Genomic DNA, 57671 nt, shown 5'->3' with positions numbered 1-57671 from the left:
CGCCCCACTCCGGCGTCGGCGGCTGGACGCCCATGCCGAGAAAACCCAGCGCCGCGATATCGAGAATCGCAGTGGAGAATGAGAGCGTCGCCTGCACGATCAGCGGCGCCATGCAGTTGGGCAGCAGCGTGTTGAACATCAGCCGCAGATGTCCGGCGCCGGAAAGCCGGCTGGCGATGACGTACTCGCGATTCTTCTCGCCGATCACCGCGGCCCGCGTCAGGCGCACGAAATAGGGCAGCTGCACCATGGCGATGGCGATCATGGCGCTGGTCAGACCGGGACTGAGGATGGCGACCAGGCCCAGCGCCAGCAGCAGGCTGGGGAATGCCAGCACCACGTCCATCACGCGGGTGATCACGGTCTCGATCCAGCCGCGGAAGTACCCGGCCAGCAGGCCGAGGAAGATCCCGGCGCCCATCGAGATGATGACCACCATGGCGCTGATCGATAGCGAATAGCGCGCCCCGTAGATCAGACGGGAAAGAATGTCGCGACCCACGGCATCCGTACCGAGGAGATAGTCCCAGCTTCCTTCGGCATGCCAGACCGGCGGCACCAGCAGCGCCGAACGGTCCTGCATCGCCGGGTCGTGCGGGGCGACCCAGGGCGCGAACAGCGCGACCAGCAGAATGAGAACGATGAAGATCAGGCCGACCAGCGCACCGCGACTGGCGCTGAAATCGCTCCAGAAGGAGGCCAACTGGTAGCGGAACGTCCCGGGTGCGGCGGGGGTGGAAATTGCAGCCATTGTCATGCCCCCTTAATGGCGAATGCGTGGATTGATGACGCCATAGGCGATATCAACCAGCAGATTGACGATCATCACGATGAACGCGATCAGCACCAGACCACCCTGCACCGAAGGATAGTCGCGCCGCGAGATCGCATCGATCATCCACTTGCCGATGCCCGGCCAGGAGAAGATCGTCTCGGTCAGAATCGCCCCCGCCAGCAGCAGGCCGACCTGAAGGCCGATCACCGTCACCACCGAGATCAGCGCGTTGCGCAGCGTATGCACCATGATCACGCGGAAGTTCGACAGCCCCTTGGCGCGCGCGGTGCGAACGTAGTCCTCGCCCAGCACTTCGAGCATCGAGGAGCGCGTCTGACGCGCGATGACCGCCAGCGGAATCGTGCCCAGCACGATCGCAGGCAGGACCAGGTGATGCAGCGCGGAGAGAAACGCGCCCCAGTCGCCGGCGATCAGGCTATCGATGGTCATGAAGCCGGTGACGGAGTCGATGAAATACAGAAACGAGATGCGTCCGGAAACCGGCGTCCAGCCCAACGTGCTGGAGAACAGCATGATCAGCAGCAGGCCCCACCAGAAGATCGGCATCGAGTAGCCCGTCAGACTGACACCCATGACGGTATGGTCGAGCGTCTTGCCACGCTTGACCGCCGCCAGCACGCCGGCCGGCAAGCCAATGATGACAGCGAACGCCAAGGCGAACAGCGAGAGTTCCAGCGTGGCCGGAAAGCGGCTCATGAACTCATCCATCACCGGCGAGTGGGTCACCAGGGAATTACCGAGATCGCCGTGCAGCAATCCCTTCAGGAAATCGAAATATTGGGTCACCAAGGAGCGGTCGAAGCCCATTTGCGCCTTGAGCTCGGCATAGCGCTCGGCAGAAATGCCGCGCTCGCCCGCCATCAGCAGAATCGGGTCGCCCGGCAACAGGCGAATGAAAGCGAACGCAACGATGGTGACGCCAATGAACGTCGGGACCAGCTGCGCCAGCTTGATCAGAAAGAATTTGAACATTTTGGAGTACTAGCTAGTCGCGCGATAAGAGACGGGGCGGCTTCAGAGCCGCCCCGTGTCCTCGCTAGGAGAGAATCACTTGATGTCGACGCCTTCGAAGCTGTGGCCGCCGAGCGGATCGATCTTGTAGCCGGTCACTTCCTTGCGGATCGGCATGAAGACCGTGGAGTGGGCCAGGGTGTCCCACGGTGCCTGCTCCTTGAAGATCTCCTGCGCCTGCTCGTAGAGCTTGGCACGCTCGCCCTGATCGCTCAGCGTGCGCGCTTTCTGGATCAGCTCGTCGAACGGCTGGTGGCACCACTGCGAACGGTTGGCACCGCCGACACCATCACAGCCGAGCAGCACGCCCATGAAGTTGTCCGGATCGCCGTTGTCGCCGGTCCAGCCCAGAATGACCGCGCCCTCGCGCTTGGTATCCGAAGAACGCTTCAGATACTCGCCCCATTCGTAGGTGACGATCTCCGCATCGACACCGACCTTGGCCAGATCCGACTGCATCAGCTCGGCGGTACGCCGCGCATTCGGCATGTACGGACGCTGAACCGGCATCGCCCAGATGTTCATCTTCAGGTTCTCGACGCCCGCATCGGCCAGCATCTGCTTGGCTTTCTCGGGATCGTACTGATCATCCTGGATGTCGTCGTTGTAGCCCCACATGGTCGGCGGGATCGGGTTCTTGGCGACTTCGCCAGCGCCCTGGAACACCGCGTCGATGATCGCCTGCTTGTTGATCGCCATGTTGAGTGCCTTGCGCACTTCCGGCTTGTCGAATGGCGCCTGCTGGGTGTTGTAGGCCAAGTAGGCCACGTTCAGACCCGCTTCCTGAAGTACGTTGATGTCGTCGTTCTGCTTCATCTCTTCGACATCGGACGGATTCGGGAACGGCATCACATGACACTCGCCCGCCATCAGCTTCTGGTAGCGAACCTGGGCATCGGAAGTGATCGCGAAGACCAGGTTGTCGATCGGCTGCTTGCCGCGGAAGTAATCCGGGTTGGCCTGATAGCGAATGGCCGCATCTTCACGGTAGTTGACGAACTGGAACGGACCGGTGCCGATCGGCTGCTGGTTGGCCAGCTCCGGCTTGCCCTCGTCGAGCAACTGCTGCTCGTACTCCTTGGAGTGAATCGAAGCGAAGTCCATTGCCAGATTGGCGACGAATGGCGCGTTGGGCTTGGTGAGCACGAACTTCACGGTATGATCGTCGACCTTCTCGATCGACTTGATCAACTCGCCCATCGACATCGAATTGAAGTACTCGAAGCTGCCGTTGGCGAGCTTGTAATACGGGTTGTTCTCGTCCATCTGACGCTCGAACGTCCAGATGACGTCGTCGGCGTTGAGTTTTCGACTCGGCGTGAAGAAGTCGGTGGTCTGGAACTTGACGTCATCGCGCAGATGGAAGGTCACTTCCAGGCCGTCGTCGGAGATTTCCCAGCTCTTGGCGATGGCCGGTTCGACTTCGGTGGTACCCGGCTTGAACTGGACCAGACGGTTGTAGACCGTCTTGCTCGACGCGTCGAAGGTGGTCCCCGCAGTGTAGAGCGAGGGATCGAAGCCTTCCGGAGAGCCTTCGGAGCAGTAGACCAGCGTCTTGGCCATGACCGGGGTCGCGCCCAGCATCATGGCGGCGATGCCAGCCGCAAGCAGCGTCTTCTTCATTGTCAATCTCCTGCACAGCGCACGCTGTTATTGTGATATCGGCTTGTGGCCGATTGTCATTGTGTTACCGGTCTGTCAGGTATCCGGTAATCGGCACAGACTAGAGCGTGAAGCAGCGTTTAATCAATTGTCCAATAGCGTGACCCGCAGTGGTTGCACTGACTGACCGTTCCGTTTAATAGAAGCGGCCAGCCACGCAGGACAAGACGCGATCGCCGCTATCGCTACGGTTGAATCTGCTCGCCGGCCGCCAGCCATTCGTCGACCTGATCGCGGTTTTCCTCGAGCCAGGTCCGTGCGCCTGCCACCGGATCGTCCTGAGACTCGATCTCCGACATCAGCTCGCCGAGGCTCTCATCGCTCATGTGCCAGGCGTCGAGCACGGCGGTCAGCCACGGATCGTCTCCCGAAAAGCCCTCGCGGGAGAACCAGTAGATCGTGTCACCGTCGCCATAGACCTTCTCGGGATCCTCGAGATACTTCAGATCGTAGTCCGCGAAGGCCCAGTGCGGATTCCACAGCGTTACCACGATCGGCTCTTCACTCTTGTAGGCACGGTCGAGCGCGGACATCACCGCCGGTTCGGAGCTGTTCACCTGGTTCAGAGGCAGATCGTAGGTTTCGATAGCGTCGTCGGTCATCCCGGCGATCGCCGATCCCGGGTCGATTCCCAGAATCGTCGGGCTGCCCTGGTATTCGAACTCGTCGGCACGCTTCGCCAGTTCCGGAATGGAATCGATGTCGACATAGCTCGGCACCACCAGGCCCAGCCCGGTCCTGTCATACCAGGCGTCGTGAACCTCGAGCGTATCCTTGTACGGCTCGAGAAACGCCTTGTCGGTGTAAGGCAGCCACAGCTCCAGCGATAGATCGAAATCACCATTCGCCAATCCCGCAAACAAGGCACTCTTGCCGACATCCGATAGCTCGACGTCATACCCCTGACCATCCAGCACCAGCTTCCAGAGGTTGGCGACGGCAACGTTCTCGGCCCAGTTGTTGGTGCCGATGACCAGCGGCTTCTCCTGGGCAGGAGCCACAGCCGAGGCGGTCGAGCCGACGGCGAAAAGGGCGGCAGCGACTGGAACCACAAAAGCCTTTTTCATAATTTTTTATCCCTGCTTGTTGTTAGAAACAAAAACACAGCGTTATAAGTATCCGGATATTGGCGAAGATTGCTACCGCCAATCCCCGGGGAGCATTCATGAAGATTCAGCTCAAACGGATTTACGACGCCGCCGCCCAGAACGACGGCTATCGAGTTCTGATCGATGGCATGTGGCCGCGTGGCATCGCCAAACGAGATGCCAGGATCGATGCGTGGTACAAGACGCTCGCACCCAGCAAGGCACTACGCCAGTGGTTCGGCCATGACCGGGAACGCTGGCAAGCGTTTCGAAAGGCGTATCTCGCGGAACTCGCCGAGGCCGACACCACCGCTCTCGACGAGCTATGTGAGATCGCCCGCCAGCAGCAGCTGACGCTGCTGTTCGCTGCGAAAGACGTCGAACGCAATCATGCCGTGGTGCTCAGGGAGTACCTGCAAATGCGCGATGGACGATTGGAGAAGAAGCGATGAACGAGACGGAAGCGCTGCAGCTCGCCACGAAAGTCCAAAAAGCCTGCATCGAGGCCGCACTGTCTGGCTATGAAAATGCCGCCCTGTCCGGCTTGTGCCAGGAAGGCGCCATCGAGGCCGCAATCAGCGCGATCCAGATGCTCGATCTGAACGCGCTGGCGGTGCCGGGATCTCATCAGGATCCGACCTAGCCCGACATGCAACCACACCATTCGGGGCATCACGCTCGACGAACTATCACTTTCGTCTAACAGGCGCTGACGTTTCAGACGTTTATGCTGGCTTCCTGCTTGTATGACAAAGAGCCGACTCACTGTCTGGCGTCTTTGCATGCCAATGTCTGATGCACCCGCCGAAGAGCCCGATCATGGAACAAGACATTACCCTTTCGCTTCGAGACGCCGAAGCGCTGAGCCTGCGCATCCTCGGCAATGCCGGATTCAGCGATGCCCACGCCGGCGCAATCACGCGCAGTGTGATCGCGGCGCAACGTGACGAATGCCATTCCCACGGCCTTTATCGCCTCATCAGTTGCGTGGAAACCGCCAGAAAAGGCGGCGTCGATACCCAGGTCGAGCCGGAGATCATCGATCAGGCACCCAGCATCGTGAGGATCGATGCGCATCGGGGCAACTCGCTGCTCTCTTTCGAACGAGGCAAGTCCCATCTCAAGGAGAAGGCCGAACGTAACGGCATCGCCGCACTCGCCATCAACAACTGCTTTCACTTCTCCGCGCTCTGGCCCGAGGTCGAAACACTCGCCGAGATGGGGCTGGTCGGCCTGGCGATGAACCCGACCCATGCCTTCGTCGCCCCCACGGGCGGCAATCGCCCGCTGCTGGGAACCAACCCCATCGCATTTTCCTGGCCGCGACCGGGCAAGCATTCTTATACCTTCGATTTTGCCACCAGCGTCGTCGCTCGGGGAGAGATCGAGCTACACAAGCGCGCCGGAGACTCGATCCCCGAAGGCTGGGCACTGGACGACCAGGGCAACGCGGCCACCGATCCGGCAGCCGCGCTCGAAGGCGCCATGCTCCCCTTCGGCGGCCACAAGGGCTCCGCGCTCTCGACCATGATCGAACTGCTCGCCGGCCCCTTGATCGGCGACGTGCTCAGCCACGAGACTCAGCCCGCCAACGACGACGGCACCGGCAAGCCCTACCACGGCGAAATCATCCTCGCCCTCTCCCCCGCCACCTTCCTGGGCGACCGCGCCGACGCGCATCTCGCCCACGCGGAAGTGCTGTTCGAGCGCATCCTCGACCAGGGCGCCCGGCTGCCCTCGCAGCGTCGTTATGAAGCGCGGGAACGCAGCCGCGTCAATGGCGTGAAGATTCCCTTGGCGCTGTATGAAGAACTGCAGAAGCTGGCGTGAAATATGAGACAGCGACATGAGAGGGATTCAGCTGCAAGTTAGGCGGAGAGAAGCGGATACGGCGGTTCGTGCCGAGGGCGACATTGGCGCCGCCCTTCTGGTTACCTGGCTCGATCAAGCCACCCGAGGGCGAATCCCCTCGTAGTGACCGTGGCGTCTGGCCTCATCCAGATCATAGGAATTCTGTAGCCGCAGCCAATAGCCCGGGCTGGTACCGAAGTAGATCGACAGGCGCAAATCCGTGTCTGCCGTGATCGCCCGCGCCCCGCGCGTGATGTCGCCGATACGGGTCGCCGGCACACCAATGGCCATGGCGTTGTTGGTCAAACCCAACGGTTCGATGACATCCTCCAGCAGAATCTCGCCAGGATGGATATTGGGGGTCGCTCTTCGGTCATCGTTTACCTCCTGTACCTTCCTGAGTATTACGGTCTCGAACGCAGACCCAATGTTCGATTTCGAAAGCCCTCTCCTCGCCCCGTCCGCGCTTCCATCCGCCCCAGGCAGGCCTATCGCGAGTCGTCATGATGACCGCCACCAGCCCCTCCCTCTGACACTTGTCTTTACACGATTCAAGCTCATGAAATTCGGATAAAAACTTCTGACCCAAGGAATTTTCATTGATGAAAATCTCGTAAACGAATGGATAAAGTCGCTCTAGACTATTGATTGATCAGGCAGTTACCGCTCTCGCAATCCACAACAGACATACGACTTGTCCAGCATCTAATACTTTTTGATTAATTAAAAATGTTCGATAGCGAGCCACAATGAGTCAATTCGAACATTAGCGAGCAGATCCGAACATGGCCAACGCAAGCTACGATCTGATTGTCATCGGCGGCGGTATCAACGGCGCGGGTATCGCGCGTGACGCCGCGGGTCGCGGCCTTTCGGTGTTGCTGGTCGAGGCGGATGATCTTGCCAGCCATACGTCTTCGGCTTCGACCAAGCTGATCCACGGAGGCCTGCGTTACCTGGAGCAGTACGAGTTCAAGCTCGTGGCCAAGGCACTTTCCGAGCGCGAGGTACTGCTCAAGGCAGCGCCGCACATCATCTGGCCGATGCGTTTCGTCCTGCCTCATCAGAAACATCTGCGGCCGGCCTGGATGATCCGAACCGGGCTTTTCCTGTACGACCACCTGGGTGGACGCCAGACGCTGGCGGGCTCGCAAGGGATCAAATTCGCCGATCACCCGGCCGGGACGCCACTGAAGCCCGAGTTCGCCAGGGGCTTCGCCTACTCGGATGCCTGGGTTCAGGATGCTCGGCTGGTGGTGCTCAACTGCATGGACGCGGCCGACCGTGGCGCCCGTATCATGACGCGTACCCGCGCGGAAACGGCGGTGCGCAACGCCGACGGTTGGCAAGTCACTCTAAAGACGATGGACGCCGAGACAATCGAGGTTCACTCGCGCGGGCTGGCCAATGCGGCCGGGCCCTGGGCCGTACGTTTCCTCGACGAGGTCGCTTCGCAGAAGCACCCGTATTCGCTGCGCCTGATCAAGGGCAGCCATATCGTGGTGAACAAGCTGTTCGACCACGACTACGCCTACATCTTCCAGCAGCCCGATGGCCGCATCGTGTTCGCCATCCCCTACGAGCGTGATTTCACGCTGATCGGAACGACCGACGTCGAGCACGAGGGCGCACCGGGCAGAGTGGCGATCGAGGAAGACGAGGTCCGCTATCTCTGCGAATCCGCCAATCGCTATTTCGAGCAGTCGATCGGTCCCGACGACGTCGTCTGGAGCTACTCCGGCGTGCGCCCCCTGCTCGACGATCGCGAGGACAACGCCAGCGAAATCACCCGCGATTACCGCATCCAGCTCGATACCTCCGGCGGCGCCGTCCTGCTCAACGTCTTCGGCGGCAAGCTGACCACCTATCGGCGGCTGGCCGAGGATGCCGTCGATCAACTGGCCCCCGAGCTCGGCAACCAGGGAAAAGCCTGGACCGGCAAGGGCCACCCGCTCCCCGGCGGAGAAGAAGCGAAACCCCAGCATCTGTTCGAGTCGCTACAGGCCAGTCATCCCTTCATTCCCCTGGGCATGGCCAATCGCCTGGTCTTCAACTACGGGACCCGCGTGCGCGACATCGTGGAGGGTGCAAAAAGCCTGGAAGATCTGGGCGAGCATTTTGGCGCCGACCTGTATGCCGCCGAAGTCGATTACCTGCGCGATCACGAGTGGGCACGAACTGCCGAAGATATCCTCTGGCGGCGATCCAAGCTCGGGTTACGGCTCGACGATGATCAATGCCAACGGCTTGCCGACTACCTCGCTCGCTCTTCCGACGGGCCCACCAAGGCCGAGCCGGAAATCTAGGTACGCTCCCGGACCCCATAAGCGAACGCCGCCGTCGCGAATGACGGCATCAATCCGACTGCCATCGATACGAGAGGCGCAACACGAAGGAGGAAGCACATGGCACGCCAGCCCATCATTTTTATCGGCATTCACCTTGCTGGGCATGCAAGTCCGGCCTTATCCGGATACGACATTCGTGACAGTAAGGGATATTCATGGGCATTGTAGAAACGATACTGGTTCACGAGATCGCCGGAACGGCGTTCCTGACGCTACTGGGTTGCGGCGTCGTGGCCAACGTCCTGCTGAACAGGACGAACGGCAACGGCAGCGATGGCATCGTGATCTTCTTCGGCTGGGGGCTTGCCGTGTTCTGCGGGGTCTACGTTGCCTACGATACCGGTGCGCATCTCAACCCAGCGGTGACTCTCAGTTTACTTATCGGTCCGGCTCAGGAGTACGCCGATGGTATTCCGATCAATGTCGTCACGACTGTCACGTACTTTGTGGCTGAGTTCGTCGGCGGCTTTCTCGGGGCGGTCGTTTGCTACCTCGCCTATAAAAAACAGTACGATGACACCGAAGATAGCTCCATCAAACTGGCTACGTTTTCCACGGCACCGACCATCCGATCCTACGGCTGGAATCTGGTCAGCGAGATCGTCGGCACCTTTGTACTGATCTTCGTGATCATCATGTTCGGTAACACGCCATCCGGCCTCGGGCCATTGGCGGTCGCACTGCTGGTAGTCTCGATCGGAGCCTCGCTGGGTGGGCCGACAGGCTACGCCATCAACCCAGCGCGTGACCTCGGCCCCCGCATTGCCCATGCCGTACTGCCGATCAAGAACAAGGGCCCTAACGACTGGCGCTATGCCTGGGTTCCCGTGGTCGGCCCCGTCATCGGTAGCACGCTGGCTGCGCTTGTAGCCTACATCTATTAACCCGTCTGACTGATCGATTTCCGCAACGAATACGAGGAGCAACCGCCATGAGCGACGAAAAGAAATACGTACTCGCGATCGACCAGGGTACGACCAGTTCCCGCGCCATGCTGTTCGATCACAATGGGCAGATTGCAGGCGTTGCCCAGCGCGAGTTCGAACAGATCTTCCCGCGACCGGGCTGGGTGGAACACAACCCGCGCGACATCATGACCAGCGTGCTGACAACGCTGACCGAGGTGATCAACAACACCCAGGTCGACGTCTCGGAAATTGCCGGCATCGGCATTACCAATCAGCGTGAGACCACGGTGATCTGGGACAAGCACACCGGCCAGCCGGTCTACAACGCCATCGTCTGGCAATCGCGGCATTCGGCCGAGATCTGTGACCAGCTGCGCGAAGCGGGCCACGCCGACATGATCCGCGACAAGACCGGCCTGGTGATCGACGCCTATTTTTCAGGCACCAAGGTCAAGTGGATCTTCGACAACGTCGACGGCGTCAAGGAGAAGGCCGAAAAAGGCGACCTGCTGTTCGGCACCATGGATTCCTGGCTGATCTGGAACCTGACCGGCGGCGCCGAACACGTCACCGACGTGACCAACGCCTCGCGCACGCTGATGTTCAACATCCGTGAACGCCGGTGGGATCCGGAGCTGCTCGAGCTGTTCGGCGTGCCGGAATCGATGCTGCCCGAGGTCAAATCCTCCAGCGAAGTCTATGGCAACGTGCTGCCGAAATACTTCTTCGGCAATGAGCTGCCGATCGCGGGTATTGCTGGCGACCAGCAAGCCGCCCTGTTCGGCCAGGCCTGCTTCAAGCCCGGCATGGCCAAGAACACCTATGGCACCGGCTGCTTCACGCTGATGAACACCGGCAGTGAGGCCACGAAATCGGAAAACGGTCTGCTGACGACCATTGCCTGGGAGATCGACGGCGAAGTCGAATACGCCCTGGAAGGGGCCATCTTCGTCGCTGGCTCGGTAGTGCAGTGGCTGCGCGACGGGCTGCGGATGCTGGGCAAGGCGTCGGACTCCGAAGCCTATGCCGAGCGCGCCGGCAGCAACGACGGCGTCTACCTGGTACCGGCCTTCACCGGCCTCGGCGCGCCCTACTGGAATTCGAACGTGCGCGGCGCGATGTTCGGCCTGTCGCGGGGTACCAGCAAGGAGCAGTTCATCCGCGCCGCCATCGAGTCCATGGCCTATCAGACGGCGGACGTCCTCAAGGCAATGCAGTCCGATTCGGGAATCGATCTGACCGAATTGCGCACCGACGGTGGCGCCATCGCCAACAACTTCCTGGCTCAGTTCCAGGCGGATATTCTCAACGTCGACGTGCTGCGTAGCGAAATCAACGAAACGACGGCGCTGGGCGCCGCCTACCTTGCCGGTCTCGCCCTCGGGTTCTGGGAGTCGCGCGAGCAGATCGCCGAGCAATGGGCGATCGAACGCCGCTTCGAACCCCACATGAGCGACGACAGGCGCAATGAACTGTATGACGGCTGGAAGCGAGCCGTACAGGCCACCATGGCCTTTCAGGTCGCCTCGTAGCAACTGTCGCGCCCAGCGAGGCCGCTTGGCGATGCTGTTCAACGCATCGTTAGCAAGAGAGCTGGCCCGATCCCCATTGGATGGGGGTCGGGCCTTTTGTCATCCGGTCGAAATGGTCATCCGGTCGAAACGGGACGCCTTCGAGCCGAAACGCCACTCCGACAAAACACCCCCAAGACGCAGCGCCCCCAAATCCGGATAATGGCCGCCATCCGCCCGGGTCCAGAATTCGAGGCGCAGCCACTTACCAACGCGGTCCTTCTCCATGGAAATCAAGGTCAACTATCTCGACAACCTGCGTCAGGAAGCGCTGTTCGATGACTTCACCGTCATCACCGACCAGCCGATCCGCTACAAGGGCGATGGCTCCGCACCGGGGCCGTTCGACTACTTCCTGGCGTCTTCGGCGCTGTGCGCAGCCTACTTCGTGCGGGTCTACTGCAACGCGCGGGACATTCCGACCGAGAACATCCGGCTTTCGCAGAACAACATCGTCGACCCGGAGAACCGCTACAACCAGATCTTCAAGATCCAGGTCGAGTTGCCGGACGATATCTCCGAGAAGGATCGCATCGGCATCCTGCGCTCCGTCGAGCGCTGCTCGGTCAAGCGGGTGATCCAGAACAACCCGGAATTCCAGATCGAGACGGTCAAGAGCATCGACGAAGACGCCCAGGCGCTGCTGATGGCGGGGACTCATGTCAAAGACGGCGAAGGCGAATCGACCTGGATCGAGGGCAAGGATCTGCCGCTGGAGCAGACCATCGCCAACATGACGAAGATCCTTGCGGACCTCGGCATGAAGATCGAGATCGCTTCGTGGCGCAATATCGTGCCGAACGTGTGGTCGCTGCACATTCGCGACGCCGCCTCGCCGATGTGTTTCACCAACGGCAAGGGCGCCACCAAGGAAGCCGCGCTCTGCTCCGCGCTGGGCGAGTTCATCGAGCGCCTCTCCTGCAACTTCTTCTACAACGATCAGTTCTTCGGCCCGGAGATCGCCGATAGCGATTTCGTCCATTATCCGGATGAAAAGTGGTTCCAGCCGGGGCCGAATGACGAACTGCCGGTAGAAATTCTCGACGACCACTGCCGGGCGATCTTCGATCCGGAAGGCGAGCTGCGCGGCTCGCATCTGTTCGACACCAACTCCGGCCGGACGGATCGCGGCATCGTCTCGCTGCCCTTCGTGCGCCAGTCGGACGGCGAGACGGTCTGGTTCCCGTCGAACCTGATCGAGAACCTGTATCTGAGCAACGGCATGAGCGCGGGCAACACCATCGCCGAAGCGCAGGTGCAGTGCCTTTCGGAGATCTTCGAGCGCGCGGTGAAACGACAGATCATCGAGCAGGAGATCGTGCTGCCGGACGTGCCCGAAGCCGTGCTGGCGAAATATCCCGGCATCGTTGAAGGCATCGAAGCGCTGGAAGCCCAGGGCTTCCCGGTGCTGGTGAAGGATGCCTCCCTCGGCGGCCGCTATCCGGTGGCCTGTGTCACGCTGATGAACCCGCGCACCGGCGGTGTCTTCGCCTCCTTCGGCGCGCACCCCAGCCTGCAGGTGGCGATCGAGCGCAGTCTCACCGAGCTGCTGCAGGGCCGGAGCTTCGAAGGCCTGAACGACCTGCCACCGCCCACCTTCAACTCCCAGGCGGTGTCGGAGCCCAACAACTTCGTCGAGCACTTCATCGACTCTTCCGGCGTCATCTCCTGGCGCTTCTTCAGCGCGCGGGCGGATGTCGAGTTCGTCGAGTGGGACTTCTCGGGCTCCAACGCGGAAGAGGCAGCCGCGCTGTTCGGCATTCTCGAAGCCGAAGGGCTGGAGGCCTACGTGGCGATCCATGAAGACCTGGGCGCGCCGGTCTGCCGCATCCTGGTGCCCGGCTACTCCGAGGTGTATCCGGTCGAGGATCTGGTCTGGGACAACACCAACATGGCGCTCGCCTTCCGCGAAGACATCCTCGACCTGCATGCGCTGGACGATACCCAGCTGGCCGACCTGCTCGAGCGCCTGGAGGAGAGCGAGCTCGACGAGCAGATGAAGATCATCACCCTGATCGGCATCGAATTCGACGAGAACACCGTCTGGGGCCAGCTCACGATTCTCGAGCTGAAACTGCTGATCAGTCTGGCGCTCGGCCAACTCGAGGAGGCGCTGGACCAGGTCGAAATGTTCCTGCAGTTCAACGACAACACCGTCGAACGCGGCCTGTTCTATCAAGCGCTGCTCGCAGTGCTGCAGATCACACTGGATGACGAGCTGGAGCTCGAGGACTATCTCTATAACCTCAAGCGCATGTTCGGCAAGGACACGATGACGGCAGTCGTCGGTTCCGTGGAAGGCTCGGTTCGCTTCGCGGGTTTGACGCCAACCAGCGTGCAACTGGAGGGCCTGGATCGCCACCAGCGCCTGCTCGAAAGCTACCGGAAACTGCATGCGGCGCGGGCGGCTCGGCAAGCCTGAACTCGCTCACGCAACCCGCATGGAGAGCCGCCCGCCGAGTGATCAAGCGGGCGGCTTTTCGTTTCGGCGTCAGCAATCGGAAAGATGGTTCACGCCGTCGGTGGCCGCAATCGACTCCAGGTCACAGGGATCGTCCCCGCAGCATGTTGCGATCCGATCTCGGCCTATCGTGTCGCGCTATCCCCTTTCTCACGAGCTTCACATCTTCGTCATTCACGCCACCTAGCCTGTTGTCACTGGCACCACTGACCGCGAGCGGATGGAGACGGCACGATGACGATCGATCGAAAAGGCTTTTCCAGGCGTGACTTCCTGATCACCAGTGGCCATCTCGGCATCGGCCTCGGGTTGGCCGCCACCGGGCTGCTGGGGGCGCCGGCGATCATCATGGCGGAAGGTCGACGTCCGACGGTCGAAGGCGGCGTGATGAGCGGCGATGCGCTGACGGACCGCGCGATGCTGTGGGGGCGCGCCAGCATGCCGTCGCGGATGCTGGTCGAGGTGGCCGACAACCCGGAGTTCCGCGGCGCCCGCCAGTTGCCTTGGGTCGACGTGCTGCCCAGCACCGACCTGATCGGCAAGATCGATGCGACCGGCCTTCAGGGAATGAATACCGTGCATTACCGGGTACGTTTCGCCGCCCTGGGAGACGAACGCGCGGTGAGCGAGCCGATGGTCGGGCAACTGCGCTTGCCGCCATCCACCCCGCGCGACCTGCGTTTCGTGTGGTCGGGCGACGTCGTCGGCCAGGGCTGGGGGATCGACGAACCCCGTGGTGGCATGCGCACCTGGGAAGCGATGCGCCAGGTCCGGCCGGATTTCTTCATCCACTCCGGCGATACCGTCTATGCCGATGGCCCCCTGCAGGAGCGCGTCGCGCTGCCGGACGGCAGCGCCTGGCGCAATATCGTCACACCGGCCAAGCAGAAGGTCGCCGAGACGCTAAACGAATATCGCGGCCAGCATGCCTACAACCATCTCGACGCCAATTTCCGTCGCTTCGCCGCCGAAGTGCCGATGCTGGCCCAGTGGGACGATCACGAGACGACCAACAACTGGTATCCGCAGGAGATTCTCGACAACGATCTCTATACGGAAAAGAACCTCGCACTGCTCTCCGCCCGCGCCCGTCAGGCTTTTCTGGAATACATGCCGATTCGCCTGCCCGCTTCCGCCCCTCAACGGATCTACCGACGTTTCTCCTACGGGCCGGGGATGGAAGTGTTCATGCTGGACATGCGCAGCTATCGCGGCCCCAACAGCGCCAATTTGCAAGGCGAGGAATCATCGGCCACCGCGTTCCTGGGCGAAAACCAGTTCCGCTGGCTGCGGCAAGCGCTGAACGATTCCACCGCGACCTGGAAGATCATCGCCGCGGACATGCCCATCGGCATGGTGGTGCCGGATGGCGATCGGTTCGAAGCGATCGCCAACAAGGATCCCGGCCAGCCGCTCGGGCGCGAAATGGAGCTCGCCCGGCTGTTGCAGGCCATTCGCGACGACGATATCCGTAACGTGGTCTGGTTCACCGCCGACGTGCACTACACCGCCGCACATCACTACGCGCCGGAGCGCGCCAGTTTCAAGGCGTTCAAGCCGTTCTGGGAGTTCGTCAGCGGGCCGCTCCACGCCGGCACCTTCGGCCCCAGCGAGATGGACGCGACCTTCGGCCCCGAAGTGGTCTTCCAGAAGGCGCCGCCGGAGGGCCAGTCCAACCTGCCGCCCTCGGCGGGCTATCAGTTCTTCGGCCAGGCCGATCTGGACGCCGAGAGCGAAAGACTCACGGTCACGTTGAAGGATAGCGACGGAAACACGCTGCACACCCAGGTGCTCGAGCCGGAAGCCCGCTCCGCCAGCGCCTGAAAGGAGCTGACTGGAAACCGGAAACTTATACCAGCTTGCCGGGATTCATGATGCCGAGCGGATCGAGCGCGGCCTTGATCGCGCGCATCACCGCCCAGCCTTCGCCGTGCTCGGCTTCCATGTAGGCGCGCTTGCCGGTGCCGATACCATGCTCGCCGGTGCAGGTGCCGCCGGCGGCCAGGGCGCGTTCGATCAGGCGCTGGTTGAATGCCGCCAGCGTCTCCAACTCCTGTTCACTATGGCGATCCACGGCGACGACCAGATGGAAATTGCCGTCGCCGACATGACCCAGCAGCGGCGCGACCAGGCCGCTTTCGGCGACATCGGCTTGCGTCGCTTCGATGCACTCGGCCAGCTTCGAGATCGGCACGCAGATATCGGTGGCGAGAAATTCCATTCCGGGGCGCAGCGCCTTGGCGGCGTAGGCGGCATCGTGGCGCGCCTGCCATAGCGTCTGGCGCTCCTCTTCCTTCGTCGCCCAGGCGAAATCGCTGCCGCCGAACTCCTGGCACAGTTCCGCCATCGCTTCGGCCTGCTCCTTCACGCCGGCGTGGGTGCCGTGGAATTCCAGAAACAGGGTCGGCTTTTCCGCGTAATCGAGCTGGGAGAAGCGATTGACCGCCTGCATGGCGAGGGCGTCCATCAGCTCGATTCGCGCCATGGGAATGCCGTACTGGATCGAGGCGATGACGGTATCGATGGCGCCGGCGACGGTCTCGAACGCCACCGTCGCCGAGGAGATCGCCTCCGGCAGCCCGTGCAGCTTCACCGTCAGTTCGGTAATGATGCCGAGAGTGCCTTCGGCGCCGATCATCAGATGCGTCAGGTCGTAGCCGGCGGCGGACTTGCGCGCCCGCGTGCCGGTCTCGACGATGCGCCCGTCCGGCATCACCACCGTCATCGACAGCACGTTCTCGCGAATCGTGCCGTAGCGCACGGTATTGGTACCGCTGGCGCGGGTCGAGGCCATGCCGCCCATGCTGGCGTCCGCCCCCGGATCGACGGAGAAGAACAGGCCGGTGGCACGCAGATGGGTGTTGAGCTGGGTGCGCGTCACCCCGGGCTGCACGGTGGCGTCCATGTCTTCGGGGCGTACGTCGAGAATCGCGTTCATGGCGGAAAGGTCGACACTTAGCCCGCCATGATCGGCGATCACCTGACCTTCGATGGACGTGCCGACACCGTAGGGAATCACCGGCACCCGGTGGGCCGCGCAGGCCCGCACGATTGCGGAAACTTCTTCGGTGGAGTGCGGAAAGCAGACGGCGTCCGGCGCGGCCGGATGGTGCCAGGACTCGTCATGCCCGTGCTGATTGCGAATTCCCGCCGCCGTGGTGATCCGATCGCCCAGTATCGGCTCGAGATCGGCGATCAGCGCCCGGAGCGTTTCCGCATCGGGACGAGGGGGAAGTTTGGCAGGTTGCGCAGCGGCGTAAGACATGAAAGACACCTCGGATGGACCAGGAATGATCGACAGTGAGCAAGCTATCGATCATTCCAGCATACCGGATTTCATCTCCGCTGCGGTGGCGTCGGGTCCAGCCGATGTCAGCTCGTGACGGTGTCCCGGCGGGTCTCGGCCACCGGCGCTTCGGCCCGGCCGATCACCCGCTCCAGATGCTCGCGGTATTCCGCCTGGTAGCGCTCGACTTCCGGCTGCTTGATCACGTCGTTGGCGATGAAGCTCGGCAGCCCGGCCAGCCCGACGAATTCCTGCGACTTGTGGAAGGCGAAGTAGACACCGTCGACGCCGAGGCCTTCGAAGAAGTTGCCCGGCTCGTCGAACGCTTCGATCGGCGCGTTCCAAGTCAGCGACAGCATGTAGCGACGCCCCTGCAGCAGCCCGCCGCTGCCGTACTGCTTGCTGGGATCGGTGCGCGTGCGCCCGTCGCTGGCATAGAGAGAACCGTGGCCGGCGGTGAACACTTCGTCGATGTAGCGCTTGAGGGTCCAGGGCGCGCCCATCCACCAGCCCGGCATCTGATAGACGATGACATCGGCCCAGAGATAGTTCTGCACTTCGGCGTCGATATCGTAGCCCTGCTCGATCACCGTCTCGCGGAGCTCGTGGCCCAGTTCGATCAGCGTGTGCCAGGCGATACCGTGCAGCGTATTGTTGAGCTCGCCGCTGGAATGGGCAAACGGCTTGCCGCCATTGATCAATAGAATCTTCATCGTTCGAGCGTTCTCCGTCGCGATCTTGAATGCCGCACCCCGGTGTTTCTCTGGCGCAGCGCAATGGCACCATTGTGGTGACAAACCGCAATGGATAAACCACGCTGGCGACAAGTCACTTTTGACTTAAAATCAATAACCGTCCGATCTCGCTGGGAGGCGTCCATGAAAAGCACGCTCGAGGAACAGCTGGCGTTCGTCGCCGTGGTCGACCGGGGTTCCATCACGGCCGCCGCCGAGGGGCTGGACATGACGGTCTCCGGCGTCAGCCGCGCGCTCAATCGTCTCGAGCGCAAACTGGGCACGACGCTGTTGCGACGGACGACGCGGCGGCTGGAGTTGACCGAAGAAGGCGAGACGTTCCTCGGCCACGTGCGGTCGATTCTCGCTGCCGTCGACAGCGCCGAGGAAGCCATCGCCCATCATCAGGACCGACCCCAGGGGCGGCTTCGCATCAACGCGGCGCCGAGCTTCATGCAGTTCGTGCTCGTGCCGGTGATCGGAGAATTCCGTCAGCGCTACCCCGGTATCGCGCTGGAGCTCGACACCCACGACCGCTTCGTCGATCTGCTCGAACAGCGCGTCGACCTCGCCATCCGTATCGGCGAGCTGGAAGACTCTTCGCTGCACGCGCGCCCGCTCGGCAACAGCCCGCTGCGACTGTTGGCGAGCCCCGAGTACCTGACTCGACGCGGCGTTCCCCGGAGCGTCGACGATCTCGCCCACCACAGCCTGCTCGGCTTCAGCCAGCTGGATCACCTCAATCGCTGGCCGCTGCTCGACGGGCGCGGCGAGCCGTTACATGTCAGGCCGACGCTTTCCGCTTCCAGCGGCACGACGCTGCTCGAACTCGTCATCGCGGGCGAGGGCATCGCCTGCCTGGCCGACTACGTGACGATCGCCCCGCGCCGACAAGGCCTTCTCGTCGATATCCTGCCCGATCAGACGCAATTCCAGACCCAGCGCATCAATGTCGTCTACTACCGCCAGACCGCCCTCTCCCAGCGCGCCCGGCTGTTCATGGATTTCCTGGCCGAACGGCTGCCGGGACGGTATGTGAGCGCGTGACCGCGAACGACTTCACTGCCCGAAATCTCGCCTGCCCCTACTCCTCGCCACGTCGTTAACCCCCGTCAATCCAGCGCGCGGTTCTCGCTGGTATGCGGTCGGCCGCCGACTAAGCTCGATAAGTGACAAGCATGAACCTACAAGGAGTATCGATGATGACTCGAGGTCTCGGAGGCCGGTCTCCGGCCAATATCTCAAGCTATCTTGGCGGTATCGATTTTCCGGCAGGCAAGAACGATATCGTTGAGCACGCCAAGAAAAATGGTGCGGAATCCGACGTCATGAAAGTCGTCGAAGCCTTGCCCGAAGGACAGTACGAAAACATGGCCGATGTCATGAAAGGCGTGGGGGAGGCCGAATAAGCCGGACGGCTTCGATTCAGGGATGCGTAACCCAACGATGGCCTTCGTTCGACTACGAGGCCGGTAGTTTTCAAGGAGATGAACGATGAGTAGCGATCCCATGCAACAGCTTCATTCATGGCTCAAGGACGCTCATGCCATGGAAGAGCAGGCCGAGCAGATGCTGACCGCCCAGGCCAAGCGTCTGGAGCATTATCCGAAATTGCAGGCGCGCATTACCCAGCATATCGATGAAACCAAGTCCCAGGCCGCTCGGCTCGAGGAGTGTCTGGAGTCGATGAATACCAGCACCTCGACGATGAAAGACCTGGGCGGGAAGTTCGCCGCGATGGGCCAGGCGATCGGCGGTTCCATGGCGCCCGACGAAGTGGTCAAGGGTAGCGTCGCCAGTTACGCCTTCGAGCACTTCGAGATCGCCAACTACCGTGCGTTGATCGCTGCCGCCGATCAGTTGGGTGAGATTCGTATCAAGGAAGTCTGCGAAAGCATCCTCCAGGAGGAGCTGGCCATGGCGAAGTGGCTGGAAGACAACCTCGACGACGTTACCCGTGCCTTCCTCGCCCGGTCGGAAAGTGACGAACTGAGCGGTAAACGGTAAACGGAAAAGGCAGATATTGCTGGCTTGTCGAACCGAGGCTCAACATCATCGTTGAGCCTCTTTCGTTGGTGCCTTTCCCAGAGTTCCTGATTTGCCGAGCTTACTCTATGACCTCTGACCTCGAGCTTTATGACCTCGGGCTCTATGACCTCGAGGCCTGGCCTCAAGGCGCAAAGACGACACGCAGGCAGTCGTCGCTCTTGTGCTTGAACATGGCGTAGCCTTGGGGGCCCTCTTCCAGCGAAGCGGTATGGGTCATGAGGTAGGAAGGGTCGAGTTCGCCGGCCTGAATGTGTTCGAAGATCCGTTCGACATAACGCTGCCCCGGCTGCTGGCCCGATTTCATCGTCAGCGCCTTGTTGACGACCGCGCCGATCGGGAACTTGTCCATGAAGCCCGCATAGACGCCAAGCACGGACACGGTCCCTCCCTTGCGACAGGAGTGGATCGCCTGGCGCAGCGCCGCACCGCGTTCCGTCTGCAGCCGCATCATCTGCTTCGTACGGTCGTAGACATCTTCGAGCTTGTGTTCGGAATGCGCTTCCATGCCCACGCAGTCGATGCATCGGTCGGGGCCGCGCCCGCCGGTCAGGCTCAACAGCGCATCATGAATGTCATGCTGGGTGTAGTTCAGCCCGATCGCCCCGCCCTGCTTGCGAGCGAGGTGCAGCCGATCCTCGAAGCGGTCGATGGCGATGACCTGCTCGGCGCCCATCAGATAGGCGCTCCGAATGGCCATCTGCCCGACACCCCCGCAGCCCCAGACGGCGACCGTGTCGCCCGGTTCGATATCGGCGATGTCGGCGCCGTAATAGCCCGTGGGAACGGCATCCGAGACGAACAGCGCCTTCTCGTCGCTGATGCCTTCCGGCACCTTGAACAGATTGACGTCGGCGAACGGCACCCTGACGTAGGTGGCATGGCTGCCGGCGTATCCGCCGAATGCATGGCTGTAGCCGAAGATGCCCGTACAGGCGTGTCCGTAGAGTTCCTGGGTGAACGTGGGATTGGGGTTGGAGTTGTCGCAGCAGGAAAATTCCTGACGCTGGCAAGGCTGACAGTCGCCACAGCCCAGGATCGAGATCGCGATGACCCGATCCCCACGGCTGAACTGGGTCACCCCGCTTCCTGCCTCGACCACTTCTCCCAGAAACTCGTGCCCGAGCACGTCGCCGGCGTGCATCGTGGGTACGTAACCATCCAGAAGGTGCAGGTCTGAACCGCAGACGGACGACAGCTTGACCCGAACGATGACGTCACGGGGGTTGATCAATTCCGGATCGGGCAACGTCTCGACGCTCAGCCGATTGGTGCCTTGCCATGTCAATGCTCGCATGAAGACTCTCCTTGTTCCTGTTCGGCCTATGTCACGTCCCGCGGAAACCCTTCATGATCGACAAGGCCAGCCGACGACGGGATTCGTCTGAAAGCGGGGCGTGTCTTGGCGATCGCTGATGATCGAATCCCTGGACAGGCCCGATTTTCCAGTTCCCATTCCCAAATCTCAGGTAAACGGTCGCGATGCCGTGATCTCGCCGGTTTCCATCTTCTGCTTGAAGCGCCGGAGGTTGCGGTGCAGCCAATGGGAAGTGCCGCCCGATCCCTTGTCGGCCAGATAGCCCAGGTGGCCTTTGGCGGGTTCGTAGGTCACGTAGCACTGGACTTCCGTCCCGCCTCTGCCTGGCGCGTCCTGAAAACGCACCCAGCCGGAAAACGGCGGCAGAGCTTCCGAGTCGGAGACCCACTCGAGGAACTCCCCCTCCCGATCGTCGACGAGACGCACGAGAAGCTGTTTCGCGGGGTCGCTATCCAGGATCCAGCGTGTCGTCCGATCGTCGACCTGCTCGCTATGCATGGCGGGCGTCAGGACTTCGGCCAGCTTGTCGGGCGCGCGCCAGAAACGGTAGAGCTCTTCGCGAGGCTTGTTGACGGTCACGCTGTGCGAGACCACCCTGGCCGCCTGCCAATGATGCGCTTCGGCCACGTGCTTCTCGTAAGGAGAGGCCGAGAGTGCGCCCTTGAGCCGACACTCTCCCTTGATGGCCCGATAGACCAGCATTCCTGACAGGATGGCCTGCCCCCAACCCATGAGGCCGCCTTTTCTCAAACCGCCTGCTATCCCCCACAGACCACCGCCCAGCGAAGCCCAGCGTTCCACGCCAGTGACCGGAGCCATATCCTGCTTGCGGGTATGCGAAAGCGTATGTCGCGCTTCGGAAGACATCGAATTTCTCCCTTTTCAGCCGGATCGCGGTAGGTCGCGGTCACGGTCGACGATAGTGCCTGTTGGCAATGTTTAACGTTAGCCGATCGCCAATCCCGCGAGCGCACCGATGCCCGGCGGCGTTAAAGCACATCAAATCCGATCGCAGAATTCCGATCGCGAGGCAACGTCAAGGCAGGGTCAACGCTTTGACAGGTATCGATTAGCGCAGATAAACAACCGCGGTTCATCGTACCGAAGGAGTGCTTCTCGACACCCGAAAAAAGGGCTACGTTGAGAAAGCAGTTGTCTGAGGAGAACTCATCCACGAACGGATTCGGTATAGGTTACCAACATGGAAAATGAACGTAGCGCTGTCTATGACGGCGAAAGTCGGTTGGTGGGTAATGTCATCAAGGAAAACGGTACGCAAAACGTATTGATGGAAACCGAGGAAGGCACCACTTACCGTATTCCGATGGAAAAGCTGACTCGCCATGACACGCACTGGGTCTTGAACGATCCGGTGGATCACTTTCCTGCCGTTCCTTCCGAGCAGGAAATGCAGGCCCGTGTGGACGACATGAGCGCGGACAGTTTCCCGGCGAGCGATCCACCCAGCTTTACGCCCGGCAAGCCGGATATCGAAAGATGATTTCTTTCGGATGGAAACCGCTTACTGAAACCTCAAAAAGGCCCTCGCCATGAGGGCCTAATCGATCCGGAACTCGAGACTTATCCCGCTTTCTGATTCACGTTCTGCTTGGCCAGCTTGGAGAGCTTGTCATCGGTGGCCTTCTCTTCCTTGAGCGTCTCGGCAAGGATATCTTTGGCTTCGGTATAACCGAGCTGCTCAGCCATTGCGCACAAGGTGCCATAGGCGGCAATTTCATAGTGCTCCACCTTTTGAGCCGCACCTATCAAGCCTGCGTCCAGAACGGGGCCTTTCTCCGCATTATCGATGAGCTCTTGAGACTCTTCGATCAGGCTCTCCATGACATAGCACTTGGTGCGCTTGATTCGAATATCAGGAATCGTATCCGCCACTTTCTCGAGCCGTTCCACCTGCCCGCGGGTTTCTTCAAGGTGTTTTTTGAAGGCTTCCACCAGCTGATCGTTATCGACGGCACGTGCCAGCTTGGGAAGTGCGCGAGTAATTTGCTTTTCTGCACTATTGACGTCAGAAAGCAAGTGAATAAAAAGATCGTTAGCGCTTTTAATGACCATATCGAAACTCCATTGGATTGACCAAACGGTTGCCATGACCGGTTTCACGAAGCGTTTGCGAAACTGACGACCAAAAGCTCACGCGTTCAGTTGATGCATTCCATGCTTTTCATTGTGCAATCGGCAATCGCCAAGCACGACCTAAAGGTAGCAGCCCCTGCCAGCCGGGAAATCCTCATATCATGTTTTTATGTAACCGATATGAGTCACTAGCAATGGATGCCACCGGCTAGCCGATGGATCAATGTATAGTCATAAAAGGGCAGAGTTTATCGACAAAAACTCCCATGGATTAATGTCGATAAACCCGGCTAACGAAAAGCAGCGTATACGCGGCCGGGTTGGTCAGGATTAACGATCATTATTGATCTCCATCAATCCTGCCCCCCGCGTAAAAACAGACCGGACGCAACGCGAAGCGTCTTTTCATCGCTCAACGCGAAACGCCTCTTCCTCCATGAACAGCCGTTACGCTCAGTGATGAATCAAGCCGGGGCCAGCAGCGCAGTCAACGGTTTGCCATCCAGCGAATCGGTGGGCAGGCCGAGCAGCCTGGCGAAGGTCGCCCCGGCGCTGTCCATGCGCTGGATGCCGCGAGCCGTATCGAATGGCAACTCGACACCGCCACGAATCCCCACGCCATGGAAAAACGCCACGCCGTGATTGGAAGCGAACGCGGTGCTGGCGGTAGGCACCTGCGGGCCGTGGTTGGCGCCGGGGGTAACGAGTTCGGCCACCGTATCGCCGCGTTCGTTGGTGCCCCAGACGAACCCGGGGGCGTAGGCGAACAGCACGTCACCCATCAGCTCGCCCCAGTAGCCCAGCGGGCTGGCATCCTGCTTCTTGAGTGCCAGCGCGACCACGTTGCGTTCGCCGCTTGTCGTCTCGACGTACCAGGTGGTCAGCGCCTTGAGGATGCGCGTCTGTACCCGCTCGATCTCGGCTGTCGGCACGAGATTGCGATTGACGAAGATCTCCAGTCCGCCACGCTCGTCCTTGAGAAACGCCTGGCTCGCGGCGACGTCGGGCTTGCCTTCGCCATCGATCGTGCACAGGTCGAATTCGGCCAACCGCCTGTGGATATCACAAAGGTGGCTATTGGGCACGTCGCCGTGATCGGAGGCGAGCACCACCACCGTGTCGTCGTCGCAACCGGCCAGCGCCCGGCCCACGGCGTCATCGAGAACCCGGTAGGAACGCCGGATCACCTCGAGATAGCGCGCGGCATCGTCGGCTGCGTAGAACTTCGATTCGGGATCGCATTGCGCCAGACAGGTGTGATGAGTCTCGTCGTTGAGCCGGAAGACCGTGGCAAAGAGCTGGAAGCCTTCTTCGTTGAGCAGCGTCAGGGCACTGTCGACCAGCCACTCGAGCTGATAGCGCCCTTCCTCGAAGCTGGTCTCGAAGTAGCGTGTATCCGGGTCGGCGGAGACCGCCCATTTGGAAATGAACGGGCCATGGCGCTCGATCAACCGCTGGGCCACCTCGGGTTGCCCGCTGGCGGACGCGGGCGCGGTCACCTGGGATTGCAGCAGATCGATTCTGCCGCTGGCGGCGTCGAAGTCGAGCAGCTTGAAGCGTATCGCCGTGCGCTTACCTTCGAGTTCGAGCGGCAGCCATTCGCTCCACTCGCCGACGCTCAGGCTGGCCTCGCCGTCCGCCAGGGTGAGCCGTAGACGTTCGCCGTTCGGGCTCAGCGTTACCGGCACGGGCTCGCCACGATGCGCGGGAATCAGCGCGACGAAGCCGTCACCCGCACGCTCGACGGCAAAGCGATTGTGCTTCTGGTGATGGGCCAGCGTGCCGGTGGGCGGCCACCCCAGGGCTTCGGTCTGGGGTGTATTGGTCCACTGATCGAGATGGGTGCTGTGCAGGCACGCCGGGGCGAGCTCCATCGGTGCCGGGCCGCTGCCGCTCCAGAACGGGGCGAAGCAGAGATCGTCGGAGCCTGTCGGTTTGAGGCTCTCGGGAAAATGCACCAGCGCCGCTCGTTGCCCCGCGGCGCTCATCAGCTCCAGCAGATGTTGCGTGCCGCTGGGCGGCAGTCGCTGGCCGACCCAGCTGGTGCCCGGCGCCTGGCCGGTCAGAAACGTCACGAAGTTGGTGTCGCCCCAGGTCGAGATGTAGGGCAGCAGCCGCGTCGAGCCGCCTTCGTCACGCAGGCGCTGGATGTTGGGCAGCACACCCTCGGCGCAGAAGCGCTCGACCAGCTCGGGGATCAAGCCGTCGACGCCCAACAGCAGGATTTTACGGTTCTGACTCATGTGACTCTCCTGTGGGCACGGCTTAGCGGATGGTGTAGTGATCGATGATCGAGCGGTCGATATCGACTCCCAGGCCGGGCTTGTCGAGTACCTCGACGCAGCCGTTGGCATTGAGCTGGAATTCGCCGCCGATCAACTCCTGACGGAACGGATGGGCGGACTGATCGTATTCGAGCATGGGTTCGTCGGGTGTCAGCGACAGCGGTTGCGGCGGAAGCGTGGCGATGAACTGCACCGCTGCCGCCAGCCCGATGCCGGTTCCCCAGACGTGGGGAATCAACGGTACGTGCCAGGCCTGAGCCATGGCGGCGATTTTCTGGCACTCGGTGAGACCGCCGGCGGCGCCGAGATCCGGCTGGATGACATCCAGCACGCCTTCGCTGATCAGGTCGCGATAGCCGATCTTGGTGTACTCGTTCTCGCCGGCAGCGATCCAGGTGCGGGAGATGCCCTTGAGCTCGCGATAGCCGTGACGATTTTCCGGGCTCAGCGGCTCCTCGAACAGATGCACCCGTGTCTCTTCGAGCTCCATCAGGATGCGCCGCGCCGCCGGCACACTGTAGGCGCAGTTGGCGTCCATCATCAGCGCGATGTCGTCACCCACCGCTTCGCGCACCGCGCGCATGTCGCGAATGTCCGCCTCGATACCGAAACCGGTCTTGAGCTTCATCGCCCGGTAGCCATTGGCCTGGTGACGCAGCGCCTCCTCGACCACCTCTTCGGGATACTTTCCGCCTTCGCGACGATAGAAGCCGGTGGCGTAAGGCCGGATCTCGTTGCGAAATGCGCCCCCCATCAGGCGATGAATCGGCTGGCCCAGCGCCTTGCCTGCGAGATCCCACAGCGCGATGTCGATCGCGGCAATGCCGAACAGCGCCGCCCCTTTCTGACCGTAGGGCCGGGTGTGGTTGTACATCGTCTCCCACAGCACTTCGCGGTCGAAGATCGAGCGGCCGATCACCAGCGGCTTGAGCGCATGCTCGACCATCGCCTGGGCGACCTGCGGCGGCTGCAACCCGTGATTGATGCATTCGCCCCAGCCCACCAGGCCGTCATCGGTATGAATTTCCACCAGCATTGCCGTGCGCTGATGCACCCAGCCCTGAGAGAAGGAGAAAGGCTGCTCCAGCGGCGCGGCCAGCACGTGGGTCTTGAGGTCAGTAATGATCATGGCAAGAAATCGCTCTGCGGGTAGTATCGGCGAAGGAAGAAAAATCGAAGGTGTCGATGCTCATGCGCGGCTACTCGAAGGCGATACGGGCTCGCGTCGGGCTGCGATCTTCGCCCGCCAATCGAGCACGCCCGCCACCGTCGTCCAGACCAGGAACAGCCCGATCAACGCGAACAGCGTCGTGGCGATGCCGCTATGGGTGAAGAACGAGAAGAAGTCGCCGCGCGAGATCAGAAGCCCCCGGCGTAGCGAGCTTTCCAGCTCCGGCCCCAGCACCATGCCAATGACCAGCGGCGCCAGCGGATAACCGCCGCGTCGCAGCACGTAGGCGAGAATGCCGGTCAGCGCCGCGACCACCAGATCCAGCGGATTACCGCGCACCGACACCGCGCCGATGAAGCTGAACATCACGATGCCACCCATCACGAAGCCCAGCGGCAGCTTGAACAGGTAGCGGAACAGGCCGATGGAGGGTTTGCTGAGAACCAGCATGGCCACGTTGACGATGATCAGCACCACGAACAGCGCATAGACCGTCTGCGCCTGGTCGACCATCAGACGAACGCCCGGCGTAATGCCGTGGATCACCATCGCGCCCATCATCATCGCCGTGACCACATCGCCGGGAATGCCCAGCGCCAGGGTGGGGATGAAGGCGCTGCCGGTCACCGCGTTGTTGGAAGATTCCGAGGCGATGATGCCGTCGGGCTCGCCCTTGCCCAGATTGGCCCGCCGCGGCGACAGCTTCTGGGCCGCGGCATAGCTGATGAAGGCCGCTGCTGCCGCCCCGGTGCCCGGCAGCGCGCCGACGAAGCTGCCGATGAACGAACCCCGCACCAGTTCGATCAGACGGCGGCCGATCTCGCGCAGGTTCGGGAAGCGCAGCCGCGCCTCGGGAATGGTCGTCGCCTCTTCGTCTCGCGCCGAGAAACGCACGAAAACTTCCGACAGCGCGAAGGCCCCCACCACCACCGGGATCAGATCCAGCCCGGAGCTGAGCGCGTAGGTGCCGAAGGTGAAGCGGTCGGCGCCAGTGATCGGGTCACTGCCCACCGTCGAGAAGAAGAAGCCCATCATCCCGCAGACCAGCCCCTTGAGCAGGCTGCCGCGGGAAATCCCGACGATGCACAGCATCGCCAGACAGACCAGCGCGAATACCTCGATCGAGCCGAAGTTGACGGCGAACTTGGCCAGCTGAGGGGCGCAGAAGATCAGCAGCACGCAAGAGAGCACGCCGCCGAAGAAGGAAGCAAAGGTGGCCCAGCCCAGCGCTTCGTCGACGCGGCCCTGCTGGGTCATCGGATAGCCATCGAAGGTGGTCGCCGCCGACTGCGGCGTGCCGGGGGTATTGATCAGAATCGCGGTGATCGAACCGCCATAGACCGAGCCGCAGTAGACGCCGATCAGCAGCGCCATGCTGGTAATGACATCCATGCCGAAGGTGAACGGCAGAAAGATCGTCAACCCGACCACCGACCCCAGCCCGGGCAGGCCGCCAATGATGATGCCTGCCCAGGTGCCGATCACGATGGCGAGCAGCGCCTGCCAGGTGAAGGCATCGTTGATTGCCGCCAGAATCACATCCATCTCAGATCACTCCATTCGTGAGCAGCGCCGGCAACCGGATCATCAGCACGTGGTGAAACAGGAACCACAAACCGCCACCGATCACGATCGTGCCCAGCAGCAGCGGCAATGGCCGCCGGATACGAAACAGCCATAGCGTCAACGCCACCAACGGCAACGCCGGGATCAGAAAGCCGAGACTCGCCGTGGCAATCGCCGCGATCAATACCGCCGCCATCAACAGCGGCAGAGGCGTCAGCGTCACGCGTTTCACCGGGACGCGGCGGATCAACTCGCCGATCAGGATCGCCAGCGCCACTACGCACCAGATCGTCAGCACGATGCGGGGGACCAGCATGGCGCTTGCCGGCCCCTGCCACGCGGTGATCGAAAGACCGGCGCCAGCCAGCAACAGGGCCAGCGCGGTCAATACTCGAGGATGGATCAAGAATGCGAACATGGGACCGCGGCTCCTGAGAAATCGAGAGAACAAGAGGTCGAAAGAACGGGTTACGGCGTCAGGCCAGCGTCCTTGAGCACCTGCTTGTTGGCCGCGAAGCGCTTTTGCACGAACGCCTTGAACTCATCCGGTCCGAGATAGGCGATATCCGCCTTGGCCTTGTCGGCGAATGACTTGAACTTGTCCGATTCCACCGTCGCCTTGCACGCCTCGGCATACTGCTGAGTGCGCTCCTCGGAAATTCCCTTGGGCGCGACGACGCCCTGCCAGACGGCGAAGTCCATCTCCGCCAGGCCGAGTTCCTGCATCGTCGGCACGTCGGGATAACCCTCTACTCGGTTCTCTGCAAAGACCGCCAACGGGCGCAGGTCGTAGTTTTCGAGGATGGTCTCGGTATCGGCCATGATCTGGATCTCGTTGCCGGCAAGCGCATTCATCGCCGGGCCGGAACCGCTGTAGGGCACGTGCTCCGCCTTGAGATCGCTGTTGACCGTCAATGCCGCCATGGCCAGATGCGGCAACGTGCCGGGGCCGGAAGAGCCATACAGGAAGGGGTACTCCTGCGACTCCTCGACCAGTTGCTTGAACGACTCGATATCGGAAGACTTCGAGACCATCAGGAACATCGGGTTGGAAACGGTGCGGCAGATATAGGTGAAGCTGTCCGGGCCGTAGGGCAGCTTCTTCAGCGAGGGCTGGATCGACAGCGCACCGGCGGGTTCATAGCCGATGATGTTGGGATTGCCTTCGCTATTGGCGACCTCCGCCGTACCGACCGTGGCGCTGGCGCCAGCGACGTTACGTACCACCGAGGTGACGCCCAGCTGCTGCGAGAAGATCGGCTCGAAGCTGCGCGCGACGATGTCGGTGGCGCCACCCGCCGCGAACGGCACGATGATGTCCAGGTTGTCGGCGGCCACCGCCGAATGGGTCGCGCCGATCAGCGCGAGGGCGGCCAGCGAATAACGCAATGATGTCATGGTTAGCTCCATTTTTCGTAGCGCTGCGAAAACGGCGGAAAACAGAACGCTTGGCTGTCGTCACCAGACTTTTGGGCGCTCTTTCCGATCTGATTCGAACTCTTGCTCTCGCCTAAGCCTTTGGGCGAATAACGGATGCCCGCCGAGATAGACTAGAATCGTAGCGCTACGATTTTCGTCGGACAATCGCTGCCAATCGTCCATTCGTCGTAGCCTTAGACCAAAGGACAAGTCTCCGCGTCGACGCGGCAGAGCGTCGCTTCAGCCCGGACCGCAGCCGGCGAGAAAGGCGAAGCCTCAGCGTGGACTGGATACACTAGCTCTGTCTGAAAAGTCGACGAGCGATAGCCAGACAAGGCAAAAATCGGCGAAAAAGCGGAGTTTACGCGGAGTAAATGAGCATTTTGAGTCGATTTTTAACGCCGTATGGGTGAGCGCAGACATTTTTCAGACAAAGCGTAGCGAACGGCATCGACACGAAAGCACAAGACATTCATACGTTTATCAGCGAGACGCCGGGTGCGAGGACCGACACAACCTGGTGATCGCGAAGGAAGGGGCCAGAAGCCGTGGCAAGAAGCAGACGCAGTTCACAGCGAGTGACCATGGGCGAAGTCGCCCAGTTGGCCAACGTTTCGCCGAGCACGGTATCGCTCTACCTGCGTCGTCCCGATGAGGTCTCCCCCCGGCGTGCCGAGAAGATCCAGTCGGCCATCGACCGCCTGGGCTATCTGCCGAATACCATGGCTGGCGGGCTGGCCTCGTCGCGCTCCAATGTGATCGGCGTGCTGGTGCCGACCATCACCAACTCGTTCTTCTCGGAAACGCTCGAGACGCTGGAGCGCCATCTGCGTAGCGTCGGTTATCAGCTGTTGATCGGCAATACCGAGTTCGACGACTCCCGGGAAGAGGAACTGATCCGGTCGATTCTGAGCTGGAACCCCGCCGGCCTGGTGCTGACCGGCTTTCTGCACAACCGCAAGTCGCTGTCGGTGCTCGCCAGCAACGACACGCCCATCGTCGAAATGTGGGATTACGGCCAGCCGGGGCTGGATATGGTCGTGGGCTTTTCGCATCACACCTGTGGCCGCCTGGTGGCCGAACACATGTTGCGCCAGGGCCGGCGCCGAATGGCCTTCGTCAGCACCAACTTCCAGCGTGACGTGCGCGCCCGCGACCGCTATCACGGCTTTCGAGACGCGGTCGAAGCTGCCGGCGGCACCGTCGAGCTGCGCGAGCTGAGCGGACGCAGCCATGCCGAGGAGACCGGCCATCTGACACAGGCATTGATGCAGGCCCACCCCGAGATAGAAGCCATCGGCTGCTCCAACGACATGGTGGCGCTTGGCGTACTGTGCGAATGCCAGCGCCAGGGCTGGGAGATCCCCGGCCGGCTCGCCCTCGCCGGCTTCGGCAACCTGGACTTCACCACCAGCACCGTCCCGCCGCTGACCACCGTCGAGCCACCGCGCCGGGAAATCGGCCAGCACACCGCCCGACTGCTGCTGTCACGCCTCAGGGGGGAACTGCCGGAAAGCGATAAACGGCTGGACCTGGGGGTGAGGCTGGTGGAGCGGGAGAGCGCATGACGATCCGGGGTGTGAGGCAACATGGTGGATCGACGCCTTACGCGGCAGTGGCTGCGCAAGATTCTACAGCATCGCATAGCCAATCATGAACGCGAATGAAATTGAGAAGAATTATCATTATTGACTGACAGGTGTGTCCTCCGGATAATCCTCGAGCCCGCCATAAAAAAACCGCGGGCATATAAGAAGAGATCATTCACTTTCGGGGACACCACGATGAGCGGTCGCAATCGCACGATCGTGAGCCGCGAGAAACCGTCATGGTGTCATCACACCACCACGGCGATTCTCTGCGGTTCAGCACTATTCACCATTCCCGCGCTCGGAAACGCGCAGCAGACAGGGAGCGACGATGGGGCGTACCGCCTATCTCCCGTTATCGTCAACGCTCAGGCAGCGCCTGACGACGACGCCGATACCGTCGTGGCGCGGGAGCTGTGGGTAGGCGGGAAGGTCGCTACCAGCATTCAGGACACGCCCGCTTCCGTCTCGGTGATTACCCAGAAAGAGATCGAGCAGCGCGACGCCCAGACTACCGAGGAGGTTCTGCAATACACCCCCGGGGTCATCACCGACTATTACGGTACCGATGACCGCAACGACTATTTCCAGATTCGCGGCTTTCAGGCCACGACCTATCGCGACGGGATGACGCTGGGCTCCATGCGTGGCGTGCGTGAAGATCCATACGCCTACGAGCGCATCGAGGTGCTGCGCGGCTCGAACTCGACGCTGTTCGGCCCCGCCGACCCGGGCGGATCGGTCAACTTCGTCAGCAAGCGACCACGATTCGAGCGCTTCGGCAACGGCTTTCTCTCCTACGGATCGTTCGATCACAAGGAAGCCGGCATCGATGTCGGCGATGTCCTGGATTCCGACCAGACACTGGCCTATCGCTTCACCGGAAAGATTCAGGACAGCGACCGAGAGTACGATCACTCGAAGGATAACAGTGGTCTTTTGATGGGCGGCCTGACGTGGGAACCGACGGATCAAACCACGGCAACGCTGATCGTCGACTATCTCAACCGAGACGACACGCCCAATAGCGGCGGCTATCCGCTCGACCGAGAGTATGACCGCGACGACTTCTTCGGCGAGCCCGGCTTCAACGATCAAGACGTCGATCGCACCAGCATCACCGGCCAGCTGCGCCACGACTTCGAAAACGGCCTGACGCTGAGCACGAACCTGCGTTATAGCGATCTCAAGGATGACTTTCAGTACGTCTATATCAACGATGTCGCTGTGCGCACCAGCACGGTGGTGAACCGAGACTATTTCGGTACCGATACCGAAGCTCACGAGTTCATCGGCAATACCATCCTGCAGTACGATGCCAGCTTCGGCGAGATCGACAGCAGCACCCTCGGTGGTATTGAGTACCGCGACGCCTCGACTGATAGCCAGTCGATCTACGGGAATGCGGAACCCATCGATATCACCAACCCGGTTTATAGTGGCGGTCCCGAAGACCTGACGCCCTACCGGTACGAAAACCAGGATTACCAGACTCGTTCGGTCTTCCTGACGCAAAATCTCTCTTTCTATGATCGCTTCGTGGTCAGCGCCGGCGTACGCAACGACTCGATGGATCTCTCGAGCGAGGGGGAATCCTACGGCGCCGCTTTCGACGACAGCGACGATTTCTCGGAGACCACCGTGCGTGGCGCACTGACCTATATCGTCAACGACGAACTCTCCACTTACGTCAGCTACGTAGAGTCGGTCGCACCGCCCACCATTGGCGTCACGCCGGAGCGCGGCAAGCAGCAGGAGATCGGTCTGAAATACTCGCCCGACGGGATGAACGCCCAGTTTTCTGCGGCGATCTACAACCTGGAAAGAGACGACGTGACCATCGCCGTAGTGCAGGACAATGGCGCCATCGACCAGCAAACCATCGGAACGTCCCGGGCGCGCGGTCTCGATCTCGAGGCCAAAGCCGAGCTGACCGATAATCTGAGCATCGTCGGCGGTTACTCCTATCTGGATACGGAGGTCGAAGAGGGCACGCTGCGTGATGGCACCTCGATCGAGGGCAACGATTTCGCCATCGCTCCGAAACACACCGCGATGCTCTGGGGTTACTACACGCTGCCGGGCGAGAAGATGAGCGTCGGTCTGGGCGCCCGCTACACCGATGGCTACTACTTCGATGCCGCCAATACCTCGAAGAGCGATTCGGCAACGCTGTTCGACGCCGCCTTCGACTATCGGATCGTCCAGAACACCGACTTCACGATCAACGTCAGCAATATCTTCGACGAGCAGCACGTCGTCGGCTCCGGCACGGCCAACTACTACAACCCGGGCCGCGAGATTCGGGCGAAAGTCAGCTACCACTGGTAACGCCAACGATAGCGTTTTAACGTTCTCGAGCGGTCGAGATCGCTCGGGGGGAGTGCTCGTACTTCTACCGTATACGTCGCCTTCGGATTTCCAGTTATAGCGACGCTGCAGAGCGTGCTGACACACAAAACGGCCGGACCTTGTGGCCCGGCCGTCTTCAATGGCGAGACTTGGCTACTGGCTGGCTTGCGACGGATAGCGGTGCATCAGATCCAGCAGGACGCCGTTGGTCCAGCCGAACCCGTCGACGACATCATATTCACCGCCGCCGCCCACGGCGGGGTCGACCACGTCGTATTTTTCGACCAGCTTGCCGGTCTGTTGGTAGACCGCGCGATTGGTTTCGATCCAGCGCCGGGCGATGGTTTCGGCCAGGTCGTCGTGTCCGTAGCGGTCGAGACCGGAAACCGCCAGCCACTGCAGCGGCGCCCAGCCATTGGGCGCATCCCACTGTTCGCCGGTGTTATGCATGGTGGTGACCATGCCCCCGGCGCGCAGCAGCTCGCGCCGCACCGTCTCGGCCGTGGCATCGGCCTTGGCCGGGTCGGCAACGCCAAACGCCAGCGGATAGACCATGGCCGCTGAAATCGCGTTGGTCAGATGCCCCTCCCGCCAGTCGTAATCGGTGTAGTAACCCCCGTCAGGTTGCCAGAAGACCCGGTTGATCGCGCTTCGACGCTGTTCGGCCAGCGCCTCGAAGCGTGCCGCCTGGGAGTCATCGCCCTGGACCCGCCACGCGTGCGCCAGGGTGCGTTCGAGCTGGTACAGCAGCGCGTTGAGATCCACCGGCAGGATATCGCGGGTTTCGATGGTGGTCTGGTGCTGGCCATCGGCCATCCAGCGCGAGCTGAAGTCCCAGCCACTTTCGGCAGCGGCTCGTAGATGGCCGTACAGTTCGGGAGCCGGCCGGTCGCTACGCGCGGCCAGCTCGCGTTCGGCGGCGTAGGCTTCCGGCCGGGGCCAGTTCTCGCTTCCGTGATAGCGATTGAGCAAGGTGCCGTCGGCCAGTCGAACCACGTGCTCACGTACCTCGCCGGGGCCGATTTCATCGGCGCCGCGCATCCAATAGTCGTGTTCCCGCATCAATTCGGGCAGATAGCGGCGATAGACGGCTTCTCCGTCATGCTCCGCCAGCAGCGCTACCATCGGAGCGAAGAACGGCGGCTGGCTACGCGTCAGAAAATAGGTCCGCGTACCGTTGGGCACGAACCCGTAGGTGTCGATCAGCCAGGCGAAGTTGTCGACCATGTCGCGCACCAGGTCGAAGCGGTCGCTGCGCGCCAGGCCCAACATGGTGAAGTAGCTGTCCCAATAGAACATCTCATTGAAGCGCCCGCCCGGCACCACGTAGGGCTCGGGCAGCGAGACCAGACTGCTCCAGGGGCCTTCGTCGGTATCCGCTGGGTCCCGTGTCAGATAGGGCCACAGGTTGACGACGTGGGTCTCGATCGAGGTATCGGCCGCCTCGCTAAGGCGCGTTTCGTTCTCTGGACGCGGATCGAAGTTGGCATCGACGAAGGCTTGCAACCGGGCCTTGTCGATTTCCCCTTCCTGCTGCTGCAGCCGTTCGAAGTCGGCCACAATAGCCGCGGGGTCGCGCTTGGGCACCAGATCGACCACCGACTTCCCATCCGGATAGAGCTGCGCCATGGCGACGGCCTTCATCACCGGCCCCCAGGTACGATCCGGGGACTGCCTGGCGGTCTTGGCAGGCGCCTCTTGCACCGGTTCCCGCTCGATGCCCTGCGTGCCGCAGCCGCCCAGCAGCAGCGCTGTCAGCAGTAACGTGGTCCACCCCAGCCTCATCTGCCGATAATTCCCAAGCCATTCCATTGTCGTTCTCCTCACGGCCATGTGTCGGAAGTCAGTGTCGGAAGTCATAGCTAGCCAGACTTCAGCGACGAAGCCCATGCCGCTTTCGAGGTATGGCGTCTGTACGAATGACAAACGCCCCGATCATGAATCGAGGCGTTTCCGAGAGTGGAGATTCGAATATCCCCAGGGGTTACAACGCTCCGTGTTACAACGCTCCGTCGGCGATGGCTCTGGCCATGGTGGGAGACAGCGGCAATCTGGGCAGCAGCGTTGCCTGATAGGCATGATAGAGATCCGCCTTGCCGCTCCAGATTTCGCTGGATGGGTTGTTGTGGCGGTCGAGTTCCTGCCACCAGCTGCCCCGTTCGCGATCGATCAGAAAACGATCGATGTAATCCCAGAAACGGCGATACCAGGTTTCGTAGGTTGCGTCGCCGGTACGCTTGAGCAGCGCCGCGGCCGTGGCGGCGGCTTCGGCCAGCGTCCAGTGCATGCGCTCGTGAACCACCGGCTGGTTTTTCCAGTCGTGAGTGTAAATGAGCCCTGGCTCGCCATCGACGTTCCACGCCAGCTCGGTCGCGCTATGGAACAGCCCCTGCGCATCCTCCAGCAGCCAGCCCGGCGCCGCTTCGCCATGGCGCAGCAGCCCGCCTTCGAGATGCAACATCAGCCGCGCCCATTCGAAGGCGTGACCAGGCGTGGCGCCGTAGGGTCGGAACTGATCCTTGGGCGTTTCCTGGTTGTAGTCGCGCCATTCGTTCCACTCGCTGTCGAAGTGCTCGACGACACGATAGTCGTTGGGCCTGGCGTGGGCGTGAATGATCCTGTCGACGATGGAGAGCGCCCGCGCCCGCCACTTCGGCTCGTCGAGAACGTCGGCGAGTTGCAGGAAGGCCTCGGTCGAGTGCATGTTGCTGTTGCCGCCGCGATACGCCTCGTCTTCGCGCCAGTCGCGGGAAAACCCCTCGCGCATGCGCCCTTCGTCTTCGGACCAGAACCGGGTTTCGATCACGTCGATGATATCGTCCAGCAGCGGCTTGGCGTCTTCGTTGCCGGCTTGCCAGGCGCTGGCCGCCGCCAGCGCGACGAAGGCGTGAATGTAGGCTTGCTTGGTCTGCGTTTCGCCCGCCTTGGGCCGTTCGCCATACCAGCCGCCGTGCTCATCGTCGTGCAACCCACCTCTCAATGCCGCGACGCCGTGTGCCACCAGCGGTGCCATGCCGGGCTCGCCACGCATGGCGGCCAGCGCGAAACAGTGCGTCATGCGGGCAGTGATCATGGTGTCGGGGTTGGCATCCGCCGGCAGTCGTCCGTCTTCGTCCAGCGCCGCAAAACCGCACTCGGCATGGCGCGAGGCACGATAGAACGCCAGCAGGCGCTGGCCTTCGCACTCCAGCCAGTGATGATGCGCCGGCCGATCCAGCCAGCTGTCCTGACGTGGCGGCAAATTGTGAGTCGTACCTGGCATGTTCGGGGCCTCCTTTTGCCCGAGAATTGCTGTTGGTGCTCGAAGACCCTGGGCGATTCCCGAGCAGGGCTCCATGACTTTCGCTCTCTTGGTGACCGATCAACCGTTGACGATCATGCCGCCGTTGGGGTGTAGCGTCTGGCCGCTGATGAAGGACGCGTCCAGCGATGCCAGAAAGACATAGCACGGCCCCAGCTCGGACGGCTGCGCGGCCCGCCCCATCGGCGTGTCGGAACCGAAATCTTCCAGCATCTGCGGATCGTGGGCACCCAGGGTGGCGGGTTGCAGCGGCGTCCACACCGGGCCGGGCGCCACCGCATTGACCCGAATGCCGCGCGCCACTACCTGATTGGAGAGCGAACGGGTGAAGCTGATGATCGCGCCCTTGGTGGCGGTGTAGTCGACCAGGAAATCGGGCCCGATATACGCATTGACCGAAGCGGTGTTGATGATCGAATCATCTTCTCCCAGGTACGGCAATGCCGCCTTGGTCAAATAGAACATGCCGTGAATGTTGGTGGCGAAGGTCTGTTCCCACTGGTCATCGTCGAGCTCGGTGAGATCGGTGCACACCTGCTGGGTGCCGGCGTTGTTGACCAGAATGTTGAGCCCGCCGAAGGTGTCGACGACCTGCTGGAGCGCCGAGCGACAGAACGCGGCATCGCGAATGTCACCGGCAATCGACAGGCAGCGCCGCCCTTCCGCCTCGATCAGCCGCTGCGTCTCTCTGGCGTCCTCGTCCTCGCTGAGATACATGATCGCGACGTCGGCACCCTCGCGAGCAAAGTGGATCGCCGCGGAGCGGCCGATGCCGCTGTCGGCGCCGGTAATCAGAGCGATCCTGCCCTCCAGCTTGCCGCTGCCGCGATAGCCCGGCCGGATGAACTCCGCCGGTGGCTGCATCAAGCCTTCCTTGCCGGGTAGTGACTGTTGTTGCGCGTGGATTTCGGTCTTCTTGACCATCTGGGCCGCTCCTTGGCTTCGGGTTGGATACACTGACTGAATCGAGTCATCCGCGATGCAGAGCGAACGCGAGAGCGATTGCCCATGAGCGTAGCTTTACTGCGCGACGCTATCAGTCTTAGTTGAGCGCTGTTCTCTCGACAAGCCGAGCGCGATCGGAACAGGCAGCAAGCCAGACACGACCGGAACAGGCCGAACGCGAACCCGATCAAGTGCCGACGACGCCGAACACCCAACCGACCCCGGCCGTGGCGGCCATGGCCAGCACACCCCACACGACCACTCGGACGACAGCGACCCGCACGCGTGAACCGCCCACTTTGGCCGACAGGATCCCCAGCAGGCCGAGTGCCAGTAGCGAACCGATGGCGACGACCAGCGCGATCCCCTGACGAGGCGCCAGCAGCGAGGCGACGATCGGCAGCGCGGCACCGGCGAGAAAGGTCAGCGCCGAGGCCACCGCCGCTTGTAGAGGCCGCGCTTCGTTGACATGGCTGAAACCGAGTTCATCACGCGCATGGGCCGCCAGCGCGTCGTGGTGCATCAGCTTCTCGGCGACCTCCTGCGACAGCGTGGAAGAGAGACCCCGCGCCTCGTAGATTTCCGCCAGCTCACGGGTTTCGGACTCGTAGTTGGCAGCCAGCTCACGACGTTCACGTGCCAGGTCGGCGCGCTCGGTGTCCTTCTGCGAGCTGACCGAGACGTACTCGCCCGCGGCCATCGACATCGCCCCGGCCACCGCCCCGGCCGCCCCGGCGGTCAGCACGCCAGCCAGCGTCGCGCCCGCCGTCGCCATGCCGATGACCAGGCTGGCGGTGGAAACGATGCCGTCGTTGGCGCCCAACACCGCCGCTCGCAGCCAGCCCACACGATCCGAGTAGTGACGTTCCTTGGGTATGGACATCCCTGGCTCCTGCCCCGGCTCCCATTTCATGACGCCTCCCCCGCTTGCAGGCCCAGTGCAGCCCGGTGCTCGTCGTCTTTCTCTCCTCTCATCCTAGGCTAAGCCAACGGCACCGGGGATAACATTTCCATCCTCAGTATCTTCGTTCAAACGATACGACCCGACACGCTCTTCACCCCTGAGACGACGCTGACAGATTCCACAGGGCAGGGGTTTCAAGCCATGAAGCATGAATTTTCTCATCTCCAACCGGACCAACGAACTGATCGACGTCGAACTGTCATTGAGAAATTTCAGCCTTTCCAGAAATATTGGGAACGTCCTTATCACAACCCACCGTTAGTAACATTTAATACTTTGGTATGCAGAACGCAGCTCCCACTCGAATCACTTAAATTTAAGTTATTGTTAAGCATAGGAAAAAGTGAATCTTCTCTGGAGTTAGTTTAGACCTTTGTCTTTATAGACCATGGTTACAATGAAAGTTTACGTATTAATGGAAATAATGGCGCTCAACCCGAATTGCCGGCGACAAGGGATGACGAACGAAAAGGTCGCCATTTCGGGTAACGAATGAATGGGAAGTACCTAACTGCCGCCACGCTCATGCCAGTAAAACAAGGCGCATGACGACGAGAGAAACACTGACCCAGAAAGTCACATCAAGGGAACGAAAGAACAGATATACCGACAATTTCAAAAAACGAACCGACTCATGTCTTCGCTGCTATCGATCACGATGTGAGTACGCCGAGCACGACGCTTTGACAGAGCCTCGCATGTGTCCCCGGACACGCCGGTTGCGAGTTTTTCAAAGCGCCTTGCGCAGCCGGATGGTTCATACGGCTGCCAATGACAACAGTCCAAAACCGCAATCAACGACAAGACCACGAGGGACACCGATAATGATTGCCTCACACTCCGTGCTACGCCGACCGCTCCTCGCTGCCGTCATCGGTGCATCCTGCACGATGCCGGTCCTGGCGAACGCCGATATCAATCCCGAATTCTTCGGCTATGCCCGCTCCGGTATCGGCTCGACCTCTGGCGGCGGCAGCCAGACCTGCTTCAAGTCGGCGGGCGCACCGGCCAAGTACCGCCTGGGCAACGAATGCGAGACCTATGCTGAGATCGGGCTCGGCGCGCAGCTCTACCAGCAGCAGGACACGACCTTCGACTTCGCCAGCCGCGTCGCCTACGTCACCGCGCAGGACAACGACGACGAATCCCTCCAGGATGACGACAACAACATCTCGCTGCGGGAAATGTACGTCTCCGGCACCAACGTCGTCGGCGGCCTGCCCGGCGCCACGCTCTGGGCCGGTAAGCGCTTCTACAAGCGCCACGATATCCACATGAACGACTTCTACTACTGGGATGTCTCGGGCCCCGGCGTAGGGATCTCGGATATCGATGTCGGCACCGGTAAGCTGAGCTTCGCCTGGACCCGCAGCGAGGGCAATGACGACGGCGACGGCCTGTTTCCGGATTCCGGTCAGCAGATCTCCGACGACACGCTCGATGCTCGCTGGACGGATATTCCCGTCAATCCCGGCGGCTCGTTGCAGCTCGGTATCGACTACGGCCGCTCATCGCTACCCGACTGGCAGCAGGAGTACTACGACGACCAGGGCGTCGATTACGACGAAGGCGACAAGGGCTGGATGGGCACCATCGAGCACACCCAGAGCGACTGGTTCGGCGGCACCAATACCTTCGCGGTGCAGTACGCCACTGATGGCATCATCACCCGCGACAACAATGCGGTGGGGCGTGGTACCGGCACGCTGCGCCAGGAAGGCAGCATGTGGCGCGTCCTCGATCACGGCCAGATCTGGCTGGCACCGGACAAGCTCGACATGCTCTACGCCCTCGTCTACGAAGACAAGGACATGGACGACAACACCGGCCGCAAGTGGTTCTCTGCCGGCGTGCGCCCGGTCTACTACTGGAACGACATCATGAGCACGGCCGTCGAGCTGGGCTATGACCGTATAGAGCCGCAGGGTGGCGTGACCGGCTACGACGACAGCGATCACCACCTGACCAAGCTGACCATCGCGCAGCAGTGGTCTGCGGGGCGGGGCGCCATGATTCGTCCGACCATCCGCCTGTTCGCCACCTACGCCAAGTGGAGCGGCGATGCCTATACCGAAGCACGCGACCCCAGCTCACTCGACATCGGCGCTGGCGGTTCCAACAATGTCGACTTCGACGATACCGACGGCCTGACGTTCGGCGCGCAGATGGAAGTCTGGTGGGGTAGCTGATCCCACGGCCGCGAGAGTCATGCTCGCACTGTTTCGATCCATTGGGCTCCGGGGGCTTGTCGCTCCGGAGCCGTTTTCGTCTCAAGCAGGAGTGTCTGAATGTTGAGTTCGTATCGTCTTGCCGTGCCATTGAGCACCCTCATGATCGCCCTGGCGGGGTGCAGCACACCGCTCATGGCCCCCCACGCTCCGACCATTCCCGCGTCGGAGGGTCAGCACGCGCTGGAAAGCTCGGCGGATTGCTGCACTTCGCTGGCCAGCCTGCCGTATCAACCGATCACGGCACAGCAAACCCTCACGCTGAACTTCACGCCGCAGACCCCGGTGCATGATTTCGGCGATGGCAAAAGCTTTTTCCACGCCTTCGAGCTGCCCCGGAACAACGGCCCCGTGACCTTGAGCGTGACCAGCCCGGTCCGTGACGGCCAAGTCTTCGCGCCGACGATTATGATCCTCGATTCGGCCTTCCAGCCGATCAGGAAGGTCTCGAGCGATGCGCTCACGGTGCGACGCCCCACCGGCTTCTCCACTGCCCGGCTCGGCGGTCAGTTCAGCGTGACGCCCGGCCCGAACGCCCAATACCTCGTCATCTACTCGAGCGACGCGGATCGTCAGGCCTCGACCACCTACGAATCCGAAGAGAAAGCGTATGCACGGGTCCGAGGGCTCGCCGAACCCGCCGGCCCCGATCCTCGCGCCGTGCATACCGCCACCGGCGAAGTCACGCTCGAAATTGCTTCGCTGACCGGTAGCACCGGCATGGCTCCAATGATTGGCGATACGCCAGCCCCGATCCCCGAGGCTACCGGCCCTCGCCCGCAAGCCACCGCCCCGGCACCAGCCCCGGTGTCCAACACAGCGGACTTCGATTACCGCCGAATGATCGATGCCGCGCTCAAGGCCGGTGATGTCGAACTCGCGTTGGACCTTGCCGAACGTGCCGAACGCAGCGGGCACCCCGGCACCCGCGCCTGGCTGGCCGATCGGCTGCAAGCCAAGATGCCCTGACAGCGTCAAGCCGCATCGTCGCCGTGGCGTGCCGGACACGCCACGGCATGACAGGCCGCACTACTCGATGATGCGAAAGCCGTCGAGATGACGCTCATTGAGCGAGAGCCCCAGCCCCGGCACGTCGTCGGCGAGATCGAGATGGCCGTTGACCGGTTCCGGATCGCCTTCGAACAGGTAGTAGAAGAGCTCGTTGCCGATCTCGACGTCATGCACCGGGAAGAACTCCGACATCGGCGATACGAGCGACGACATCGTCAGATGGTAGTTGTGCATCTGCCCGGCATGCGGGATCACCGGCACCTCGAACGCTTCGGCCATGGCGTTGATCTTGCGCGCCACGGTAATGCCGCCGACGCGGTTGGTGTCGTACTGGATCACCGAGACCGCACGTTTCTCCAGCAACTGGCGGAAGCCATGGACGGTGAACTCGTGCTCCCCACCGGAGATCGGCATCGGCGCGATGCGATTGAGCTCGGCGTAGCCGTCGATATCGTCGGCGATCACCGGCTCCTCCAGCCAGCGCAGCTCGAACGGCGCCAGCCTGGGCAGCATCCGCCGGGCGTAGTCGAGATTCCAGCCCATGTAGCAGTCGGCCATCAGGTCGATATCCTCGCCGATCACCTCCCGCACCGCGGCGACGCTCTTGAGGTTCTCGCGCATGCCTTGCGGCCCGTCCTTGGGGCCGTAGCCGAAACGCATCTTCATCGCCTGGAAGCCCTGGTCGAGGTAGCGCTGCGCCTCGGCCTGCATGGTATCGAGATCGTCGTGGTAGAGCTTGGAGGCGTAGCAGGGGATCTTCTCCTTGGTGCGCCCGCCGAGCAGCTTGAACACCGGCTTGTCGAGCGCCTTGCCCATCAGGTCCCAGATCGCGATATCGACGCCGGAGATCGCCGCCATGCCAATACCACGCCTGCCCCAGGCCAGCGTGGCGCGGTACATGCGCTGCCACAGGTATTCGTAGTCGAACGGATCCTGCCCCAGGATCAGCGGCGCCAGATGCTGATCGACGATGGTCTTGGCGACCCTAGGGGCCAGCGCCACGTTGCCCAGGCCGACCAGACCGCTGTCGGTCTCGATCTCGATCACCGTCCAGCCGTGGAAGCGGAAGCTCTGCATCGCATCGCCGCGATCCCACAGCGCATCCATGGCGTTGGTACAGAAGTGGGCCTTGGGTGGCACCGTCTCGCCCTTCCACTCGAACACGCGGGCGCGGACTCGGGTGATTTTCATGTCGGGACTCCCGTTCGTTGATGGATGTCGTTTGGCGTTCTGAAGTCGATTCGTCTTGTCTCTATCAACCCATGAACGCATTGGCGATCAGCAGCGCCACCAGCCCGGTGGCCCAGCCCAGCGTGGTCGGCACCGACAGCACCAGCAGCTGATGCTTGGCGGTCTTGACCCCCAGCAGCCGGTTGACCACCCAGAAATAGCTGTCGTTGAAATAGCTGAAGAAGAGCCCGCCGAGACACGCCGCCTGCGCCGCCAGCACCATGTTGACATCCGGCATCGAGGCCAGGATCGGCGCGGAGATCGAAGCGCCGGTGATCATCGACACCGTGCCGCTGCCCTGCACGAAGCGCACCAACGTGGCGATGAGGAACGGGATCAGCACCGCCGGCAGCGCCAGCCCGGCAATGCTTTCGCCGATGTAGTCGCCTGCACCGCTGGCCCGCAGCACCGCACCCAGCGCGCCCCCGGCACCGGTGACCAGCAGGATGATACCGGCGCTCTCGACGCCTTTTTCCAGATGCGCCAGCACCTGGTCCTTGGGCATCTTCGGCACCAGGCCGTAGACCGCCACCAGCACACCGATGCCGACCGCGATCACCGGATGGCCGACGAACTGGACGACCTGCACGAAGAGCCCCGGCGAGTCACTGTCGCCCACCACCGCGGTGACCAGCGTATTGAAGAAGATCAGCAGGATCGGCAAGGCGATCGGCATGACCGACATGCGCAATGACGGCAGTTCGCTCTCGGCCAGCTGCCCGCGCATCGGATCCTCGTCATCGTCGCGCTTCAGCGATCCCGGCACGTCGCGTTCGATCATCGCCTCGATGCGCGGCCCCATGAAGCGCGCGTAGAGCACCATCACGATCAGCGCTGGCGCGGTAAAGACCAGGCCCCAGGCGATCATCAGACCGATATCGACACCGAAGATACCCGCCACACCCAGCGGGCCCGGCGTCGGCGGCACCGCGCTGTGGGTCACCGCCAGCCCCGAGGCGAGCGCGATGCCCAGCGTCAGGATCGAGCGTCCGCTATTGCGTGCCAGCGCCCGCACCAGCGGATTGAGGATGACGTAGGCCGAATCGCAGAAGATCGGGATCGAGACGATGTAGCCGGTCAGCGCCATGGCCCAGTCCTCACGCTCCTTGCCCAGCAGCTTGAGGATCGAGTAGGCCATGCGCTGGCCGGCGCCGGAGACTTCGAGTATCCGCCCCATCATCACGCCGAAGCCGATGACCAGACCGATGGTGGAGAGCGTCGTGCCAAAACCGGTGGTAATGGCACCGATCACCGCGTTGGGTGGCATGCCGCCGATCAGGCCGGCGATCGACGCGGCGATGACCAGGGCGAGCAGCGCATGAACGCGGGTTTTCAGCACCAGCGCGATCATCACGAAGATAGCGATACCCAGGCCGATGATAACCTGAGGTCCAGCGGCAGCTTCTGTCATGGCGTGGACTCCTTGGGGCTTTATGAATGTTGTTGCCAGTCGTCTTCAAGAGTCGGACCGTCCGGCGCGTCTCCCGCACCTTTCGGGTCGTGAAGTCAGTGGTAGCCGTCAGCTCGTGAGTTCGTCCTCCCGGTAGGCGTGAATGATGGCGTCGAAATCGGCATCGGCCTGGAACCCCAATGCCAGCGGCCGTGCGGCATCCAGCCCGCCCGGCCAGCTGGCGACGATGGCGTCGATGGCGGCATCGGGTTCGAATCGCACCAGCTGGCGGGCCGACGGGCCGGCTACGCGCTCCAGCGCATCGAGCATCTCGTTCACCGTCACCGTGATGCCGGGCAGGTTGAGCGTGCGCCAGTCTCCGAGCGGCTCGCCGGACAGCGTCAGCGCATGCACCAGGTTGGCGACGACCGCCCGTGGCGAGGAGAGCCACAGCGGCAGCTCCCCTGCCACCGGGCAGACCGCCTCGATGCCGGAGAGCGGTTCGCGAATGATCGAGCTGGCGAACGACGAGGCCGCCTGATTGGGTTTGCCCGGCCGCACCACGATGGTCGGCAGGCGGCAGACGCGGCCATCGACGAAGCCGCGCCGGCTGTAGTCGTTGACCAACAGCTCTCCCATCGCCTTCTGCGCGCCGTAGGAAGAGCGCGGCCGAGGGCCGATCGCTTCCGGTACCGGTTGGGAGCGCCCTTGAGAGAGCCCCGGCCCGAACACCGCCAGCGAGCTGGCGAACAGGAATCGCAGCCGCTTCGAACGTGCCCGACACGCCTCCAGCAGCGTTCGCGTGGCATCCAGATTGACCCGCATGCCCAGATCGAAATCGGCCTCGGCCTGCGAGCTGACCACCGCCGCCAGATGGCAGACGGCACCGGTATCGTCGGCCAGCGCTTGCTGGACCAGCCCAGACTCTATGAAATCGGCATCAGCGATATCGCCAGTGAGCGATTCGACACGGTCGTCGACCACCTGACACGGTGCCAGATCGATCGACGTCACCCGCGTGACGGCCTGGCCTTCGATCACGGTTTCATCCGACAGCAACCGCTGGATCAGTCTCGCGCCGAGAAAGCCGGCGCCTCCGGTCACGATCACATGCATGGCATTTCTCTCCTCTGGCCTCGCCTTCGTCCATCGCATGGCGCTGGATCGAACAGCACTGGTTCGAATGGCACTGGATTGACGAAAGGCGAATTGCGCTGACGTTTGCGATTTAACATCTTGTCTGACAAATTCAGCCGACGAGCAATATCGCCATTGGTCGGAGAACGCCGTCGCACGCCGTCATGGCAGCATCGAAGACGTCGCGACTACGACGAATGCATGAGGAATACCGCATTGAAAGAAGACACGAGGCAGCCGTCGCGCGGCCCGCAGCTTTCCGAACAGGTCGCCCAGCGCTTGAGCGACGCGATACAGGCCGGCGAATGGGGTCGCGGAGCGCGTCTGCCAACCGAGGCGGAACTGGGCGAGCGCTTCGGCATCAGCCGCTCCGTGGTGCGCGAGGCGATCTCGATGCTGCGCAACGGCGGCCTGGTGACTTCGCGGCGGGGCAGCGGCAGTTTCGTCGCCGAAGCACCGACGGTATCGCTACGGCTGGCGATTCCCGATCCCGGCCTGCAGTCGGTGGTCGAGGTGCTGGAGCTGCGCCGGCCGCTGGAGGTGGAAGCCGCACGGCTCGCCGCCGAACGGCGCACACCGTCCCAGCTACGGCGGATTCGCAACGCCATGGTGGATATCGATGAAGCGGTCGAGGCGGGGCTGTCCGGCGTCGATCAGGATCTCGCCTTTCACCGCGCCATCGCCGAAGCGGCCGACAATACCCACTTCACCGCCGTGCTCGACTTCTACAACCGCTTTCTGCACCAGGCGATCCGCGTGACGCGGACCAACGAATCGCTGCGCGAGACCTTCATGCAGCAGGTGGTCGCGGAGCATCAGGCCATGCTCGACGCCATTGCCGCAGGCGATGCCGATGCCGCCGCCCGGGCCGCCGCCATTCATCTGGAACACGCCGAAACACGCCTGCGCCAGGCGCCCACCGATCTGCTCGAGCGCGTGGAAGCGCAGCGTGGATCGCCGTCGGCATCGACGGAACAGACGAAAGAGGACTCACGATGAGTACGACACAACGACCCCGCGTCGGGGTCATCGGGCTGGGCTCGATGGGGATGGGCATGGCCACGTCGCTGGTGCGCGCCGGCTTCGAGACCTGGGGCTGCGATCTGCGCGAGGAAGCGCGAGCGAGCTTTGCCGAGGCCGGCGGCCATGCCGTGGCAACGGCGGCGGAGATGGCTGCCGAGGTCGAGATCGTGTTGACCGTAGTGGTCAACGCCGAACAGACCCGGGCTGTGCTGTTCGGCGATAACGGCCTGCTGCCGGGATTGAAGCCGGGCAGTATGGTGATCTCCTGCGCGACCTGCGCGCCAGACGCCGTGCAGTCACTGGGAGCCGATCTCGCCGCTCACGACGTTCATCTGCTCGATGCGCCGATCTCGGGCGGCTCGGTCAAGGCGGCCGCGGGCCAGCTGACGATCATGGCCTCCGGCCCCGCGGCGCTGTTCGAGCGCGCCGGCGACGTGCTCGACGCCCTCGCCGCCAAGGTCTTCCGGCTGGGAGACGAACTGGGGCAGGGTTCGCAGGTCAAGCTCGTCAATCAGCTGCTGGCTGGAGTGCATATCGCCGCCGCTGCCGAGGCGATGGCCTACGGCATTCGCGGCGGATGCGATCCGCAGACCCTGTATGAAGTGATCACCCAGAGCGCCGGCAACTCGTGGATGTTCGAGAACCGCGTGCCCCACATCCTGGCCGGTGATTACACGCCGCATTCGGCGGTGGACATCTTCGTCAAGGATCTCGGCATCGTCCACGACACCGCCCACCGCGACAAATTCCCGCTGCCGCTCACCGCGCAGGCGCTCAGCCAGTTCACCCTGGCGTCCGCCCAGGGGCTGGGCCGCGAGGACGATTCGGCGGTAATCAAGGTCTACCCCGGACTCACGCTCCCCGGCACGGCCGCCAATGACGCTAATGGAAGGGGCTGAACCATGTCGACTCCCGCTTCGAACTCCATCGACCGGACCCGCGCCAGACCGATCCTCGGCTGCATCGCCGACGACTTCACCGGTGCCACCGATCTCGCCAGCCAGCTGGTCAGCGCCGGCATGCGCACGCTGCAGACCATCGGGATTCCCGACACACCGCTGGAGGCGGGCGTGGACGCCGTGGTGGTGGCGCTGAAATCGCGCACCATCCCTGCCAGCGAGGCCATCAAGCAGTCGATCCAGGCGCTCGACTGGCTGCGGGAACAGGGCTGCGAGCAGTTCTATTTCAAATATTGCTCCACCTTCGATTCGACACCGGCCGGCAATATCGGCCCGGTCACCGAGGCGCTGATGGACGCCCTGGGTACCGACTTTACCGTCGCCTGCCCGGCGCTGCCGGCCAACCGCCGCAGCGTGTTCAACGGTTATCTGTTCGCCAACGGCGTCCTGCTCAACGAGAGCGGCATGCAGGATCACCCGCTGACGCCAATGACCGATGCCAACCTGGTTCGCGTGCTCGGCGCGCAGACGACGCGGGAGATCGGGCTGATCGACTACGCCACGCTGCGTCAGGGCGACGCCGCGGTGACCACGCGCATCGAGGCGTTGAAAGCCGACGGTATCGGTATCGCGATCTGCGACGCCATCGATAACGAGGATCTGTTCGTGCTGGCTCGCGCCTGCCGCGATCTTCCATTGGTGACGGCGGGTTCCGGCCTGGCGCTGGGGTTGCCGGCCAATGTCGCCGATCGACTCGATCACCGGCAGGACGCCGCCCGCCTCGAGCCGATCGCCGGTCGCGAGGCGGTATTGAGCGGCAGCTGCTCGCGGGCCACGCTGGCCCAGATCGACCATGCCAAACAGCACATGCCGAGTTTTCACCTCGATGCTCAGGCGCTGCACGATGACTACGCAAGTGTCGTCGACGCGGCGCTCGCCAGCGCCGAAGCCCATTTCCAGGCGCACGCCGACAACGACGGCGGCCCGGTGCTGATCTACGCCAGCGCCACCCCGGAGGAGGTGCGTCAGGCCCAACAGCGGCTCGGCGTGCAGGAAGCCGGCGAACTGGTCGAGCGGGCGTTGGCCGAAATCGCCAGCGAGCTGGTCGGCCGCCTCGGCGTGCGGCGCCTGCTGGTCGCCGGTGGCGAGACCTCCGGCGCCGTGGTTAGCGCGCTCGGCGTTCAGGGGCTGCGGATCGGCGAGAGCATCGACCCCGGCGTGCCGTGGACGACCACGCTGGGGACCGAAGAGTCGCTGGCATTGGCGCTCAAGTCCGGCAACTTCGGCGCCACCGATTTCATGACCAAAGCCTGGAACCTGATGCCATGACCGCGATTCACACTTCGACCTCCTCGACCGAAAGCCGCCTGCGCGAAGAGATCGCCGAGATCGGCCGCTCCTTCCGCAACCTGGGCATGGCGCCGGGCACCTCCGGCAATATCAGCGCCAAGCTCGACGATGGCTGGCTGATGACGCCGACCAACGCCAGCCTCGGCGCACTGGACCCGGCGGAAATTTCCAAGCTCGACTGGGACGGCAACCTGCTCGCCGGCAAGCCGCCGACCAAGGAGTCGTTCCTGCACCGGGCCTTCTACGAGCAGCGCCCGGATACCGGCGGCATCATCCATCTTCACGCCACCCATTCGGCGGCGGTGTCCTGTCTCAACGGGCTCGACGAACACTCCTGCCTGCCGCCGATCACGCCCTACTTCGTGATGCGGGTCGGCCGCCTGCCGCTGGTGCCCTACTACCGCCCCGGCGATGCGGCGCTGGGCGAGGCGGTGCGCAACTATGCTGCGGACCATGCCGCCGTGCTGCTCGCCAATCACGGCCCGGTGGTGACGGGCAAGACGCTGGAAGCCGCACGCAACGCCATCGAAGAGCTGGAGGAGACCGCCAAGCTCTATCTGCTGCTGCGCCACCATGACGTGCGCACGCTGAACGAGAAGGAGATCGACGAGCTGCGTGACGCCTTCGGCGCCCAGTGGTAAGCGCGCATTCGTCTGTCCATACCTTCAACCGGATCACCGAGGAATCAGGCCATGCCGCGTTTCGCCGCCAATCTCAGCATGATGTTCAACGAAGTCCCGTTCATGGAGCGCTTTGCCAGAGCCGCCGCGAATGGTTTCACCGGAGTCGAGTTCCTGTTCCCGTATGACTTCGAACCCGAAGCGATCGCCGCCGAGCTGAAGCGCCACGGGCTCGAACAGGTGCTGTTCAACCTGCCGCCTGGCGACTGGGCTGCCGGCGAGCGCGGCCTGGCCGCCCTTCCCGGTCGTGAAGCGGAGTTCCGCGACAGCGTCGATACCGCGATTCGCTACGCCAAGGCGTTGAACTGCCCGCGCCTGCACGCCATGGCCGGACTGGTAGAAGAACCGACATCCGAGACTGTCCCGGACAATGTTTCCCGTGAAACATTTTCCGATAACCATCAGATTTATCTTGAGAATCTTCGCTTCGCCGCGCGAAAGCTCGCCGAACACGATCTGACGTTGCTGATCGAGCCGATCAATACTCGCGACATGCCGGGCTACTTCCTCAATCATCAGGCCGAAGGGCATGCGGTCCTCGCCGAGCTGAACGAGCCCAACGTCAAGGTGCAGATGGATTTCTACCATACCCAGATCATGGATGGAGATATCTGGAAGACCTACGAGCGCTACCGCGATGGCGTAGGCCATATCCAGATCGCCGGTGTGCCCGAACGGCACGAACCGGATACCGGTGAGGTCAACTACCCGTGGCTATTCGCCCAGCTCGACCAGGCCGGCTACGACGGCTGGCTGGGCTGCGAATACAAGCCCCGCGGCGAAACGGAAGCCGGGCTCGGCTGGTATCGCACCTATCGGATGTGACCGGCGATCATTCTTCGAACAACCGGATGCCATCCTCTTCGATGACGATCCGGCGCTGCTTGTAGAGGCGGCCGATGGCCTGCTTGAAGGCATTCTTGCTGACGCCCAGTCGCGCCTTGATGGCGTCGGCCGGGCTCTTGTCGCCCAGCGCCAGGAACCCGTCGTTGTCGGCCAGCGCCGCCAGCACCTTGTCGCCGACCACATCCAGACGCGCCTGTCCCGGCGGCAGTAGCGATAGATCCAGGCGGGCGTCGTCGCGCACACGACGGACATAACCTTCCACGCGGTCGCCGCGACGCAGCGGCCGCGACATGTCGTCGTGATACAGCAACCCCCAGAAGCGGCTATTGACCACCGCCTTGGCGCCGAGATCGGTCAGATCGGCGATCACCAGCGATACCCGGTCGCCCGCCTTCAAGCCTTCCGACTCGTCCTGCAGGAAGCGATCGAGCTTCATGCTGGCCACTGGGCGCATGCGGTCGTCGACATAGATCATCACCAGCACGCGCTTGCCCTCGTCCGGGCGGAAGCGCTGTTCGCCGAACGGCAGCAGCAGATCCTTGGGGCGGCCCCAGTTCAGGAAGGCGCCAATATCGTTGACCTTCGTCACCCGTAGATAAGCGACATCACCCACGTTGACCTGTGGCTCGGCAGCGCGTGACGATTCGGCGGGAGCGTTATCCCGAGGCGTGCGGGTCATAAGGGGTTCTCTGCTGGCAAGCGATGGATGAGATGCTGCCATTATGGCGGGCGCGCCGGTATCGAGCAAAACCGTTCGAAGGCCCTGGCCGGAATGGGAAACTCGGAGCCGGCTTGGCTGAATTCACACAACCGGAGGGAAAAGGTTTACACTCCAGAGCCAATCCATGGATTCGACCTTAGTATTAATCCTGTCGATAGTCGAATTCACTACGCGTGATTAGCAGACTAAAGAGTCGGCTCCCATAATGTCGCCACAGGTTGAGGCCGAGAGGCCATCAATCAAAAAGACATTTTGGAGGTAACGCCATGAAAACTCGCATTCTCGCAGCCATCGCAATCGCCATTGCTCTGCCCGCCGCCGCCCAGGCCAACAGTGCCGTCGAACAACGTCACTTTGATCAGCAGAGCGAAGCGCTCAATATCGAACAGACCGCGCAGTACCACGCACTGCCGACTCGCTACAGCGCCGACACCGTCGATGGCGGCCACAGCACCGCTGCCGATCAGGCCCTGAAGAACGTGGCCGAATCCACTCAACTGACTACCAGCGTGCAGCCGTCCAACAACAGCCTGATCGGCGAAGGTCAGAGCGCTGCTGCCGGCCAGGCGCTGCAGAACGCTACCCAGACCGTCAGCAATGACAAGGGCAACGTCGAAGTGAACTTCGCCACCCTGTAAGTCTTGCCTTCGGCAAAGTGCTAGCCGCTAGCGTATCCAAGGGAGCCACAGGCTCCCTTTTTAGTTTTATCTACTGCCTCCCTGATTTATATCCAGACTTATCCGCCAAGATCATTCTTATCGATAGCTGATTTCACGCCACTTGATTAGTCATCTAACGGAAATCACCCGATAATGACATCACAGGTTGAGGCCAAGGGCCCCACGCCACAACAGATGATCATTGGAGGCAACACCATGAAAACCCGCATTCTCGCAGCCATCGCAATCGCCATTGCTCTGCCCGCCGCCGCTCAGGCCAACAGTGCTGTCGAACAACGTCACTTTGATCAGCAGAGCGAAGCGCTCAATATCGAACAGACCGCGCAGTACCACGCACTGCCGACTCGCTACAGTGTCGATACCGTCATCGGCGGGCATAGCGCCGCAGCGGACCAGGCATTGGAGAACGTCGCCGACGCCACGCAACTCGCCACCAACATCTCGACCAGCCATAACCCGCTGGTGGGTGAAGGCCAGAGCGACGCCGCCGCCCAAGCGCTGCAGCACGCTACCCAGAATGGCAGCAACGACCGCGGCAACGTGGAAATGAGCTTCGCCAGCAACAGCTAAATTGCTGAGCGAGGAGTAGAACAAGGGCCTTCGGGCCCTTTTTTCGTAGCTGTCATTCTCTTTCTTTCGCAACGTTTCAGCCCAGGGAGCGCTCATCGAGCTGCTGCTGAACACATAGGCGAACGGGATGAAGCGCAAGACGACCGGAACGGAGAAGGCAAGACATAACACGGGGGTTAGTCGAATCTCGACGGGGCTGGCGCGCCCGTACCGCGCAACGTAGCGATTCGCCTGTGCAGACATTTGTGCAGTGTTTTCCTAAGCGGATCTTTCCGTACTCTTATCTCTTCGTTAATAAGGCAAGCACTTCGCTTCTTTAGCCCAGCGGAGCAGTTGGACAAGCTGAAGCTTTACACTACCTTGATTTATCAGCTGTAACACCAATGGCTCCCTGCACAGGCCGGCTTCCTCGGTTGCCGATTAATGAAATGCGTAAACGGATTCTTCAAGCACTTCTCGCATGCCTGCTTGCCTTCGCGCTGGCCCCGATTTCCGTGGCACAGGAACCGGCATCGCCGGACTCCTTGGATAGCGCACTCGTTCCGTTGGAAGCGAACGGGCTGATTACCCAGGCGCTGAGTCAGGTCGGCAGATGGGCCGGCGGCCTCGGCGATCAGTTCGGTCAAATCAAACAGGCGGCCCTCGAGTTACCTGACTGGTTCGGGACGCTCTTCAGCAGCGACGAGGGCCGAACGTTGCTGATGCAGGCGCTCATCGGTCTTGCTGCAGTATTCATCATCGGTCTTGTTCTCGAGTGGTGGCTGCGTCGTGTACTGAGCCGGCCCCGCCGCGCGTTGATCGAGCACGCCGAGGAAGCCGAAACGAATGCCAGGAAGGAACAGAACCGCAACGGCGAAACGCAACGCCAGGCATTCGAAAGGAAGCAGGACGAAGAGCGGAACGCGACGCAACTATCAGAACAACGTGCCTTCATGGAGACCGTAACGGCTGGAGGCACTCGCCCAGCGGAGGGGAGTGTGGCGCTGGTGCAGACCCATCGAAACGGCATCGATCGGATAGAAGCCGTCCCGGTCGATCCAGCAAACGCGGCGAGTGGCGGACCGGCGGCGGCACAGCAAGCCGTTGCCAGCGCTAACGAGGCAACCGGAAATGACGGTATCGCGGCGGAGAGCGCCCGGCATGATCGTAACGGCGCAGCGCCGAGACCAAGCGAAAACTGGAGCACATTGCGACATCTGCCTTTTGCCGTCGGTGTACTGATCCTCGACCTGTTGCCGTTGGTGCTGTTTTTCTGCGCGTCGGGCCTTGTCATGCATTGGCTAGAAGGCGGTAACGAACGCATCCATGCCGTGACGAGTGAATTCGTCAACGCCTATGTCATCACCCGCGTCACCATGGCTGTAGTGCGTCTGCTGGTTTCTCCCGCAAGCTGTGGCCTAAGCCTGCTGAAGGTGAACCACGATCTTTCGATGGTTCTGCACGTCTGGATACGACGCTTCGTCGTGCTTTCCACGTTCGGCATTGCCCTTGCAGGGGCCGTACGAGCCCTGGGTGCCAGCCCAGCGGGAAGCCTGGCGATCATCAAGATCGCTTCGTTGTTCGTGCACATCTTCCTCGTGATACTGATTTTCAAGCTCCGGCATCCGGTCGGCGAAGCCATTGCAGCACCGGCGGAGGCACACGGGCCGCTTGCTTCAATGCGCAACTGGCTGGCGCAGGTCTGGGCTTTTTTTGCCGCTGTCTTGGTGATGGGTGCCTGGGTCGTCTGGGCGCTTGGCGTCGAGAATGGCTTCCCCAGGCTGATTCATTTCATCAGCGTTTCGGGCGTCATCATTATCGCCGCTCGCGTGGTGGCGATCCTCGCGCTAGGCGCTCTAGAGCGGCTATTTCCCACTGCTGCTTCTGCCGAGACGCAGGACAACGGTACGTATGAGAGCCCCGAAACCGGTATTTTCGGTCGTCTGATCGAACGCTACCATCCATTGATCCGTCGCCTGATTTCGCTGGTCATCACGGCCTGTACGGTTGTTCTACTCTGTCAGGCCTGGGGGCTGAACGCGATAGGCTGGTTTGCGCCCGGGACCATCGGGCGCAGTTTAGTCTCGGCGGCTTTGACTATTCTGGTTGCCGTCATCGTCGCGACCGTTGTCTGGCAGACGGTAAACGCCGCAGCCGAGCGGCGGCTCGCGCTCTGGGAGAAGCAGGGTGAACGCATGCGAGTGGCGCGCTTGCGTACGCTGTTGCCGATGCTGCGAACCTGCCTGCTCATTCTTATCGTGTTGATTGTCGGCCTGACAGCGTTGAACGAGCTCGGGATTAATACGACACCGCTGCTGGCCGGTGCCAGCATTATCGGCGTTGCGATAGGCTTTGGTTCGCAGAAGCTGGTGCAAGACTTCATCACCGGTATCTTCTTGCTGATGGAAAACGCGATGCAGGTCGGTGACTGGGTGACGGTAGCTGGCATATCAGGGGTGGTCGAGTATCTGTCGATTCGCACCGTGCGACTGAGAGCCGGCGACGGTTCGCTGCATATCGTTCCCTTCAGCTCGGTATCGACGGTCAACAACACCAACCGCGGAATCGGTAATGCGGAGGTCAGCATCAGCGTCAGTTACGACACGGATATTGAACGAGCGATTACCGAGCTGAAGGATATCGGTGCCGGCCTGCGCAGTGATCCGGCATTCAAGGATCTGATTCTCAATGACCTCGAAGTGTGGGGCGTCAACGCGGTGGATGGCTCGATGGTGACACTGGTCGGCCGGATACAGTGTGTCGATAAAGGGCGCTGGGGAGTTCAACGTGAAACCAATCGACGCATTCTGGAGCGCTTTCGCAAGCTGGGAATCGAAATCGCCGACCCCCGTATACGTCTGCTGGTGCCGCGCGACGCTACAGGGCCTGACGCATCATCAGCACAGTAGCAGGCCGCGCCCGCAGCTTGAGATCGTAGAGTGCCACAGTGAGCCCTTGAGGATTTGAGGATTTGAGCTTCGCCGTCCGAACGCATGGTTCGAAGCTGCTAATGACCTGGTTCCGCACGCAATAGTCATGTGCCGAATTGGAAGCCAAGGGAGAGCGGTTCGGAGGAAGGGAAAGCGTCGGGATCAATTGATTTGTTGGCGCCAGCAGGATTCTATAATGACATCTAAATACCTGTTTTTATGAGATATTTATTAAGTCAGAAAATCTAGATATACCATCCAATATACCTCTCAGCTTCAAAAGCTGACCCTGTGGTTGTCCATCTCAGGACTACGTAGCCACGGCTCCAAGCCGCCAACCAAGTTCGCCCGACGGCACTGTGTGCCCCAGAATGATCGCCCATGGCGATTTTCAATCGCTGCCAAGGGCATCGATCCATGTCAATTCAAGTGAGAGAAGCGAGAGAGACAGACACCGGGGAGATCTTCGCCATTCGCACCAGCATGGCGGAGAACCACCTATCGATCGAGCAGCTTGCCGAAATGGGCATCACGCAGGAGGCCATTGCCGCCATGATCGCCCAGGGCCCTTGTCTCTGGGTTGCGGAGATTGATCGAGTACCCGTGGGCTTTTCGATGGTTCGTGACGAGACCGGGTGCGTGTTTGGACTGTTCGTCCGCGCCGACCATGAAGGGCTAGGTGTGGGCCGGTTACTCCTCGAGAGAGCCGAGCACCATCTATTCGCCAAATTCGACGAGATTTGGCTGGAAACCGAAATCGGCAGTCGAGCCTTCACGTTTTACGAGCGTGCCGGCTGGATTCCCGTTGAGAAACGGGACCGCGGCTTAATGAAATTCGTCAAAGTCCGGTCGGTCGCGGGTGGCCTGTGAGTGACAGTATTCGGCCAAAAGCGGACGTTCAGCCAAAAGTAGATATAACGCTGCCATAAACCGCGCGAGCTTGCGAGCGTCGGGCGACCGAAGGGAGCGGATTTGTGGCTTTGTTATGCAATTTTACCAGCCTCTAATTGAACGTAACCTTGACTGTAATGATGTCGACAAATCGGCAAGGCCTTCGGTATTAGGCAGGTATCTTATGTAGCGTATATGCCGAAGATCAAAAGGAATATCGTGCTCTGACTGAGTTATAAGGATCACCTCTTTACCGATAGCGTGGGCAACCCCAGCCTCGTAAAACACATTAGGATTTTTCCCTGAACAGTCACATACTACAACTTTGGCTCGAGCTATTATGTTTACGATATCTTGGATTATCGTATGGTGCTCCCATATGTTGTCAGCTCTTACGCTCTCCAAACCGACAGCACTGATTGATTGTTGAAGAGCAGCATGTACCGGATTAAATTCAGCTCCAAATGGCATCATGATCGAGACAAGATTTTCATCTTGCGAGTAAGCCGCTTCAAGCGAGAACACCTTCGGACTGATAGACCTTTTTTGTTGGTTTTGCAACAAAAGCTTAAATAGATCAACGTCGCACACAGACCAACAGGTGTGGGATAAACCAAATCGTCCTAATCTCAATTCTACTGAATGCCCTTCTAGCTCAGCATTGGAAATTGGCTGAATGCTATTGTCAATGGCATATTGAATAGATACCTCATGCCCCAAGGTGATATTTGTAATATACGCTACCCTTGCGAATTGCGGCCCGTTGCCCCCAGTTTCGGTCACTAAAAGTACAGGGTATTCCTTTAGTTTGGCAACATCGAGTGTACCGTTTGAATAAAAACTACTACCAACAGGGTCGCCTTCTCTAATATATATGCGGCTCATTGACATGGTTCCGCCTGAGTCAGGCCACCCTTGATAAGATACTAGCAAGTGAAACATATTTTTATCTAACTCCTCTGTGGCTCAATGCTTGCCCTGCATAACGCCGCGCTCACCGGTAAACTATGAGCGCAGCGATTAATTTATCCGCGTGCAGTGCCTTGTTATAACGCGTTTTAACTGCACATCCTCTCAGATATTTCCTTCAATTTATCTATATCTAGGCGATCACTCGCCCAGCCCTGAGCAAATGGTATAGTATTTGATTTTGGCAATTGCCCTTCTTTTAGATCCCTTACTCTCACCCTAGAAGGTAGAGCCGCACCTTCACCAACAAAAATTGCTTCTTGCTGAGATAAAATAGGTAGCGCTCCAACCATGCCAGAAAGTCCATCTGGCAGGAACCGAGCAACATGCTGCTGGTCTGCAGAATTTGTAAGCCTTACGCTTTGTCTGAA

General features: G+C 61.5%; 50 protein-coding genes and 1 pseudogene (1 of these 51 running past the window's edge). 25 read left to right on the top strand and 26 right to left on the bottom strand.

Annotation, left to right across the window (positions count from 1 at the left end):
• From DOM32_RS15415 to DOM32_RS15400, 4 genes are all read right to left on the bottom strand, one after another.
• Positions 1–751, bottom strand: partial view of an ABC transporter permease subunit gene (locus DOM32_RS15415; RefSeq protein WP_110636022.1) — the 5' portion only. Its footprint begins 149 nt before the window's first position; the window shows 751 of its 900 coding nt (coding positions 1–751); it begins with the start codon at positions 749–751; the stop codon falls past the left edge of the window.
• 12 nt (positions 752–763) lie between these two features.
• Positions 764–1768 (bottom strand): ABC transporter permease subunit, encoded by a 1005-nt coding sequence (locus DOM32_RS15410; protein ID WP_110636020.1) that lies wholly within the window; start codon positions 1766–1768, stop codon positions 764–766.
• Positions 1769–1843: 75 nt separating this feature from the next.
• A complete protein-coding gene (locus tag DOM32_RS15405; RefSeq protein WP_083387401.1) occupies positions 1844–3430 on the bottom strand; it encodes an ABC transporter substrate-binding protein in 1587 nt (528 codons plus the stop codon).
• A gap of 224 nt (positions 3431–3654) precedes the next feature.
• A complete protein-coding gene (locus DOM32_RS15400) occupies positions 3655–4536 on the bottom strand; it encodes a glycine betaine ABC transporter substrate-binding protein (RefSeq protein ID WP_110636017.1) in 882 nt (293 codons plus the stop codon).
• Positions 4537–4634: 98 nt separating this feature from the next.
• On the opposite strand from DOM32_RS15400, the gene DOM32_RS15395 reads away from it, so the two are divergent.
• From DOM32_RS15395 to DOM32_RS15385, 3 genes are all read left to right on the top strand, one after another.
• A complete protein-coding gene (locus tag DOM32_RS15395; protein WP_110636014.1) occupies positions 4635–5009 on the top strand; it encodes a DUF488 domain-containing protein in 375 nt (124 codons plus the stop codon).
• Positions 5006–5200, top strand: a complete 195-nt coding sequence (locus DOM32_RS15390) for an acetyltransferase (RefSeq protein WP_071232347.1) — start codon at positions 5006–5008, stop codon at positions 5198–5200. Before DOM32_RS15395 ends, DOM32_RS15390 begins: the two co-directional genes overlap by 4 nt.
• Positions 5201–5376: 176 nt before the next feature.
• On the top strand, positions 5377–6387 hold the full coding sequence (locus DOM32_RS15385; protein ID WP_110636010.1) for an Ldh family oxidoreductase: 1011 nt from the start codon (positions 5377–5379) through the stop codon (positions 6385–6387).
• A 114-nt stretch (positions 6388–6501) separates the two neighbouring features.
• On the opposite strand, the gene DOM32_RS15380 is transcribed toward DOM32_RS15385, so the two are convergent.
• A complete protein-coding gene (locus DOM32_RS15380) occupies positions 6502–6720 on the bottom strand; it encodes a HigA family addiction module antitoxin (protein WP_244179948.1) in 219 nt (72 codons plus the stop codon).
• Between the two features lie 473 nt (positions 6721–7193).
• On the opposite strand from DOM32_RS15380, the gene glpD reads away from it, so the two are divergent.
• From glpD to glpK, 3 genes are all read left to right on the top strand, one after another.
• Positions 7194–8714, top strand: coding sequence for a glycerol-3-phosphate dehydrogenase (glpD, locus tag DOM32_RS15375; protein ID WP_110636003.1), 1521 nt, complete (start codon positions 7194–7196; stop codon positions 8712–8714).
• A 197-nt stretch (positions 8715–8911) separates the two neighbouring features.
• Positions 8912–9640 (top strand): MIP/aquaporin family protein, encoded by a 729-nt coding sequence (locus DOM32_RS15370; protein ID WP_071232351.1) that lies wholly within the window; start codon positions 8912–8914, stop codon positions 9638–9640.
• A gap of 47 nt (positions 9641–9687) precedes the next feature.
• Positions 9688–11196 carry a glycerol kinase GlpK gene (glpK, locus tag DOM32_RS15365; protein ID WP_087720551.1) on the top strand — a complete coding sequence of 503 codons (1509 nt, stop codon included), beginning with the start codon at positions 9688–9690 and terminating at the stop codon, positions 11194–11196.
• A 99-nt stretch (positions 11197–11295) separates the two neighbouring features.
• Here the strand turns inward: glpK and DOM32_RS17805 are convergent, their stop codons facing one another.
• Entirely contained in the window at positions 11296–11472 is a 177-nt protein-coding gene (locus DOM32_RS17805) for a hypothetical protein (protein ID WP_157957090.1), read from the bottom strand.
• On the opposite strand from DOM32_RS17805, the gene DOM32_RS15360 reads away from it, so the two are divergent.
• Both DOM32_RS15360 and DOM32_RS15355 read left to right on the top strand, forming a co-directional pair.
• On the top strand, positions 11462–13657 hold the full coding sequence (locus tag DOM32_RS15360; RefSeq protein ID WP_110635999.1) for an OsmC domain/YcaO domain-containing protein: 2196 nt from the start codon (positions 11462–11464) through the stop codon (positions 13655–13657). The genes DOM32_RS17805 and DOM32_RS15360 overlap by 11 nt on opposite strands.
• 273 nt (positions 13658–13930) lie before the next feature.
• Positions 13931–15520 carry an alkaline phosphatase D family protein gene (locus tag DOM32_RS15355; protein WP_110635996.1) on the top strand — a complete coding sequence of 530 codons (1590 nt, stop codon included), beginning with the start codon at positions 13931–13933 and terminating at the stop codon, positions 15518–15520.
• A gap of 25 nt (positions 15521–15545) precedes the next feature.
• Here DOM32_RS15355 and DOM32_RS15350 read toward each other — a convergent pair whose 3' ends face one another.
• Complete coding sequence (locus DOM32_RS15350) at positions 15546–16961, bottom strand: FAD-binding oxidoreductase (RefSeq protein ID WP_110635993.1); 1416 nt, start codon at positions 16959–16961, stop codon at positions 15546–15548.
• A 107-nt stretch (positions 16962–17068) separates the two neighbouring features.
• Entirely contained in the window at positions 17069–17695 is a 627-nt protein-coding gene (locus DOM32_RS15345) for an NAD(P)H-dependent oxidoreductase (RefSeq protein ID WP_071232357.1), read from the bottom strand.
• A 165-nt stretch (positions 17696–17860) separates the two neighbouring features.
• Here DOM32_RS15345 and DOM32_RS15340 point away from each other — a divergent pair, with 165 nt between their 5' ends.
• From DOM32_RS15340 to DOM32_RS15330, 3 genes are all read left to right on the top strand, one after another.
• On the top strand, positions 17861–18763 hold the full coding sequence (locus DOM32_RS15340) for a LysR substrate-binding domain-containing protein (protein WP_110635990.1): 903 nt from the start codon (positions 17861–17863) through the stop codon (positions 18761–18763).
• Between the two features lie 152 nt (positions 18764–18915).
• The gene (locus tag DOM32_RS15335; RefSeq protein ID WP_244179947.1) at positions 18916–19125 is read left to right on the top strand and encodes a DUF2795 domain-containing protein; all 210 of its coding nucleotides are present in this window, start codon (positions 18916–18918) and stop codon (positions 19123–19125) included.
• Between the two features lie 85 nt (positions 19126–19210).
• Positions 19211–19723, top strand: a complete 513-nt coding sequence (locus tag DOM32_RS15330) for a ferritin-like domain-containing protein (protein WP_071232359.1) — start codon at positions 19211–19213, stop codon at positions 19721–19723.
• A 163-nt stretch (positions 19724–19886) separates the two neighbouring features.
• On the opposite strand, the gene DOM32_RS15325 is transcribed toward DOM32_RS15330, so the two are convergent.
• Together DOM32_RS15325 and DOM32_RS15320 are read right to left on the bottom strand one after the other, a co-directional pair.
• Entirely contained in the window at positions 19887–21059 is a 1173-nt protein-coding gene (locus DOM32_RS15325; RefSeq protein WP_110635987.1) for a zinc-dependent alcohol dehydrogenase, read from the bottom strand.
• A gap of 168 nt (positions 21060–21227) precedes the next feature.
• Positions 21228–21947 carry an SRPBCC family protein gene (locus DOM32_RS15320; RefSeq protein ID WP_110635985.1) on the bottom strand — a complete coding sequence of 240 codons (720 nt, stop codon included), beginning with the start codon at positions 21945–21947 and terminating at the stop codon, positions 21228–21230.
• 334 nt (positions 21948–22281) lie between these two features.
• Between DOM32_RS15320 and DOM32_RS15315 the strand changes: the two genes are divergently transcribed.
• Positions 22282–22581, top strand: coding sequence for a hypothetical protein (locus DOM32_RS15315; protein WP_071232362.1), 300 nt, complete (start codon positions 22282–22284; stop codon positions 22579–22581).
• Positions 22582–22661: 80 nt separating this feature from the next.
• Here the strand turns inward: DOM32_RS15315 and DOM32_RS15310 are convergent, their stop codons facing one another.
• The 6 genes from DOM32_RS15310 to DOM32_RS15285 all read right to left on the bottom strand — a co-directional run bounded on the left by DOM32_RS15310 (position 22662) and on the right by DOM32_RS15285 (position 29594).
• On the bottom strand, positions 22662–23153 hold the full coding sequence (locus DOM32_RS15310) for a YciE/YciF ferroxidase family protein (RefSeq protein ID WP_110635982.1): 492 nt from the start codon (positions 23151–23153) through the stop codon (positions 22662–22664).
• Positions 23154–23638: 485 nt separating this feature from the next.
• The gene (locus DOM32_RS15305; RefSeq protein ID WP_167400679.1) at positions 23639–25417 is read right to left on the bottom strand and encodes an alkaline phosphatase family protein; all 1779 of its coding nucleotides are present in this window, start codon (positions 25415–25417) and stop codon (positions 23639–23641) included.
• Between the two features lie 22 nt (positions 25418–25439).
• Positions 25440–26588, bottom strand: coding sequence for a mandelate racemase/muconate lactonizing enzyme family protein (locus DOM32_RS15300; RefSeq protein WP_110635977.1), 1149 nt, complete (start codon positions 26586–26588; stop codon positions 25440–25442).
• A 60-nt stretch (positions 26589–26648) separates the two neighbouring features.
• Entirely contained in the window at positions 26649–28175 is a 1527-nt protein-coding gene (locus DOM32_RS15295) for a tripartite tricarboxylate transporter permease (RefSeq protein WP_071232366.1), read from the bottom strand.
• Position 28176: 1 nt separating this feature from the next.
• On the bottom strand, positions 28177–28614 hold the full coding sequence (locus DOM32_RS15290; protein WP_110635975.1) for a tripartite tricarboxylate transporter TctB family protein: 438 nt from the start codon (positions 28612–28614) through the stop codon (positions 28177–28179).
• Between the two features lie 50 nt (positions 28615–28664).
• Entirely contained in the window at positions 28665–29594 is a 930-nt protein-coding gene (locus DOM32_RS15285; protein ID WP_157957089.1) for a Bug family tripartite tricarboxylate transporter substrate binding protein, read from the bottom strand.
• Positions 29595–30199: 605 nt separating this feature from the next.
• On the opposite strand from DOM32_RS15285, the gene DOM32_RS15280 reads away from it, so the two are divergent.
• On the top strand, positions 30200–31183 hold the full coding sequence (locus DOM32_RS15280) for a LacI family DNA-binding transcriptional regulator (protein WP_110635969.1): 984 nt from the start codon (positions 30200–30202) through the stop codon (positions 31181–31183).
• Positions 31184–31399: 216 nt separating this feature from the next.
• Positions 31400–33535, top strand: coding sequence for a TonB-dependent siderophore receptor (locus DOM32_RS15275; RefSeq protein WP_110635966.1), 2136 nt, complete (start codon positions 31400–31402; stop codon positions 33533–33535).
• Positions 33536–33709: 174 nt separating this feature from the next.
• Here DOM32_RS15275 and treA read toward each other — a convergent pair whose 3' ends face one another.
• The 4 genes from treA to DOM32_RS15255 all read right to left on the bottom strand — a co-directional run bounded on the left by treA (position 33710) and on the right by DOM32_RS15255 (position 38685).
• Positions 33710–35368, bottom strand: coding sequence for an alpha,alpha-trehalase TreA (gene treA / locus DOM32_RS15270; RefSeq protein WP_157957088.1), 1659 nt, complete (start codon positions 35366–35368; stop codon positions 33710–33712).
• A 187-nt stretch (positions 35369–35555) separates the two neighbouring features.
• A complete protein-coding gene (locus DOM32_RS15265; protein WP_110635960.1) occupies positions 35556–36818 on the bottom strand; it encodes a D-mannose isomerase in 1263 nt (420 codons plus the stop codon).
• Between the two features lie 99 nt (positions 36819–36917).
• On the bottom strand, positions 36918–37781 hold the full coding sequence (locus tag DOM32_RS15260) for an SDR family oxidoreductase (protein ID WP_110635957.1): 864 nt from the start codon (positions 37779–37781) through the stop codon (positions 36918–36920).
• Positions 37782–37989: 208 nt separating this feature from the next.
• Positions 37990–38685: a VIT1/CCC1 transporter family protein gene (locus DOM32_RS15255; RefSeq protein ID WP_071232374.1), complete on the bottom strand. Its 696-nt coding sequence runs from the start codon at positions 38683–38685 to the stop codon at positions 37990–37992.
• A gap of 905 nt (positions 38686–39590) precedes the next feature.
• On the opposite strand from DOM32_RS15255, the gene DOM32_RS15250 reads away from it, so the two are divergent.
• Together DOM32_RS15250 and DOM32_RS15245 are read left to right on the top strand one after the other, a co-directional pair.
• On the top strand, positions 39591–40955 hold the full coding sequence (locus DOM32_RS15250) for a maltoporin (protein WP_110635955.1): 1365 nt from the start codon (positions 39591–39593) through the stop codon (positions 40953–40955).
• A gap of 141 nt (positions 40956–41096) precedes the next feature.
• Positions 41097–41963 carry a MalM family protein gene (locus DOM32_RS15245; protein WP_157957087.1) on the top strand — a complete coding sequence of 289 codons (867 nt, stop codon included), beginning with the start codon at positions 41097–41099 and terminating at the stop codon, positions 41961–41963.
• A 60-nt stretch (positions 41964–42023) separates the two neighbouring features.
• Here the strand turns inward: DOM32_RS15245 and DOM32_RS15240 are convergent, their stop codons facing one another.
• The 3 genes from DOM32_RS15240 to denD all read right to left on the bottom strand — a co-directional run bounded on the left by DOM32_RS15240 (position 42024) and on the right by denD (position 45741).
• On the bottom strand, positions 42024–43196 hold the full coding sequence (locus DOM32_RS15240) for an L-rhamnonate dehydratase (protein ID WP_110635948.1): 1173 nt from the start codon (positions 43194–43196) through the stop codon (positions 42024–42026).
• 64 nt (positions 43197–43260) lie between these two features.
• A complete protein-coding gene (locus DOM32_RS15235; protein ID WP_110635945.1) occupies positions 43261–44646 on the bottom strand; it encodes a GntP family permease in 1386 nt (461 codons plus the stop codon).
• Positions 44647–44754: 108 nt separating this feature from the next.
• Entirely contained in the window at positions 44755–45741 is a 987-nt protein-coding gene (denD, locus tag DOM32_RS15230; protein WP_110635942.1) for a D-erythronate dehydrogenase, read from the bottom strand.
• Between the two features lie 237 nt (positions 45742–45978).
• Between denD and DOM32_RS15225 the strand changes: the two genes are divergently transcribed.
• The 5 genes from DOM32_RS15225 to otnI are packed head-to-tail and all read left to right on the top strand — an operon-like array spanning position 45979 to position 50539.
• On the top strand, positions 45979–46761 hold the full coding sequence (locus tag DOM32_RS15225) for a FadR/GntR family transcriptional regulator (RefSeq protein WP_244179946.1): 783 nt from the start codon (positions 45979–45981) through the stop codon (positions 46759–46761).
• Positions 46758–47684 carry an L-threonate dehydrogenase gene (gene ltnD / locus DOM32_RS15220; RefSeq protein ID WP_110635936.1) on the top strand — a complete coding sequence of 309 codons (927 nt, stop codon included), beginning with the start codon at positions 46758–46760 and terminating at the stop codon, positions 47682–47684. Before DOM32_RS15225 ends, ltnD begins: the two co-directional genes overlap by 4 nt.
• 3 nt (positions 47685–47687) lie before the next feature.
• Complete coding sequence (otnK, locus tag DOM32_RS15215) at positions 47688–49013, top strand: 3-oxo-tetronate kinase (RefSeq protein ID WP_208625395.1); 1326 nt, start codon at positions 47688–47690, stop codon at positions 49011–49013.
• A complete protein-coding gene (otnC, locus tag DOM32_RS15210; RefSeq protein WP_110635932.1) occupies positions 49010–49675 on the top strand; it encodes a 3-oxo-tetronate 4-phosphate decarboxylase in 666 nt (221 codons plus the stop codon). The genes otnK and otnC overlap by 4 nt, the downstream gene beginning before the upstream one ends.
• A gap of 51 nt (positions 49676–49726) precedes the next feature.
• Positions 49727–50539, top strand: coding sequence for a 2-oxo-tetronate isomerase (otnI, locus tag DOM32_RS15205; RefSeq protein WP_110635929.1), 813 nt, complete (start codon positions 49727–49729; stop codon positions 50537–50539).
• Between the two features lie 7 nt (positions 50540–50546).
• On the opposite strand, the gene DOM32_RS15200 is transcribed toward otnI, so the two are convergent.
• Positions 50547–51239 carry a CvfB family protein gene (locus DOM32_RS15200; RefSeq protein WP_244179945.1) on the bottom strand — a complete coding sequence of 231 codons (693 nt, stop codon included), beginning with the start codon at positions 51237–51239 and terminating at the stop codon, positions 50547–50549.
• A gap of 308 nt (positions 51240–51547) precedes the next feature.
• On the opposite strand from DOM32_RS15200, the gene DOM32_RS15195 reads away from it, so the two are divergent.
• From DOM32_RS15195 to DOM32_RS15180, 4 genes are all read left to right on the top strand, one after another.
• Positions 51548–51919 carry a hypothetical protein gene (locus tag DOM32_RS15195; RefSeq protein WP_071232385.1) on the top strand — a complete coding sequence of 124 codons (372 nt, stop codon included), beginning with the start codon at positions 51548–51550 and terminating at the stop codon, positions 51917–51919.
• Positions 51920–52093: 174 nt separating this feature from the next.
• A complete protein-coding gene (locus tag DOM32_RS15190; protein WP_157957086.1) occupies positions 52094–52531 on the top strand; it encodes a hypothetical protein in 438 nt (145 codons plus the stop codon).
• A 428-nt stretch (positions 52532–52959) separates the two neighbouring features.
• Positions 52960–55419 carry a mechanosensitive ion channel family protein gene (locus DOM32_RS15185; RefSeq protein ID WP_208625394.1) on the top strand — a complete coding sequence of 820 codons (2460 nt, stop codon included), beginning with the start codon at positions 52960–52962 and terminating at the stop codon, positions 55417–55419.
• Between the two features lie 402 nt (positions 55420–55821).
• Positions 55822–56310: a GNAT family N-acetyltransferase gene (locus DOM32_RS15180; protein WP_208625393.1), complete on the top strand. Its 489-nt coding sequence runs from the start codon at positions 55822–55824 to the stop codon at positions 56308–56310.
• 123 nt (positions 56311–56433) lie between these two features.
• On the opposite strand, the gene DOM32_RS15175 is transcribed toward DOM32_RS15180, so the two are convergent.
• Positions 56434–57222 carry a hypothetical protein gene (locus DOM32_RS15175; RefSeq protein ID WP_208625392.1) on the bottom strand — a complete coding sequence of 263 codons (789 nt, stop codon included), beginning with the start codon at positions 57220–57222 and terminating at the stop codon, positions 56434–56436.
• A gap of 167 nt (positions 57223–57389) precedes the next feature.
• Positions 57390–57671: pseudogene (locus DOM32_RS15170) on the bottom strand (hypothetical protein); the annotation flags it as partial.

Origin of the sequence: Salinicola salarius (genome assembly GCF_003206135.1) — a bacterium.
GTDB lineage: Bacteria > Pseudomonadota > Gammaproteobacteria > Pseudomonadales > Halomonadaceae > Salinicola > Salinicola salarius.
Note: the sequence above shows the minus strand (reverse complement) of the source record. Positions and strands in the feature narration are given on the sequence as shown.

What these genes read in the sequence shown, in the direction of transcription:
- DOM32_RS15395 (WP_110636014.1), top strand. Translation starts at nt 4,635, where the DNA reads ATGAAGATTCAGCTCAAACGGATTTACGACGCCGCCGCCCAGAACGAC.
- DOM32_RS15255 (WP_071232374.1), bottom strand. Translation starts at nt 38,685, where the DNA reads ATGTCCATACCCAAGGAACGTCACTACTCGGATCGTGTGGGCTGGCTG.
- glpD (WP_110636003.1), top strand. Translation starts at nt 7,194, where the DNA reads ATGGCCAACGCAAGCTACGATCTGATTGTCATCGGCGGCGGTATCAAC.
- DOM32_RS15275 (WP_110635966.1), top strand. Translation starts at nt 31,400, where the DNA reads ATGAGCGGTCGCAATCGCACGATCGTGAGCCGCGAGAAACCGTCATGG.
- DOM32_RS15325 (WP_110635987.1), bottom strand. Translation starts at nt 21,059, where the DNA reads ATGCGAGCATTGACATGGCAAGGCACCAATCGGCTGAGCGTCGAGACG.
- DOM32_RS15315 (WP_071232362.1), top strand. Translation starts at nt 22,282, where the DNA reads ATGGAAAATGAACGTAGCGCTGTCTATGACGGCGAAAGTCGGTTGGTG.
- DOM32_RS15335 (WP_244179947.1), top strand. Translation starts at nt 18,916, where the DNA reads ATGATGACTCGAGGTCTCGGAGGCCGGTCTCCGGCCAATATCTCAAGC.
- DOM32_RS15345 (WP_071232357.1), bottom strand. Translation starts at nt 17,695, where the DNA reads ATGAAGATTCTATTGATCAATGGCGGCAAGCCGTTTGCCCATTCCAGC.
- DOM32_RS15250 (WP_110635955.1), top strand. Translation starts at nt 39,591, where the DNA reads ATGATTGCCTCACACTCCGTGCTACGCCGACCGCTCCTCGCTGCCGTC.
- DOM32_RS15280 (WP_110635969.1), top strand. Translation starts at nt 30,200, where the DNA reads ATGGGCGAAGTCGCCCAGTTGGCCAACGTTTCGCCGAGCACGGTATCG.
- DOM32_RS15400 (WP_110636017.1), bottom strand. Translation starts at nt 4,536, where the DNA reads ATGAAAAAGGCTTTTGTGGTTCCAGTCGCTGCCGCCCTTTTCGCCGTC.
- DOM32_RS15190 (WP_157957086.1), top strand. Translation starts at nt 52,094, where the DNA reads ATGACATCACAGGTTGAGGCCAAGGGCCCCACGCCACAACAGATGATC.
- DOM32_RS15260 (WP_110635957.1), bottom strand. Translation starts at nt 37,781, where the DNA reads ATGGTCAAGAAGACCGAAATCCACGCGCAACAACAGTCACTACCCGGC.
- denD (WP_110635942.1), bottom strand. Translation starts at nt 45,741, where the DNA reads ATGCATGTGATCGTGACCGGAGGCGCCGGCTTTCTCGGCGCGAGACTG.
- glpK (WP_087720551.1), top strand. Translation starts at nt 9,688, where the DNA reads ATGAGCGACGAAAAGAAATACGTACTCGCGATCGACCAGGGTACGACC.
- DOM32_RS15410 (WP_110636020.1), bottom strand. Translation starts at nt 1,768, where the DNA reads ATGTTCAAATTCTTTCTGATCAAGCTGGCGCAGCTGGTCCCGACGTTC.
- otnK (WP_208625395.1), top strand. Translation starts at nt 47,688, where the DNA reads ATGTCGACTCCCGCTTCGAACTCCATCGACCGGACCCGCGCCAGACCG.
- DOM32_RS15310 (WP_110635982.1), bottom strand. Translation starts at nt 23,153, where the DNA reads ATGGTCATTAAAAGCGCTAACGATCTTTTTATTCACTTGCTTTCTGAC.
- DOM32_RS15330 (WP_071232359.1), top strand. Translation starts at nt 19,211, where the DNA reads ATGAGTAGCGATCCCATGCAACAGCTTCATTCATGGCTCAAGGACGCT.
- DOM32_RS15355 (WP_110635996.1), top strand. Translation starts at nt 13,931, where the DNA reads ATGACGATCGATCGAAAAGGCTTTTCCAGGCGTGACTTCCTGATCACC.
- DOM32_RS15305 (WP_167400679.1), bottom strand. Translation starts at nt 25,417, where the DNA reads ATGAGTCAGAACCGTAAAATCCTGCTGTTGGGCGTCGACGGCTTGATC.
- DOM32_RS15370 (WP_071232351.1), top strand. Translation starts at nt 8,912, where the DNA reads ATGGGCATTGTAGAAACGATACTGGTTCACGAGATCGCCGGAACGGCG.
- DOM32_RS15235 (WP_110635945.1), bottom strand. Translation starts at nt 44,646, where the DNA reads ATGACAGAAGCTGCCGCTGGACCTCAGGTTATCATCGGCCTGGGTATC.
- DOM32_RS15180 (WP_208625393.1), top strand. Translation starts at nt 55,822, where the DNA reads ATGGCGATTTTCAATCGCTGCCAAGGGCATCGATCCATGTCAATTCAA.
- DOM32_RS15390 (WP_071232347.1), top strand. Translation starts at nt 5,006, where the DNA reads ATGAACGAGACGGAAGCGCTGCAGCTCGCCACGAAAGTCCAAAAAGCC.
- DOM32_RS15300 (WP_110635977.1), bottom strand. Translation starts at nt 26,588, where the DNA reads ATGATCATTACTGACCTCAAGACCCACGTGCTGGCCGCGCCGCTGGAG.
- ltnD (WP_110635936.1), top strand. Translation starts at nt 46,758, where the DNA reads ATGAGTACGACACAACGACCCCGCGTCGGGGTCATCGGGCTGGGCTCG.
- DOM32_RS15360 (WP_110635999.1), top strand. Translation starts at nt 11,462, where the DNA reads ATGGAAATCAAGGTCAACTATCTCGACAACCTGCGTCAGGAAGCGCTG.
- DOM32_RS15295 (WP_071232366.1), bottom strand. Translation starts at nt 28,175, where the DNA reads ATGGATGTGATTCTGGCGGCAATCAACGATGCCTTCACCTGGCAGGCG.
- otnC (WP_110635932.1), top strand. Translation starts at nt 49,010, where the DNA reads ATGACCGCGATTCACACTTCGACCTCCTCGACCGAAAGCCGCCTGCGC.
- DOM32_RS15175 (WP_208625392.1), bottom strand. Translation starts at nt 57,222, where the DNA reads ATGTCAATGAGCCGCATATATATTAGAGAAGGCGACCCTGTTGGTAGT.
- DOM32_RS15385 (WP_110636010.1), top strand. Translation starts at nt 5,377, where the DNA reads ATGGAACAAGACATTACCCTTTCGCTTCGAGACGCCGAAGCGCTGAGC.
- DOM32_RS15200 (WP_244179945.1), bottom strand. Translation starts at nt 51,239, where the DNA reads ATGACCCGCACGCCTCGGGATAACGCTCCCGCCGAATCGTCACGCGCT.
- DOM32_RS15245 (WP_157957087.1), top strand. Translation starts at nt 41,097, where the DNA reads ATGATCGCCCTGGCGGGGTGCAGCACACCGCTCATGGCCCCCCACGCT.
- DOM32_RS15265 (WP_110635960.1), bottom strand. Translation starts at nt 36,818, where the DNA reads ATGCCAGGTACGACTCACAATTTGCCGCCACGTCAGGACAGCTGGCTG.
- treA (WP_157957088.1), bottom strand. Translation starts at nt 35,368, where the DNA reads ATGGAATGGCTTGGGAATTATCGGCAGATGAGGCTGGGGTGGACCACG.
- DOM32_RS15320 (WP_110635985.1), bottom strand. Translation starts at nt 21,947, where the DNA reads ATGTCTTCCGAAGCGCGACATACGCTTTCGCATACCCGCAAGCAGGAT.
- DOM32_RS15240 (WP_110635948.1), bottom strand. Translation starts at nt 43,196, where the DNA reads ATGAAAATCACCCGAGTCCGCGCCCGCGTGTTCGAGTGGAAGGGCGAG.
- DOM32_RS15185 (WP_208625394.1), top strand. Translation starts at nt 52,960, where the DNA reads ATGCGTAAACGGATTCTTCAAGCACTTCTCGCATGCCTGCTTGCCTTC.
- DOM32_RS15195 (WP_071232385.1), top strand. Translation starts at nt 51,548, where the DNA reads ATGAAAACTCGCATTCTCGCAGCCATCGCAATCGCCATTGCTCTGCCC.
- DOM32_RS15285 (WP_157957089.1), bottom strand. Translation starts at nt 29,594, where the DNA reads ATGACATCATTGCGTTATTCGCTGGCCGCCCTCGCGCTGATCGGCGCG.
- DOM32_RS15290 (WP_110635975.1), bottom strand. Translation starts at nt 28,614, where the DNA reads ATGTTCGCATTCTTGATCCATCCTCGAGTATTGACCGCGCTGGCCCTG.
- otnI (WP_110635929.1), top strand. Translation starts at nt 49,727, where the DNA reads ATGCCGCGTTTCGCCGCCAATCTCAGCATGATGTTCAACGAAGTCCCG.
- DOM32_RS15340 (WP_110635990.1), top strand. Translation starts at nt 17,861, where the DNA reads ATGAAAAGCACGCTCGAGGAACAGCTGGCGTTCGTCGCCGTGGTCGAC.
- DOM32_RS15405 (WP_083387401.1), bottom strand. Translation starts at nt 3,430, where the DNA reads ATGAAGAAGACGCTGCTTGCGGCTGGCATCGCCGCCATGATGCTGGGC.
- DOM32_RS15350 (WP_110635993.1), bottom strand. Translation starts at nt 16,961, where the DNA reads ATGTCTTACGCCGCTGCGCAACCTGCCAAACTTCCCCCTCGTCCCGAT.